Genomic DNA, 55,866 nt, shown 5'->3' on the forward strand with positions numbered 1-55,866 from the left:
CACCGCCGGATTCTGCCATCATTTTACCAAGCATTGTACCAAGACCAAGGACAATAGCAAGGAATCCTAACGTATTACCCATACCAGCTTTAATGGAATCAATAATTCCTGGATGATCTGGAGCTGCTGGATCTGTAACCAAAGGCATACCCGTTGCCAACCCTACTCCAACCGCTGTGATAATTAATGCGACGAACGGATTTAATTTTGCAACTGTAATTAACAATAGTAACGCTACAATTGCGGCAAATACAATCACTAATAACATTGATGAACCCCCCCATATAAACTAACTTGTTTTATTTTTACATGCATATTTCTGAAAGCACTTTCATGTGATATTGATTATATGAAAAAAAATTTCTTAATGCAATATGTTTTTTAAAAAAATATTTATTGAAATATTAGGAAATAAAAAAAGTTACTGTCATGATTAATCTGAGCAGTAACTCTTTTTTTATTCTTTATTTAATAAATCGTATCCAGTTTATCTTAGCTTAATGCTTTCCAAACCTGTTCATATACTTTCTTTAATGGTACATTATGCAGTCTTGAAATGGTTTTGCATTCCTCAAATTCCGGTGCACTTTGCACAACCTGTCCATGATAAATTCCCTCTTTTACCGTTACCGTTCCCCATTCAGTCATAATTTTTCTAAACTTTCTTACTAGCCGATGAACAGTTAAAGGATAATACCGTATACCAAGTGTGGTCTTTTCATGAAATAAAATTTCTTTCATTCTATTTACATTTTGAGATGAACATAGCAATTGGAGCATAATGCCCGGCCGATTTTTTTTCATATAAATAGGAGTATAAAAAACATCATTTGCACCGACCTCGAATAGCAGGTCCATTACATTTCCCAGCCATTCACCTGGAATATCATCGAGATTGACTTCCATTTTGACCATTTGATCATCAAGGTGTTCATGATAGTGAAATCATTTTACCTCTCCAATAACGACACGAAGTACGTTTGGCCTGTCCTTAAAAGTTTTTGTTCCTGCTCCATAGGTGAATGCCCGCAACACCTACGTCGTATATCCGATGAACTTTACTCCCAAGGACTTCAGCTGTAACGGCTGCTTCTTCGGCTACTCTTAAATCAGATGTTCCTGCAGCAACCACCGCAATGTATCCCTGAGTATTTCCTGCCGGGCGTGCTTCATCCTTCCAAAATAGAATATGTGCTATTTCGTTATAAGTAAAATCAGGACAGGTTTTCTGGACCGCTTCTGCTTTTTCTTTGGAAATTCTTGTTACTAAAACTTGATTATTTCGTGCTTTTAGTACCTGAATAATGGTGGCGATTTGCTCAGCCGTTTGTCCTTCGCCAAAAACAACTTCAGGGAACCCCTGTCGTTTCTTTCGATGGTGATCAACTTTAGCAATGCCCAAATTCTCAAATGTAGCTAGCTTCTCTTTTGCCTCTGCAACGCTGAGGGTACCTTTTGAACCTGCTCCAAAATTTCCTCAAGCATGAAATTCCCCCCAATCCGAATCATAATGATTATTAAAAATACTTCGCGATATCTACTGCCAGCTTCTCATATTTCTTGTAAACCTTTTTATAGATCTTACTGTTTTCTATATTTGGAAGAATCGCTTCTCCCATAGGGATATTCTTTTTAATCTCTTCGAAGGAACCAGCTTTACCAGTGGCCACTAATGCCGTCCATGCTGCCCCCCATGCTGCACTGTGATGACTTTCAGAAACATAAATTTCAGCTTCAAATACATCAGCCATCATTTGCAGCCAAATCGGAGACCTGGATAAACCGCCGTTTACATAGATTTTTTGCGGCTCGCCAGCTAATCTCTCTAAAGCTTTCCCAATTTGATAGAGATTAAAAGTAATTCCTTCTAATACGGCACGAATAAAATGTTCTTTACTGTGGGTAATCGAAACCCCATAAAAATTTCCTTTTGCCTGCTGATTCCAAATCGGCGCTCTTTCACCATTTATATAAGGAAGAAAAATAATACCATCGGCCCCAGGAGCAACTCGTCCTGCTTCTGCAAGGAATTCATCATAACTTCCTTCGTAATTCAGAAGATCTTTTAACCATTGCAAGGCAATTCCGCCATTGTTCGTTGGTCCGCCAATGATGGAAGTGTCCGCTGTAAAGGAATAACAAAAGGTTTCTTGGTTTTCACTTATTTTAACGCCTTTGGTAAATTGTCTAATTGCCCCGCTAGTACCCACTGAAACAGCTGCTTCCCCAGGAAGAATAGCACCGATTCCAAGGTTTGCTAATTGTCCGTCAGCAGCTCCAATAACAAAAGGTGTACTAGGATCGAGACCAATTTCTTCCGCAATATTCGGGTTGATTCCTGTTAATATCGCAGTCGGCGGAACGACGTTCGAAAGCTGTCTTTCGTCTATACCGGTTAATCCTAATAATTCCGAATCCCAGCTTTGTGTCGCTGGATTAAATAAACCTGTTGCAGAAGCCATCGAATAGTCAATCACACGCTGATTAAACCAAGTGTGAAGCACAAACTCTTTAATTGACATATAGTAGGCTGCCAGATTATAGGGTTCATAGTTTGTTTCATTCATCCATAAAAGCTTGACGAATGGTGTCATCGGGTGAATAGGCGTGCCTGTGTTGGCATAATATTTGCTCCCGGTTTTTTCCAATATTTTTTCAGCCTGATCAAAGCTTCTTCCATCTGCCCATATAAGTGCTGGAGATATCGGCTTTTTATTTTCATCAACACATATGAGTGAATGCATTGCCGCTGAAAATCCAACGGAAAGTATTTCATTTTTTTCAATGGCTGCTTTGTTAATCGCATTTCTTACCGCTTTAATTGTTAACCTTTCGATTTCTATTGGATCCTGCTCTACCCATCCAGGCTTAGGATAATAAGAGGTAATCATTTCTTCTGAATCGGCGATGAGTTTTCCAGTCAAATTGAATACACATGCTTTGACGCTAGTTGTTCCAAAATCAATACCCATTACATACTCTTTATACATGCTTCCTCTTCCTTTTCAAATAAAACATAGTATATCTTTATTTTTAGTATCGTTAAAAGAAAAAGCCTTGGAGGATTCCAAAGCCTTTTCATTTAGCTGTTTAGGATAAAACTTTGTTCATACTGCCACTTTGGTAGCCAATTAAATCTAAAGTAATATATTTATATCCATAGGTTTGAAGTTCTTTGACTATAGAATCGTGGTTAATCAAAACAATCTTCATGTCGGCCGGTTCTACCTCAATTCTAGCAATCTCCTGATGAGTTCGAACCCGGACCTGCCGAATTTGTAAAGATTTTAAATAGCTTTCCGCTTTTTCAACCTTTGTTAACTTTTCTTTAGTAATATATTCACCATATGCAATCCTTGAAGATAGACAGGCAAACGATGGTTTATTCCATGTTGGTAAATCGAAATTTCGTGAAAGTTCTCGTATTTCTTCTTTGAAAAGATTCGCTTCTTGCAGTGGTCCGCGGATTCCTTTTTCTTTTGCAGCCTGCATGCCTGGTCTAAATTCATTCATATCATCAGCAATGACGCCATAAATCACATTCTGAAATCCCTTTTCTTCCATGACCGGGATTAAATGGTCAAATAGACTGCTTTTACAAAAATAGCATCGATTCTTATTGTTCTCCGCATATCCAGGAATCGCTAACTCTGATGTTTCGATTACCTGGTGCTGAGCACCTATTTTATCAGCAAGTATTTTTGCCTCTTCCAGTTCACTTGAAGGATACGTTTCTGAATCTGCAGTTACAGCCAAAACACGGTCCGTGCCCAATGTCTCCACAGCTGCTTTTAAAAGAAAAGTACTGTCCACCCCTCCTGAGAATGCGACCACCACTGATTCCATTTCACGGAGAATTGACTGTAGGTTTTTATACTTCTCTGTTTGCATTGTCCCCTCTCCCATCTTTTTAGAGCCAATCACTAATATATAATTATGTGAGATATTATATTGTCATGCTACCAAAGCCGCCATCTACTCGAATCAAGGCTCCTGTTACGAAGCTTGAAGCCTTTTCAGATGCAAGCCAAACGGTTGCCCCTTGTAGTTCCTCCGCTTCCCCAAAGCGATTCATTGGAGTATGACTCATGATCGATTCAATTCGTTCTTTATCTAGGATTTTTCGGTTTTGTTCCGCTGGGAAGAACCCTGGAATAATAGCATTCACACGAATTCCATTCGGTGCAAATTCTCGTGCTAAGAACTGTGTAACGCTGTTAAGGCCCGCTTTGGAAACGGAATACGTAAATACTCTAGAAAGAGGTGTTGTGGAAGAAACAGACGAAATATTAATGATACTTCCCTTTCTTTCCTGCTCTATCATTCTTTTAGCAAAAATCTGACAGGTTAATATAATCCCCTTCAAGTTTATATCCATAATTTTGTCATATTCATCCATTCCAAGATCAAAGAAAGGTGTTGCACTATTCGTACCAGGAGCATTTAAAAGAATGTCCCAGCCGCCGGACCATTGTTCAATTTCTTTTGCTGCTTGAATTAATGAATCCTGTGAGCTGACATCCGCAGCAAATGCTTTGGCTTCTCCGCCATTTTGTTCAATTTCTTTGACTACTTCTTCAGCTTTTTCAAGGTTTCGCCCGACAATTGCCACTTTCGCACCGTGTGCTGCCAACCCTTTTGCCATTGCTGAACCCAGTACACCATTTCCCCCAATGGCTACTGCGGTTTTCCCTGTTAAATCAAATAAATTTGTCATGTCTCTTCTCTCCCCTATACTCTAGAATAAATTTCCGTTCTCCTCAAAAGGAAACTCATAGACTTCTGATATTTGCTCCATATTTGGATGATTTTTTATATACTCAAGCAATGGTTCAGATACTTCAATTTCACTAAGCTTTAATGTATTTTTAATCCGTACGAGTTTGACAGTTGTAAAATCTAAGATATTACATGTTTTTATGGCTGCTTGAATGGTCTGTTTATCATTAGGTAAGGTTGTTGCAATTTTTGTAGGAGCGACAACAGTAGAAGTCAACCCATTGGCATAGGTTCCTTCTAAATCCATTTTGTCAACAAGGCGCTGACAGGTAAAATCTGCAGTTCCAACACCATTGGCATTTCCCTCTGACTCTCGAGTGACATCAAGCACGACCATCTTGCTTACATCGGGACCACCTGACGCATAAGGTGTTGGATAGCGGCCAGTGATATTTGGGTCCATTCCATCACCCGAAATATTTTTACCAATTTCATCAATCACCAAGACATCTATTTGATCAAAAAACAATTTTGGCAATAAGGCTTTGGCTTGTTTCTGTAAATCTGGTTCTTTTTCAATAATCTCATCTGGTGTTAACACATCAACAATGGCTACCCTGTCAAATGCATTTTCAACCGAAGCAACGCCAAAAAGGAATGGTGTTTTTTCCATGATAATCTTGGCCATGGCCGGTACATTTTCAGCCATATACTTAAACCCCATTTGATGACATGCTTCTGCCCCTTTTTGTTTCCCTAAACCAATACTGATCATCTTCATGATGCCGCTTTCAACTGGGCCCCTAAAGGCGGTATGGGGTTTCACCCGATTAATCACTACGATTCCATCAGCATCTGAAGCATATTTATCCACATATACTGGCAGACCGTTTGGCAGTTCGCTAATCTTTACAACTTCCATCGATGAGCGAATTTCACAGCCAACACTTTCCTCGGTGACGCCAAGATGCGCTAACACTTCTCTCTGTCCTTCTGCAGTCGCACCGCCATGGCTTCCCATACTTGGCACAATAAAGGGTTCGGCTCCTAATTCTTTTAAAAATTTCACGGTTACTGCCGTAAGTTCAACAAGGCGATCAAGCCCTCTGCTGCCGACAGCAATCGCAATTTCCATTCCAGGTTTAATTTGTTTCTGGATTTTTTCTCGTTGTAATTTTTCTTCTAGTTCTTTTTCAAGGTTTTCAATTTTCGTATCATCAAAATTTACTCTTACTTTGGCCATCTTCGGAATTGGAATATCTTTAACTAATTCTTGCAGAATACCCATGGATATATTCACTCCTTTTCATTGTTTAAAGTGTTCCTCGCGGGATTATATTCCATGTAATTACTTTGTCAGTTACTTGAAATCCCTTTCATTTTTAAGGCGATTTATAAATTTATTCATTTTAATTTGTTTACCAAACAAACTAATTACCTGTATAATATCATTATGCCTCAAAAACGTCAATAAATATGTTATTAAAGGAGAAATTTATGCTTACTGGGGATGCAGCTTACATTAAAAAAATCAATCGTTCCTTAATCCTTAGCAAAATTATTGAGCACGGGAGGGTTTCTCGTTCAGATATAGCGAAAATAACTGGCTTAAATAAAGCAACAATCTCTGTTCAGGCAGCTGATTTATTAGCTGAAGAGTTAATTATCGAAACACCCAAGGAGCATAAAAATCTTGGCAGAAAGCCAATAATGCTTTCGATTAATCAGAATGCTGGATTTTCCTTAGGAATTGACCTTGATAAATCTACCATAACTTTTACGTTATCAGACTTATGCGGCAGGCCTATTTCTACGGAAACACTTGCGCTTCAAACCAATGATTATAATGAGATTCTCTTTTTATTATCAAGGTATATTAAAGATTATAAAGGAAAATATTCCAATACCCGCTATGGACTGATTGGTGTAGTGATTGGAATTCACGGTATTGTGAATAACGATGAAATCATCTACTTCGTCCCCCACCACCAATGGCGTAACAAAAATTTAAAAAATGATTTGAAAAATGAAACCGGTGTCAATATATTTATCGAAAATAACGCAAATTTGTGCTCGTTTTCTGAAATCGTCTATAAACACCATCAAAGTGAAAATTTGTTATCTGTTAGTCTGTATTCTGGAATTGGTCTGGGACTGATGGTTAATAAAGAATTAATAAAAGGATACCATGGTTATGCAGGAGAAATAGGACATATGATTGTTGTTCCAGAAGGAAAATTGTGCAGCTGCGGGAAAAAAGGCTGTTTTGAACAATATGCTTCTGAAGCCAGTTTTATTAGGCGATTAGCTGAGATAAAACAAATAGACGCCATTAGCTATGAAGAATTGAAAGATTGGATTAACAATGGGGATTGTGCTACTTGTTATCTAATAAAACAATTTATTAAAGTATTAGCCGGCGGCCTTAATAATATTATAAATCTATATAATCCTGAGATTGTGGTTATTAATAGCGAACTTCTCCGATTGTTTCCTGAAGCTGTTTTTGAATTAAAAAATCATTTGAACTCTTCAGTTGGTCACTATCGTGAACTGGTAATTTCAGATTTCGGAAAAAAGGCTTGTATCTTAGGCGCTTGCGCGATGGCGATTAAGAAGTTTTTAGAGGTGCCAGAACTAAATTTGTCTTTGGTTGATCATGGATAACGAGCGATTCTTTCGATAAATTAACAAACTCTTCACTTTTTTGACAAGCCGAGTCGGTTTTATTTTATAAAATGGACTCGGAGTGATCAAAAACATAAGGAAGTGTCACATGGCAAAGAAGAATCGTATTAAATCCAAAGAATTAAGAATTTTAGGATCCTTGAACACACGAATGACGCTTGCTGAAAAAGATCAGCAACGTTATTACAGCCTTAAAAAGGGTTACGAAGGTGAAGTAATGTTTGATACATTAACTGCGAAGTTACAGTGTGAATGCACGATCTTAAACGACTTGTTATTCAAAGTAAACAACTCCACGTTCCAAATCGATACACTGATAATAATTTCAGAGAATATGCATGTTTACGAAGTGAAAAATTATGAGGGTGAGTATTTTTATGAAGATGAGAGGTTATACAAAAAGCCCAAAACTGAATATAGTGATCCCCTAGTTCAATTGAACCGAAGCGAATCACTACTCCGCCAATTACTGCATCATGAAGGTTATCAATTCCCCATTGAAGGCAAGGTTGTATTTATCAATCCTGAGTTCACTCTATACCAAGCACCACTAGATAAGCCTGTTATTCTTCCAACACTAGTAAATAGTTATTTAAAAAAATTAGATTTGACGCCATCGATACTAACTACCCGGCAGGAAAAACTTGCTGACAAACTAATGTCACTTCATATTGAAGAAAATCCTTATACGATATTACCTCCCTATAAATATGATGATGTTCGGAAGGGGCTTACATGTGCTTTATGCAACTCGTTTTCGATTTCTGTCACTGGAAAGAAATGTGTGTGTGGAGATTGTGGGCATGAAGAATTGGTAACAGTTGCTGTTATGCGATGCGTACGGGAATATGTGCTTCTTTTTCCTGATCGAAAAATTTCTACTAATGTTATTCATGAATGGTGTGGGGTTGTGGAGTCAAAAAAAAGAATTCGCAGGATTTTAGAGAAAAACTTTAAAATTGTCGGTGTTGGACAATGGGCTTATTTCGAGTATTGATTACAAATAATTTTTATAAACTTATTAAGGACATTTCTTTTGCATTTTTTACTAGTTTTGTCCCTAAGAGCCATTATTGGGGACATTTCAATTGATTTTTTTACTAGTTTTGTCCCCAAGACCCGTTATTGAGGACATTTCAATTGATTTTTTAACTAGTTTTGTCCCCAAGACCCGTTATTGAGGACATTTCTATTGCATTTTTTACTAGTTTTGTCCCCAAGACCCTATATTGAGGACATTTCAAATGGTTTCCATCCTAGTTTTGTCCTCAATCGCCTATTTAAAATCAGAGCATATACACAAAGGCAGCTGCATCGCAGCTGCCTCTTACATTCTTAAAACCAATCTCCGTAGCCTATTTCTCTTAGGTAGTCAGCTGATTCTTTAAGACAATCAAATGGATCTCGTCCATAAGTATCATCTTGTTCAATTAAATAATATTGAACCCCGCTCTCAACTCCAGCATCAATAATCCCTTTGATATCAAGGTTCCCTTGGCCAAGCTCTGCAAATTCAATAATATTCGTGAATTTCTGCATAAACTTACCCATATCTTTAAAATCATCGGCTGTTAAATCCATATGACCAATCCGGTAATCCTTTAAGTGAATTAAGGAGACACGTCCTGCAAATCTCTTAATAACATTGATCGGATTCTCACCGCCTCTTTGAGCCCAATGAACATCTAACTCAAAACCAAGTTTTGTTGTATTATTTTTCATAATATCTAGCAGACATTCATTATCATATTTCTCAAATTCAATATGATGGTTATGATAATAGAGTTCAATTCCATATTCCGCCAATCGCTCAGCCATTTCTTCTGCCGTGTGTATATATTCCATCACTTTATCCTTTTGGCCCATTAATGTAATTGGCATCATCCCGATTCGGATGAAGTTACAATCAAGGATTCTGCAATCATTGACGATTTTATCAAAGTCCTTTGCCAATGACTCCCCTGGCATTCCTGGCATAGTGTCTAATGGAGCTGAAATCGAAGCGATTTTAATATCAAAATCCACACTTGCCCTTCTAAGCTCCGCGACATTTTCCTCTGTCATTTGAATTTGTGTAACCTCAACAGCATTGAATCCAAGCTCTTTTATTTTTCTTAACGTTTCATATGCGCCTAACTCAATAATTTTATTTTTAAGATTAAACATCTGCACGCCAATTTTACCTTTATTCATTCGTTATCCCTCCAATTGAATTGCTTGCTTCGAATCTGATGATTTTCGGATAGCATCGATTATTTGAATTGCTGGAAAAGCATCCTTAGCATGAACATAATTTTCCGTACCTTGTTCAATACATTGATAGAATTGATGAATTAACTTAACATGGCTCGCACCATAATAAAATTTAGATCCAGGAAGCTTTGCATCTTCTGCTAATTCTTCCTTTTCCCCATTTTCAGTTATCCGAGTTAAGATGCTATCTTTAATCGTAAATTTACCTTTTTCGAAAATCATTTCAAGTTCGACACTTGAATTTTCTGCATTTGCGTTTGTAGCTAAGAACAACCCCGTGACGCCGTTTTCAAAATTAATCCGTGCTGATGCAGTGTCTTCTACTTCAATTCCATAATCAAGCAGTTGATCAAGACTTCCGCGAATGGACTCGATTTTACCGCCAAGTAATTGCATCAAGTCTAGCGTATGAAGTGCCTGATTGATCATGACACCGCCGCCGGCATATTCCATCTGTCCTCGCCATGGCTTTACGTCATAATAAGATTTCGGTCTATACCAAGCGACAATCCCTTTAATTCCAACTATCTTTCCATATTCGCCGCTAAGCGCCATTTTTTGGAGCATTTCAAACGACTCATTATATCTGTTTTGGAAGCAGATACAAACCTTTACCTCCTGATGTGCTTCCTCCAGATTAACGATCTCGAGTGCCTCCTCTGTATTCAATCCAAGCGGCTTTTCAAGAAACACATGGACGCCATTTTCGATACAGGTCTTTGTAACTGGATTGTGCAGGTAATGAGGCAGGCAAATATGGACAACATCAAGAGCTTCTGATTCCAGCATGTCTTGGTAGTCAGTATAAAAGCGAGCTTCCGGTACAAGAGTTCTTAAGTCTTCATTTACATCACATACCGCTGTCAGTTCTACATTTGGGTTTTCTTTAATTGCAGGCAAATGAATTTTGGAGATATCACCAAGCCCAATTAACGCTGCTTTTAGCATAACTATTCCCCTCTTTAAAACGAACTCAAAGCCTTTCAGCGATGAGTTCGTTTATTATGATAGATTAGCCTCTTACAGGATATTTACCTTCTTCAGCAATTCTCTTATTTAATTCTTCCAGGAATAAATTTTCATCAAATGGTACTTCTACTTCTTTTCCTAACCAGCTTGAAAGATGAATTGCATTTGCAAGTCTAACACCATTGATACCATCACTGCCTGGCGCTAATAGTGGAGTACCTTCTACAATAGCAGAAGCAAAATCTTCTAATACCGCAATGTGCTGTGCGCCCCAAACACTGCCAAACTCAAGCACTTCCTCTGTGAAAATATCATCCGCATTTCCGCCCATGAAAATTTTCATTACATCTTGCATGTTCATGGTAGCACTCATTTCTTTTTCTGGTTTAACAAGACGTTTAATTGTTACCTTTTTGCTGTCATCAACAACAATTTTCCCTTTATCTCCTAAGATTTCAAAGCGGTCCGTCCCGACAACATCATGTGTACAAGTTACAAATACCCCCGTAGCACCATTTCCATAGTCAAGTACAGCTGTTACTTCATCTTCTACTACGATATCTCTTTGGTATCCATATTTTACGTTGGAGTAAACTTTTTTCGGCATCCCGCAGATCCATTGAAGCAAATCGATTTGGTGTGGTGCCTGGTTTACAAGAACACCACCGCCTTCGCCGCCCCAGGTTGCTCTCCATTCACTTTGGTTGTAATAGCCTTGTGGTCTCCACCAAGTAGTAATGACCCAGTTTGTACGGCGGATATTACCAATTTCACCATTATCAATAATTTCTTTTACTTTTTGATAAAGAGGATTTGTCCGTTGGTTAAACATGATTCCAAACTTAACCTCTGGCTTAGTTGCAGCAAAATCATTTAACTCTTGAACCTGTTTTGTATAAACACCAGCTGGTTTTTCAACTAATGCATGGATGTCTCTCTTTAACGATTCAATTCCCATTTCTGGGTGTAAATAGTGAGGTACACATGTAACAACAGCATCAACAGTGCCACTTTCTAACATTTCAATATAATTATCATAGAATGGGACATCAGGATACTTTTCCTGTGCCAATTGCTTTTTAGCAGGATCAGTATCACAAATGGCACCGATAACCATATTTTTCACTTTGCCGTCTGCAATGAAACCTGCATATGCACCGCCTTGAGCACCTAAACCAATAATTCCCAATCGTACGTTTGCCATAATTACATTTCCCCGCTTTCAATTTTATTTAGAATTTCTAATAGCGCTTCATATTGTAGCTGGTAACCGCCAGCACCATCGAGTCCTTTATTATCCTTGATAATTTGAATAGCGTCTTCGAGCTCTAAATCCTTTAACGAATCAAAAAGTACCAAATGCGGCTCAAGAGTTAAGAAGCCTTTATAACCTGATTTAATGAATTGAGAAAGAAGTTCAGGAATTTTCCCTTCTCCTGTTCCGCAGACAACATTTTCTTTATCAGATGAAACAGCATCCTTAATGTGTATATAAATGACTTCATCCTTAAGTAAGTCGTAGAAAGCTTGAGTGTCCTCACCGCATTGTACAAAGTTTGCAAAGTCAAAAATCGCCTTAAAGTTTGGAGATTCAACCGCTTTCAAAATTTCATGGCAGCGTCGTGCAATATCGCCGAATATGTCTTTCTCATTTTCATGTAATAAAATGACATTATTTTCAGCAGCAATTGCAGCGAACTGCTTTAACTTACTGATTACATCCTCTCGAAAGGTATCAGCTTCCTCGCCCTTTGGAATATAAAAGCTGAAAATGCGGATATACTTGCAATCTAGCAAATTACTAATTTTGCAAAGCTCCTCAAGCATCACCTTTTGTTTGGCAAAACCCTCTTCATCGTTGATAAAGATCTTTCCGAGCGGTGATCCGATAGAAGAAACGCCTATTCCGGCTTTTTGTAAACGAGGCTGTACATTTTCTTTGATTTCGGCAACAGAAAAGTCGCCAATATTTTTCCCATCAATTCCACGCAGTGAAAGATAACGCATGCCCAGGTTTGCAACAACCTCAAGCTGGGTATCAAAATCAGAGGAGATTTCATCGGAAAAGCCAGAAATCAATAAATCCTTATTCATTAATTTAAATCCTCCTGTTTTACATTAATTCGTTTATTTTTTCGATAATTGGACGGCGTCATCCCTGCTTTTTCTTTAAAGAAACGACTGAAATGGGCCATACTTTCAAAGCCTGTTGCCCGAGCAACCTCAGATAATGTTCGGTCAGGTTCCATTTCCAGCAAGTACTTTACTTGATTTAGACGGCAGCCCATCACATACTCCATAATCGTAAATCCTGTCACTTCCTTAAAGACATGAGAAGTATAATATTTACTCAAATTCAGTTTAGCGGCAATTCGGTCCAATGTTATCTTTTCGGAATAATGGTCATTAATCCAAGAGGCAATAGACTCGGCATGAATCTCTTTCTCTGCCTTTTTGCTCGGGAGCTGAGCCAAATCCTTTTGACTCATTTTATAAATTCCTAATAATAATTGAATAAGTTCAAGCCTTATTTCTGCTTCAATGGGTTCACATTTATGACCAGTTCGCTGTTTTTCCTCATCCGTTTCTGCGATTAGACCGGCAATTTTCTTGATTCTTCCTTCGACCAATTGCCCTGATTCATCATACCCAGTACGGAGCAAATAATTATTTAGTTTTTTAAATGGGTCTAACAAATAAGGCATTCCTAATACTGACAAAATCTCATCTAACCATGTAGGGGAAAAATGAAGCATGCTCCTGGTATACGTGCTGCCAGGCCTAGGATTTGGTTTATGCAAGGTTAAACCATCCAGAAGGATAATATCTCCCGGCTGCAATTCATAAATTCGATTGTTAATTAAATACTTACAATCTCCAGAATGAAAAAAGTAAATCTCATATTCCTGATGTGAATGAAATTGAAAGGTATTAGATTCTACCCCCCGCACTCGATAAAAAGCGTTAATCCACTCATTCATTAATTTCATGATCTCATACCCTTTTGAGTAAGCGCTAACAAAATTTGTTTGTTAACTTAACATACTTTAATTTTATTAAAAATATAGATGAAAATCATTCTCTAAAACTGCTTAATTATTAAATATTTTTGACTGAGATTGCTTTTTATATGTTAATTTCAGTAAAAAAGGACAAAACCATTGATAAGTTTTGTCCCTTTTGGCGGATAAGATTATTCCATCCAGTTTGTATGGAAAACGCCATCTTTATCGATACGTTGATACGTGTGAGCACCAAAGTAGTCACGTTGTGCCTGAAGCAAGTTCGCTGGAAGAGTTTCAGTCCGATAGCTGTCATAATAGGCAATCGCACTTGCGAATGACGGCACAGGAATACCGCGTTCAATCGCCACAGCCAGAACTTGACGTAATTCCTTCTGATAGCTTTCTGCGATTTCCTTAAAATATGGATCTAATAACAAATTAGCTAATTGTGGTTCACGGTCATAAGCATCCTTAATTTTTTGCAGGAATTGGGCACGAATGATACACCCGCCTCGGAAAATCATTGCGATATTTCCATATTGAAGATTCCATTCGTACTCCTCCGATGCAGAGCGCATTTGAGCGAATCCTTGTGCATAGGAGCAAATTTTACTCATATATAAGGCTTTTCGAACCGCTTCAATCAGCTCTTCTTTATTCCCGTCAAATGGCTTTATTGCTGGGCCATTCAAGATTTTACTTGCTTTAATTCGCTCTTCTTTCATGGCTGAAATAAAGCGGGCAAAGACTGATTCAGTAATGATTGGCAGCGGTACTCCAAGATCTAAGGCATTTTGGCTTGTCCATTTTCCTGTGCCTTTTTGTCCGGCCGTATCTAAGATCATTTCTACTAGAGGTTTGCCTGTTTCTTCGTCAACCTTTGTAAAAATATCTGCTGTAATTTCGATTAAATAACTGTCTAATTCTCCTTTATTCCATTCTGCAAACACTTCATGAAGTTCTTCCGCATTCAAGCCAAGGACATTTTTCAATATAAAATATGCTTCACAAATTAATTGCATATCGCCGTATTCAATGCCATTATGAACCATTTTCACATAATGCCCTGCGCCATTAGGTCCAATATAAGTACAGCAAGGGTCTCCGTTAACTTTCGCAGAAATGGCTTCAAAAATAGGTTTGACAAGCTCATAAGCTTCTTCTTTACCGCCTGGCATGATGGCAGGGCCCTTTAATGCTCCTTCTTCCCCTCCGGAAACACCTGTACCAATAAAATGGAACCCTGCTGTTTCAAGATCCTTATTTCGTCTAATCGTATCCTGGAAGAAGGTATTTCCGCCATCGATCAGGATATCTCCCTCTTCAAGGTAAGGTTTAAGCGAATCGATCGTAGCATCTGTTGCTGTTCCAGCCTTTACCATCAATAAGATTTTTCTAGGCTTTTCTAGTGAATTGACAAACTCTTCGACAGTGTGGGCACCAACAAAGTTTTTACCTTCGGCTTCATTCTTTAAAAACTCTTCTGTTTTCTCGTATGAACGGTTAAAGACTGCAACAGAATAGCCTCTGCTTTCAATATTTAGAGCCAGGTTTTTCCCCATTACAGCTAAACCAACAACACCAATTTGTTGTTTCGACATCTCTAATCCCTCCGCTTTCTTAGATATATTATCTTTTATAATTGTACCTTTTTATCGTTGTAAAAAGTATTTTTCAGCATTGTAATAGCCGATATTCCTTACCATCTGCTCCAGGAATGCCATATTATTTGGTGCTAAGCCTTTTTCCACCCATTCACCTAAAATGTTACAAAGAATTCGTCGGAAATAGTCGTGGCGGGCATATGAAAGGAAGCTGCGAGAATCGGTCAACATGCCAATGAAATGACTAAGTAGTCCAACGTTAGCAAAATCCTTCATTTGCTTTTCCATACCATCAATATGGTCGAGGAACCACCAGCCGGAACCTAATTGAACTTTCCCTGGAATACCTTCTTCATAGAAGTTCCCCATCATTCCTGCAAGAACTACATTATCTTTAGCATTTAGATTAAACAAAACTGTCCTTGGCAAAGCATTCTCTTTGTCAAGAGCATCCAGGAATCGAGACAATCCTTCAGCAAAATTTGCCTCACCAACAGAGTCAAAGCCTGTATCTGGACCTATAAGTTCTTTCATTCTAGAATTGTTATTTCTTAGTGCTCCCATATGAAGCTGCATAACCCATTGTTTTGCAGCATACATTTTTCCTAGTTCTTTCAATAAGAAAGCACGGTAGCTCACTAATTCATTATTAGATAGCTGCTCTCCGCTTATACGCTTATTAAAGATTTTTTCTACGTCTTCCATTGTGGTTTCTACATATTCCATTTTTTGAATATCATGGTCAGATGCCCGTCCGCCATTTTCATGGAAGAAATCAACACGATGCTTTAATGCCTGTAAAAAGGTGTCTAAGGAATTAACCTCAATCTCAGAAACTTCACTTAACTTTTTAATCCAAGCTCCAAAGGTAGGGCGTTCAATAAAAAGTGCTCCATCAGGTCGGAATGTCGGTGCAATAATTGCTTTAAAGGAATCATCATTTTTTAATAATTTGTGGTATTCAAGTGTTGAAACTGGATCATCTGTGGTACCGATAAATTTCACATTAGAACGTTCGATAAAAGCTCTTGGTCTAAAATCCGGCTGCTTTAACTTTTCATTACATTCGTCGTAAATTTCACGGGCTGTTTCCGGGCTAAGGTTTTTTTCAATTCCAAAAAACATTTTCAATTCCATATGTGTCCAATGATAAAGCGGATTTCCAATTATAGATGGAACTGTTTCAGCCCAAGCAGCAAATTTCTCCCAATCACTTGCATCCCCAGTGATGTAACGTTCACTAATACCATGCATTCGCATTAATCGCCATTTATAATGGTCCCCGCCTAGCCATACCTGTGTAATATTTTCATAAGGCTTGTTCTCCCAAACCTCTTGTGGATTTAAATGGCAGTGGAAATCAAAAATCGGCAATCCAGTAACAGCATTTTCATAAAGTTGTACGGCTGTTTCTGTATTAAGTAAAAAATATTTGTCTAAAAAGGCTTTCATAAGGTCCCCTCCATATCTGTAAACCCTTACAATGTTTATAAAAAAAATAAAGTGTTCTTTTTAATTTAATTTGTTTAGTGAACAAATTAATTACACTCCTAATTTATCACGATTATTTTGTTTAGTCAATTAACAGTTTATGAATAAATTGAAATAACCTGTTATAATAGGAATATATTTAAATGATCTGCGTGAAATGGAGGATTTTAATGATTACCGGTGATGCGGCTTATATAAAAAAAATCAACCGCTCCTTGATTATTCGAGAAATTGTCAAGGAAGGTATGATTTCGAGGGCTGATTTATCCAAAGTTACAGCCTTAACAAGAGCAACCATCTCAGCGCAGGTGGCTGACTTATTAGAAGAAGGGCTTATTATTGAAACACAGCTGGAACACAATTCAGTCGGCAGGAAGCCGATTATGCTTTCTTTAGATGGCCAAGCAGGGTATGCCCTAGGCATTGACCTTGATTATGGGCAAATTTCTTTTACCCTTTCGAATCTTGCAGGACAACCTATCTCTTCAAATTTTATTGAAATAAACACAATTGAATATTCTGAGATTCTTCCACTATTAATTGACCAAATTAAACAATATGTGGCACTACACTCCGATAGTCGTTATGGTATTGTGGGGATTGTCATTGCAATCCATGGTCTTGTGGCAAAAGATGAGATAATTCATTATGTTCCACGCCTGCATTGGAACGACCTTGACCTCAAAGGTGATTTGGAAAGACAGATTAATATTCCAATCTACATTGAAAACAACGCAAATCTCTCTTCCTTTGCAGAGCGTGTATTTTTTCACCACGAAACAGAAAATCTTTTAAGTGCATCCCTTTACTCCGGAATTGGCCTCGGAATGATGATGAAAAATGATTTTTTTCGGGGGCATGACGGTTTTGCAGGTGAAGCAGGTCATATGATTATTGTGCCTGATGGCAGACCTTGTAATTGCGGGAATAAAGGCTGCTGGGAAAAATACTCGTCAGAATCAAGGATTTTTGAATTTCTTTCTGAAAAAAGGAACATTAAGAATTTAACCTATGACCAAATTCAGAACTGGCTTGATGAAGGTGATCAAGAAGTTCACGAAATAATGGAGCAATTCATTTATTATCTTGCTATCGGTTTAAATAATATGATAAATATGTATAACCCAGAAGTGCTTGTCCTTGATAGTGAATTATTGCGGATGTATCCAGACTCTTTAACAAAAATTAAGGAAAAACTAAATTCCTCCATCAGCCACTATCGGGAGTTAACCTTATCTCATATCGGAAAAAAATCATGTGTTCTCGGTGCGTGTGCCCTTGCAATTAAACATTTTTTAGATGTGCCTATGCTGAATTTATCCTATGACCAGCAAACCACACAAAATGAAAGCGCAATCACTTAGGCTTTTCAAAAGTAAGAACCCCTTTCAGCAATAAAGTTGAAAGGGGTTCTTTATTATGCACTTTTTAATTTTTCATAATTCTTTACTTTTAATTCCTCTACAATATTTTTGTATTTTTCATCAGTTAAATTATAGACAACAATTAAAATCACACAAGCAATTAAGTTGAATGCCGCAGGGACAAGGAACATTAAGCCTTTAATTCCCAATAAGGTTTCAGCTGTTTGTTGTACATTTGGAACATAGCCAATTAATCCAAGTGCTACCCCAGGTATAAAACCAGCCAGTGCTTGTGCTAATTTACGGAAGAAGCTATAAGAAGAATATACAACACCTTCAGTTCGTTCTCCTGTTTTCCATTCATGGTAGTCGATTGTATCTGCAACCATAACCCATGGCAATCCAAGAGCAAAGCTTAATCCAAGACTGCCGATTGATAATAATACTAGAAATGTTGGAACATTAGCCGGTAAAATAAAGTTTGCAGCATCTGCAGCAACACCAATTAATAATCCAATAATGAATGTTTTCTTCTTGCCAAATCTTTTAACAAGAGTTGGAATAAAAAAGGAACCAACAACAGCAATTCCTACACTAGTAAAAGATAGTAGTGTTATAAGACCTGTATTTTTTAAATTATATTGTAAATAGTATAGCTGTACTGCTGTGCGGAGATTGCTTGCTGCAACCATAAACAAACATACAAAACAAAGGGCGATTAGCGGTCTGTTACTTAACAGTAATTTAAATAATCTTGACATAGGAATCTTTTCTTTATCCGCCTTTGGCTCTCTTACAATATTCTCACTCGTATTACGATAACAAATGTAATGGAAAATCACTCCAATAGCAGCCATTACTGCAATACCCACAGTGTAACCTATCTTTTCATTCGGAAAATGTGAAACAATCGGAATAACGGTCATTCCGGAAACTAACATGGCAAACTGGCTGCCAATTGCTCTAAATGACCCAAGAGAGGCACGATCGATAGAATCTTGAGTCATGGAAGCTGCAAGTGAACCGTAGGGAATATTGACAAATGAATAAGCAAGTCCGAAAAGCATGTAGGTTACAAATGCAAAGACAATTTTACCTGTACCAGCGAAGTCAGGTGCTAAGAATGAAATTACCGTCATTATTGCTAAAGGAATTGATCCAAACAAGATAAATGGTCTAAATTTCCCGCGTTTACCTATGTTTCGTCTATCAACAAATGCTCCAACCGATGAATCGGCAAACGCATCAAATATTTTAGAGATTAAAAATACTAATCCGCCCCAATACGCTGAGATCCCTAATACATCCGTATAAAATTTGAGCAAATATAATTGGCCCATATCGAACATAAATCCATTTCCAACATCCCCTAAACCGTACGACACTTTCTCCTTTAATGTCAGTTTCTTTGTGCCTGTCGCTTCCATCCTTCTTCGCTTCCCTTCTCATTTACAGACAATAATTATGAAACCCTTTTCATTACTAAATAAAAAAAACTAAATTCTCCAATAAATTTTCAGATTTCTATTAATTTGTTTAATGAACTTACTAATTATCTATGACTGTATAATAGCACCTTCGACACTTTTCGTCAATGAAAGCGTTATATAAATTTTGTATAATTTATGAACGAAAAAAGCTCCGATTACCATTTAATCGGTAATCGGAGCCTTCCTATTAATTATTATTGGACTGATTTACTTTTGAAAATTTCTTTTTTCTGCTAAATCAATCGCAAGCTGCTGTGTTTTAACTTTATTTAATGGATATAAGAAGACAAGAATTAAGAAAATCACGATTAAGACTATGAACGGAACTAGCGTACCTAATGTATGAATACCATCTAGTGTGCTTTGTGATTGAGCTTTAAGAGTTGCATTATAGCCAACTGCCGCAATCGCATAACCACCAAGACCGCCGGCAATAGCCTGACCCACTTTACGCGCAAATGAATAGATTGAGTAAACGGTTCCATCTTCACGTAATCCTGTTAAATATTCATGATAATCAATAACGTCTGTTACAAACGCCCAAACTACTAAGTTAAAGATTCCATAACCGAACATAGCAATAGATAAAATTCCAATAAATTGATTTGCAGATAAGCTTGGCAAGAAATATAACGCACCATAAACCACTGCGGCAAGTAAAATACCTGCTGATGCCACTTCTTTTTTACCAAATTTAGCAACTAACGGTTTAATTAAAGGCATTCCCACAAATACAGCTACTGATTGAATAAGTCCTACCATACTTAATGCTTTGGCATTGCCAAAATAATCTTTAAATAAGTACACGTTTACTGTACCAATTAACATGAAACATACCATAAAGGTTAAAGAAGCGATTAAAATCCATAATAATGGCTTATTTTTTCCAAGACCCTTTATGGTTTGGCCTAATTTAACTTTTGGTTTTTCTGTTTCATCCATGGCAATACGTTCAACTGACAATTTATAACATGCCATATAACATGCGATTGAAAGAACTCCAAAAATAATTGCACCTAATAAGAAATGATTGGCATCTGCTTTATTGTTTACAAACAATATCATCGGACCGACAACGTTAATGATTAAACCAGCTAAATTGCCACCTAAAGTACGGAAGCTAGATAGGCTAGTACGCTCAACAGGATCACTTGTAATAACGGATGCCATTGAACCATAAGGAATGTTAACAGTACTATATAAGGTTCCCCATAAAATATAGGTTACAAAGGCATAAGCCTCATAAAATCCTGTTGACATGCCTGGAATGTGAACAAACATTAATACACCAGTGATCACAAGTGGAAAGGACATTCTAAAAATCCAGGGTCTAAACTTTCCATTTTTACCCGCTCTTCTAGTATCAATAAAGCGGCCCCATGAAACGTCTGCTACAGCGTCCCATAATCGCGCAATTAAAAACAGCGTACCAACAAATGCCGGATTAAGACCATAAACGTCTGTATAGTACACCATTAAGAACGCAGCTACTAAAATAAAGAAGAAATCATTCCCGAAATCACCAAATAAATAACCTAGTTTATCTTTCATTCCAAAAGGCTTGGTTTTTGCAGCCATTGGTTCACTTGTTGGTGCCTCTACTTTAAGCTTAGCGTTTTGATTCATCTTTACCCCTCCATTACTAGTTTGATTTTTGTTTGGAAAATTTAAAATAAATTCTTCTAATTCTTTTTTCTTCGATTAACTGACTTTTTAAAAACTTGAAACCCTTTTCATTTCACTTTAAAAAAATTTAATCTCGAGATTTTATTAATTAGTTTACTAAACTAATTAATGTTATTTGTATCTTATCACCCACTGTTTGGTTCCGTCAATAATATTTTGAAAGCGCTATTAAAATTTTTTTCCATTTTAAATATTCTGTATTTAATTGGAAATAGACATTTACTGGACACTAATTGTTCAAGAACTTCACCTAATGTTCAATTTTGAGCGAGGAATTTTTTTTTATAATAATGGTAATAAACTAATTTTTTGTTGTTAGGGCGTGATTATTTGGAAAAGTTACTTTATATTACAGCCAATCCTAAAGGGCTGGAAAAATCAAAAGGCCTACAGATTGGTGAAGCCTTCCTAAAAGCTTTTCACTTGGAACATCCGGGGATTGAAATAAAGAGTTTGGATCTATTTAATTTGGACTTTGCCCAAATGGATGCTGATCTGGTATTTGCCCGCGGAAAATTAGCCGGTTATGGTTATACACTAGCCCAGCTTTCGGAGATTGAGAGAGAGAAAATTTTAAAGATGCATGCATTGGCAGATGAATTTATTACGTATGATTATTATGTTTTTGTTTCACCCATGTGGAACTTAAATTCACCAGCAGTTTTAAAAGCTTTTCTTGATAATCTTTTTATTGCAGGCAAAACCTTTGCACATACACCGAATGGTCCAAAAGGACTTTTAGCCAATAAAAAAGCCCTTCATATTCAAACACGCGGGGGACAATATACTGGGACCCCGATGCAGGAATTAGAATCTGGCGACCGTTATTTAAAAATTGCCTTGCGTTTTCTCGGCATTGAGGTAATGGACACTATTGTTGCTGAGGGATTCGATCTATATCCTCAAAGGGTTCCTGAAATAGTGGCAGCTGCAAAAGAAAAAGCAATTATCGCTGCTAAGGATTTCGCTAAAAAAACGTTAGCTGTATAGTTTACAAAAAAGAAACTTCCTTTTTACCAGAAGTTTCTTTTTTGTATGGTTTTATCAAATTTTGTCGAAAATAGTTAATTTATAGTATAATCAGAAGAATAAACTGAAGCATTTACTTTACAGGCCAGGAGTTATCAAATGTTAAAAGATTTTGTTACAAATACCGCATTTTTAGTTGCGGCCTTTTCTCTTATGGGACAAATTTTTAAAAACAGGCCCTTAACCTTAGCAGCCCCATTATCTACAAAGCTTTATTGGGGACTTTCCTTTGGTTTGCTTGGCAACATATTGATGGTGTTCAGCATCCATATTAGCACGAATATTATCGCCGATTTAAGACACATTGCTATTATTATTGCAGCTATTTTCGGCGGCTTTATCCCCGCCTTACTGGCTTCCCTGCTAATTGCAATTGGTAGAATCGTATTTTTTGACTTTAATCAAGCCGCCCTTCTCCCTTCCTTTGGAGCACTTTTAACAGGTATTGTTTGTGGCCTAATCTCCAAATTTAGATATCATCCATCAGCAAAAGCAGTTGTCATGAACCTGTTCGGATTATTGATCATTTCATTTATTTTTTTTCTTAGAATTCATGACTTACAGGTCCTGAAGAATGTTTTAGTAGTTCATTATACATTTTCTTTAATCGGCGGATTTATTGCATATCATTTTTTAGAGTATGTTGCAAAATCAAATCAGGCACAAAGAGAACTTGAGATCAGTGTCATTAAACTCAAGCAATCGGAACAAAAATTGCATAAGGCCAATGTGCTTTTGAATCGGTTATCCTTTATGGATGGTTTAACCGGCATTGCCAATCGCAGATATTTTGACCAAACACTAGAAACTGACTGGGTCAAATCAATATCCACAAACTCACCTATTTCTTTACTCATGTTCGATATAGATTACTTTAAAAAATACAATGATACATATGGTCATTTATCTGGGGATTTTTGTTTACAATCTATAGCCCAGGCCATTCAAGATTTGTTTCCTTCTGATTTGAACTATACATTCTGTCGATATGGCGGTGAAGAGTTTGCCCTTATCCTCCCTGCTGCCGTTGAGACGGAAGGCAAGAGAATTGCCCATCTTATTCTGGATACCGTTCAGTCACTGAAAATTGCTCATTCAAGTTCAGAGATTGCCAATATTGTCACAATAAGTATCGGTATTGCTACAATGGTTCCAAATTCTTTATCTAATGCCAATGAATTAATTCAAAAAGCGGACACTGCTCTTTATTTATCCAAAACTAAAGGAAGAAACACCGTTTCATCTTTACGCTAGGGGATTTGTGAAAACATTCCCCTTTTTTTATAGATTTTATTTTTTTGTCGTGTTTTTTCGAAATATTATGCAAATTTTGTTGTATCTTCCCTAAAATACCTGTAAAATTTTCCTAAAGGCCTTTAATGGACGGTGAAGTAAATGGAAATTACGAAACACTTTTTCTTAAATCTCACCATTTTAATTATTCTTCTATTTTTTTGTGTCATTTTTTTTGAAAAAAGCAAAAGGATAAATATATCTAAACCTTTTATCATACTATTTTCAATTTTTATTCTCTGGGTTTTTATTCAGTTTTCTTATAATCCGGTTTCCTATGCCAGATATGATTTAAGAATCATACCTTTGGTAATCGGGGGACTTTATGTTGGAATTGGACCTATTCTAATAGCGGCCACTATTATTTTAAGGATTTTTTATGGGATTAATTTAGGTTTTTATCAAACATTACTACTTTATATCCCGCTTAGTATTGTTTTATGGAGGATTTATCCGTGGTTTTCAAGGCAAGTTCCTGCTCGCCGCATTTTGATATCAGTCGTTATGGGTATCATTCTTGGAGCTTTTACGGTTTTTGGAATGGAATTTGAGAACACTCATGCTAACCTGTTCGATGCTTTGTTTGCTTACTTAGTGATTCCTCCTCTTGGAGTTGGAATCATATCCTATTCAATTGAATTTGTAAGAAGAAATAGTGAAATGAGGCAGCAACTCATAAAAGCGGAAAAATTAAAAGCAGTTGAGCAAATGGGAGCAGCAATATCCCATGAAATTCGAAATCCTCTTACAGCGGCAAGCGGTTTTGTCCAATTGCTGCAGGATGATTATCTTTCCAGGCAAAAAAGAAAAGAATACCTCTCCATCGTAAAAGAAGAATTAATATCAGCAGAAAGGGTTATTCAGGATTATTTAACGTTTGCCAAGCCTTCATTAGAAACGTTTGAGGAACTTAATGTGAAAAGTGAACTAAGACAGATTATTAATATTCTTCAACCATTAGCTAATCAAAATTCTGTAGAAATTTTGACTGATTTTTCCGTTATTGGTTTCATCAAAGGTGATCAACAAAAATTTCGCCAATGCTTTGTGAATGTGTTGAAAAATGGAATAGAAGCAATGCCAAATGGGGGCTATTTATCTATTACTACTGAATATACCCAAAGCAATGTAACAATTCGAGTAAAAGACACCGGTATTGGCATGACTAGTGAACAGCTTGAACGGTTAGGAGAACCGTTTTATTCGACAAAAGGGAAAAACGGCACGGGCCTAGGAATGATGGTTGTCTACAGCATTGTTCGGGCAATGGACGGGAACAATTGGGTCGAAAGTGAGCTAGGTGTCGGAACAACCTTTCATTTTGAGTTTCCAACTATATCTACCTTAATGAAAAATGAATAAATTGTAAAACGACGGGCTATTAATAAACCCGTCGTTTTTTATGATTACTTCCCGATAAACATTTGTGACCAATGTTTACCTGTTCCCTCAAAGCCCACTCCAATGTGAGTAAATTTGGAGCTTAAAATGTTGGCACGATGCCCTGGACTGTTCATCCAAGCAGTAACTACTTCCTGCGGTGTGCGCTGTCCTTGGGCAATGTTTTCACCCGCTGCTCTGTAGGTTACTCCAAAATCTCTCATCATGTCGAATGGAGAACCATAAGTTGGGCTAGTATGCGAAAAATAATTGTTTTGCTGCATATCTACAGCTTTCTTTTGAGCAACTCCACTTAGCTGGGTATCAGCTTTTAAAGCCGGAAGACCATTTTTACTTCTTTGTGCATTCGTTAAATCAATAACCTGCTGCGCATATTGGCTGACTGCCCCAGTAGCGGGAGCTTGGGTCTGTGCAGGCTGCTTTGGTGCTGGTGCGGCTGCCTTTGGTGCCGGTGCAGCTGGTGTAGGAGCTGGTTGTGCCGGCTGCGTTTGTTTTGGAACCGGTGAAGTTACATTTGGTGTTGGTGTTGTAACCCTCGGCGCTTGTTGTCCGGCTGGTGCTCCCGCATTAGGAGTTTGCTGCTGTAAATACGGCTGTAATTGTTGCTGTAAATATGGCTGTATTTGCTGCATCATTCCCGACAAATTAGCTTGGCTTGGATCAAGACGAACAAATTGGTATTTTGCATCCCTGATTAATACCGGTTGTGTATGCGGATATTGATCGCTGTCTAAGTTCGTTTGATAAGCCGAAATCATATCGTCTTTATCACGTCTAATTTTACGATTATCATTAAACAGATTTAAATCAAGATCCCGGTCATTGTTATTTCTATTAGTGTAATCCTCGGTAAGCGGCCCGTTGTGGTCGATGCCATCATCCCTGCCATTACGGACATCCATAATACGGTTATTCCTATCAGTGATATTCATTCCGTTTCGATCATTTAAATCATTTTTATTGTTGTTATTACAAGCAGCAAGTCCCAAAGTTAAGACCCCTGTTAAAAGTAACCCCACTTGTTTTTTTATCAATTGAAATACCTCCTCCTTGCAAGTGAATCTCTTGCCTTCTTATTTTTAATTTTTTTGGAGAAAGTATTAATGGTAATAAACGTCTTAATCACCAAGGAATAAAAAAAACAGGTGCAGGAATGCAGCTGTTTAGCGTTTCATTTGAATCTTAAATTTATATCGATCTGCTCTGTATACAGATTTTACAAATTCCACAGGGGTGCCATTTTGTAGGTGAGTATTTCTTTGAATCAGCATCACCGGTGCCCCTTTGGCAATATTTAAATTATTTGCTTCCGATTGACTTGCAATGGATGACTCAATAACTTGGGAAGCACTGTCGATTCTCAAGTTCAATTGTCCTTCAATGTAAGCGTACAAGGATTGATTGACAATTTCTTCTGTAAGTCCTTTTACAAGGTTTGCCGAAATATAATTGGTTTCTAAAGCCATGGGAACCCCATCAGCTAAACGAATCCGCTTTATCTCATATACCGGCCCATATTCTTGTATTTTTAACTGCCCGGCAATTTGACTTGTTGCAGGAATGATTTCGAAATGGATTAATTGACTCCCTGGAGAAAGTCCTCTTGATATCATGTCCTCAGTAAAACTTGTCAATCCTTGTAAGGGTTGTTCAATTTTCCGTTCGGCGACAAATGTTCCCTTCCCCTGCAAACGATTTAAATACCCCTCATTTACTAGCTGAGTAAAGGCCTGTCTGACTGTCATCCGGCTTATTTGGTACTTTTCAGCATACTCTCTTTCTGGAGGCAAAGCATCTCCAGGCATTAACTCACCATTTTCAATTAATTCCTTTATATGTTCTTCCAATTGATAATAAAGTGGAATCGGGGAGTTTTTATTAATCATCTCCTACATACACCTTTCTAATTAAACTAGGGCTGCTTTCGTTTCACACTTTATTTTACAACTTAACAATGAACCTTTAAACCCGCAACCGCCGCTTTATCTGCAATAATTGTAACACATGGATGATTTTTCAATACAGATGCTGGGAAACTTTCATTAATATCATCATTCAATAGCTTGAATAAAGCATCTTTTTTGTTTTCTCCAGAAACCAAAAGAAGAATTTCTTTACTTTTTAAAATGGAGGATATTCCCATTGTAATCGCCTTTGTCGGAACTTCTTCGACTCGATTAAAAAATCTGGAGTTTGCATTTATAGTTGATTGAGCTAATTTGACAATATGGGTAATCGAGTTAAATGGGGTTCCAGGCTCATTAAATCCTATGTGTCCGTTACTGCCAATTCCAAGAATTTGCAGATCAATGCCACCATGTTTGCTAATTAAATCCTCATACCGAAGGCATTCGGCTTCTATATCCTTTATATCACCTTTGGGGATATTTGTTTTATTCAAATTTATATCAATATGATTAAACAGCTGATCATTCATGTAATACCGGTAGCTATTTTTGTTTTCACCCGAGAGGCCAATGTATTCATCTAAATTAAAAGTCGTTACATTTTGATATGAAGTTCCATTCTTTTTGTGGTTTTCAATTAAGTTTTTATAAGTCCCAATTGGTGTTCCTCCAGTGGCAAGTCCCAGCTTTATCCGTGGATTTTGACAAACCTTTTGGATAATATATTCAGCGGCTTTTTGACTCATTTCAGCGTAGTCTTTCACTTCAATGACTTTCATTGGATATATCCTCCTTTTTATAGGCAAGTGTGCCGCGGCAGAACGTCATAACCACTTCCATTTTGTCATCCAGGATGACAATGTCAGCATCCTTACCTGCGGCGATACTTCCTTTCCGTTCAAATATATTTAATTGCTTCGCTGGATTTACGGACGCCATTTCAATGGCTTCTTCAAGCGAACATCCCGTATAGGTTAAGATGTTTTTAACCGCATGCCCTAATTTTAAAATGCTTCCTGCCAGAGTTCCGGTTGCTAACGTTGCTTTTCCATCTTGAACCGTTACCTCTTGGCCTCCAAGATCATACATGCCGTTTTTCAAGCATTTTGCTCTCATGGAATCCGTAATTAACAGTAACCCATCACTCCGCTTTTGCTTATACGCGAGATGGACCATTTCTGGCCGGACATGTACCCCATCTACAATAATTTCTGCCTTTAATTCATCATGTAAAAATGCAGCACCCACTACACCTGGTTCACGGTGATGCAGTCCCCTCATTTGATTGAAAAGATGCGTAACATGGTTTGCACCCGCTACGATTGCATCCTCAACCTGTTCATAAGTGGCATTTGTATGGCCAAGGGATGCAATAACACCGTTTTCCTTTAAGTAGCGAATCATTTCAAGTCCCCCAGGCTGCTCAGGAGCTAAAGTAACAAGTTTAATCGATCTATTGGACAGCCTCTGCCATTCTTTAAATAGATCAAGATCTGGGTCAACAATATGCTGTATCGGCTGTGCCCCAGCCATCTTTGCATTTACAAAAGGACCTTCAAGGTGAATGCCTAGTATTTCTGCAGTACCTTGAGGATATTGATTTTTAATATAGTTTCCAGCATTAATTAATGCCTGCTCAATTTGTTTTCCTTCTTGTGTCATCGTAGTAGCTAAAAAGCTTGTGGTTCCTTCCTGTGGCAGGGCCCGAACCATTGTATCCAGCGCTTCACTTGTTGCATCCATGGTATCTGCACCAGCCACTCCGTGAATATGGACATCAATAAAGCCTGGAACTGCTTTAAAATGGCCAAGCAATTCTATAATCTGATAGTTATCTTCATTAGTTAGCTCACTTAACGTTCCCAGTTCAATGATTTTTTCGTTTTCTATTTTTATATAGCCATCTTCAATTATCTGGTCATCTGAATAAACCCGTATACCCTTAAGTAAAATATGATTAAGGTTTAGATTCATTTTCAAAACTTCCTTTCAGGTTATACCTAAATTTTAGCATCACCATTATCTAGTTGTCTATACCAATTTATAAGAATAAAATATCTGAATTTATTTTTCCCTTATAGAATAAGATTCTCTTCCTATAAAGCGGAATCCTCTAAAATTTTTTAAAAATTGGTATAGACGTCTATAGATATTTAATGTTATATTTACTTTGGAAAAGCGCTTACACCATCAACAACCTTTTTGAAGAAATCATTCATTATATTGTTTATTTTTTTCAATAATTTTAATAGGAGGTACTGAGATGAAGAAATATTTACAAAGAATTGGTCGCTCATTGATGCTTCCTGTAGCTGTTTTACCAGCTGCAGCCATTTTAATGGGTATTGGTTATTGGATCGATCCATCTGGCTGGGGTGCTGATAGTCCACTGGCTGCTTTCTTAATTAAAGCTGGGTCATCCATTATTGATAATATCCCAATCCTATTTGCAGTTGGGGTAGCACTAGGAATGGCGAAAGAAAAGGATGGTTCATCGGCGTTAAGCGGGTTGGTTGCTTACTTGGTAGTAACAACCTTGCTTTCAACTGGGACAGTGGCATTACTGCAAGGAATTAAACCAGAAGAGGTTGATCCTGCGTTCGCAAAGATTGGTAATGCTTTTGTTGGTATTCTTTCAGGTATTGTTGCTTCCATGATGTACAACCGCTTTAGCCATGTGAAATTACCGGATGCTTTAGCATTTTTCTCCGGTAAGCGGCTTGTACCAATTATGACCGCAGTATCTATGCTTATTGTTTCAGCAATTTTATTCTTCCTATGGCCTGTAATCTTTACTGGACTAGTATCATTTGGTAAAGGTATTTCTCATTTAGGTGCTTTTGGCGCAGGTTTATATGGATTCTTTAATCGTTTATTGATTCCAACTGGTTTACACCATGCCTTAAACTCAGTATTCTGGTTTGACGTAGCTGGAATCAATGATATCGGTAATTTCTGGGCTGGAAAGGGAACAAAAGGCGTTACTGGTATGTACCAGGCCGGATTCTTCCCTGTCATGATGTTTGGTCTTCCAGCAGCTGCATTAGCAATGTACCATACTGCAAAAGACAGGAAGAAAAAAACAGTTGCTTCCTTAATGTTAGCCGCAGGTTTCGCAGCATTCTTTACAGGTGTTACAGAGCCAATCGAATTTGCTTTTATGTTTGTAGCTCCAATGCTCTATGTAGTACATGCTGTTTTAACTGGGATTTCATTAGCCGTTGCAGCAGCATTCCATTGGACAGCAGGATTCGGTTTTAGTGCTGGTTTAGTTGACTTTATCTTAAGTTCAAGATTACCATTGGCAAACCACCCTTATATGTTAATAGTCCAAGGTTTAGTGTTTGCAGTTATTTATTATTTCTTATTCCGATTCATTATTACGAAATTCAACTTAATGACTCCTGGACGGGAAGAAGATGATGAAGAGTCATCTGACGTAACTGTACCAGCAGGTGACAGCAAATTTGCCGTCATGGCATCACAGATTTATGAAGGATTAGGCGGAGACGCAAATGTTACTTCTGTAGACAATTGTGTTACACGTTTAAGAATGGAAGTAAAAGACATGAATGCTGTCGACAAGCAAAAAATTAAAGCGACTGGTGTTCCTGGAATAAATATTGTTGGAAAGCAAAGCATTCAAGTCATTGTCGGAACCAATGTACAATTCGTGGCAGATGAAATTCTAAAACTTCGAGGAAAAAAACCTACTGGAATGAATCCAGCTTTATCAAAATCGTCTGCTCCGGTTGAATCAGTTGGTCTTTCTCCGCTTTCTGATAAAGATTTTGTTATGCCAATTGAAGGGGAAATTATCCCGATTACTGAAGTGCCAGACCAAGTTTTCTCCCAAAAAATGATGGGTGACGGTTTTGGAATTGTTCCATCAAAAGGTACTGTTGTTTCACCAGTTGACGGTGAAATTATGAATGTTTTCCCTACGAAACATGCCATTGGAATTAAATCTAATCAAGGTTATGAAATCCTTATTCATATTGGCTTGGATACCGTCAATTTAAAAGGTGAAGGCTTTACTTTACTTGTTGAAGAAGGACAAAAAGTAACTAAAGGTCAGGAAATCCTGAAATTTGATTTAGATTTCCTTAAGAAATCAGTACCATCGGTTGTGACTCCGGTTATCTTTACAAACTTAACAAAATTAAATGTAAAGAAACAGGGACACTCTGACCAAGGTCAAGACGGAATCCTCTCCATTGAATAGCAGCAAAAATCGACAGGTATCTACCTGTCGATTTTTTGTTACGCGTATTGTTTTGATTCCTCTTTTTGAAAGAAGCTTTTCATCGCATGGAATACATCTGCTTTTTGTTTTAGGATATAGTAGCGAAACCGCTCATCTTTTATGTTTTTGTAAGCGGACATTAAGGTCGAATGGCGATTGTATTGATTTACTTCCCCATATCCAAACATGTTGGATACCTTCATTAATTCTTCAACCAACTTCACACAACGGGCGTTATCCGATGTGAGATTATCACCGTCTGAAAAGTGGAATGGGTAAATGTTGAATTTTCGTGGATTATATTTAGCGTCAATAATCTCTAGGGCTTTGCGGTATGCGGATGAACAAATCGTTCCACCGCTTTCTCCTTTCGAGAAGAAGTCTTCTTCTGAAACTACTTTTGCCTCGGTATGATGAGCAATAAACTCTATCTCTACCGTTTCATATTTTGTACGTAAAAATCTTGTCATCCAGAAGAAAAAGCTGCGCGCCATGTATTTCTCCCAAATCCCCATAGATCCACTCGTATCCATCATCGCGATAACAACTGCCTTAGAATCTGGTTTAACTACCTCGTTCCAGGTTTTAAATTTCAAATCATCCTTGTAAATCGGGTGGAATGCCGGTTTCCCACTCATAGCATTCCGCTTAAAAGCAGACATCATTGTCCGTTTCTTATCAATGTTCCCCATTAGTCCTGTTTTGCGGATATCATTGAATTCGATGTTTTCAACAAGATGTTCCTGTTCTTCTTTCTTTTTCAGATTCGGAAGCTCTAATTGTTTAAATAAAGCCTCCTCAAGCTCCATTAAAGACACTTCGGCTTCAAAATAATCCTCGCCTGCCTGATCTCCTGCTCCCTGCCCTTTGCCTGGAGCCTTTTGCCCGCTGGAACCGTCACGTGCTACTACATCACCGACTTGACTGTCACCGTCACCTTGGCCCACGTGTTTGTTTTTGTCATAATTATAACGAATTTTATATTCGTCCAATGAACGAATTGGGATTTTTACCACATCTCGACCATTAGACATAATTATGCTCTCTTCTGTAATTAAGTCTGGAAGATTGTTGCGAATTGCCTCCTGGACTTTTTCCTGATGCCGCTGTTGGTCATCGTGGCCTTTACGGTGGAGGGACCAATCTTCTCTTGAAATGACAAATTGATGGTTATTATCTGACAATGTAAACCCCTCCTTATGAAATTATTCACTTTCAAAATGCACACTTTTTTATCACACACATACAATAACCCGAATGAAAAAATCAGATAAAATATGGATTACTCTATCCTATGCAGAAACCGCAAATAATTTACAAATAATTTTGACAATTGGGTTTTTGCCTACTAATTTGGACAAGATTTATTTTTACATAGGAAAAAAACAGACTGGCAGATTGCTTCTACCAGTCCCTTGGCTATTATCGATTTAATAAACTTCCGACATAGCGCAGCAATTCATTCGCTGAAGTCGAATTATAACCATGTTCATCAATTAAACGTGCTACTACATCATTAATTTTCTTTAGCTGCTGCTCATCTGGTGTTTTTGAAGACGTAGTTATCTTAACAACATCCTTTAGATCCGCAAATAGTTTCTTTTGAATGGCTTCGCGAAGTCTATCATGTGAATTATAATCAAACCGCTTGCCTTTTCTTGCAAAAGCTGAAATTCTTATCAATATTTCTTCCCTAAACGCCTTTTTCGCATTTTCGGAGATTCCAATTTGTTCTTCAATCGAACGCATTAATTTTTCATCCGGATTAATCTCTTCGCCTGTTAACGGATCACGCAGTTTTGCTTTATTGCAGTAAGCTTCAACATTATCAAGATAATTATCCATTAATGTCTTCGCCGATTCTTCATAGGAGTATACAAATGCCTTTTGAACTTCATTTTTGGCAATATTATCATACTCTTTTCGAGCAACAGAGATATAATTCATATATCGTTCACGCAGCTCCGCTGTGATAGATGGATGTTGATCCAGCCCATCTTTTAATGACCTTAATACATCTAAGGCATTAATGGAAGGTACTTCTTTTCGAATGATAGTTGATGAAATCCGGTTAATGACATACCGCGGGTCAATACCGCTCATGCCTTCATCTGGATACTCTTTCTTCAGTTCTTCCACATCTGCAGTATTAAATCCTTCTACATTTTCCCCGTCATAAAGGCGCATTTTCTTCACTAAATCAATATCACCTTTTTTAGGATCCTTCAAGCGAGTAAGAATGGTAAACATGGCGGCCACTCTTAAGGTATGTGGTGCAATATGGACATCAGAAACATCACTTTCTCTAATCATCTTTTCATAAATTCTTTCTTCTTGTGAAACTTTTAAATTATAAGGAATCGGCATGACAATAATCCTGGAGTGTAATGCCTCATTCTTCTTATTAGAAATAAAGGAACGATATTCCGTTTCGTTTGTATGCGCAACGATTAGCTCATCCGCGCTGATGAGTGCAAACCTTCCTGCTTTGAAATTTCCTTCCTGAGTTAATGAGAGTAAATGCCAAAGGAATTTCTCATCACATTTTAGCATCTCCTGGAATTCCATCATCCCACGGTTTGCTTTATTTAACTCACCATCAAAACGGTACGCACGCGGATCTGATTCAGAACCAAATTCAGCAATCGTTGAAAAATCAATACTGCCTGTTAAATCTGCGATGTCTTGTGATTTTGGATCCGATGGACTAAAGGTTCCAATTCCTGTACGTTTATCCTCTGAGAAAAAAATACGTTCAACTAACACGTCTTCAATTCTGCCGCCATAATCCTGTTCAAGCCGCATCATATTTAGCGGTGAAAGATTTCCTTCAATTCGAATTCCATACTCTTCATAAAAATCCGCCCGTAAATGATGTGGGATTAAATGAAGCGGATCTTCATGCATTGGACAGCCCTTAATGGCGAACACAGACCCTCTAGCAGTATGGGAATAGTTTTCTAAACCTCTTTTAAGCATCGTTACTAGCGTAGATTTACCGCCGCTCACCGGCCCCATTAATAACAAAATACGTTTTCTTACGTCCAGCCTTTTCGCTGCTGGGTGGAAATATTCTTCAACAAGACGCTCCAGTGCTTCCTCTAAACCGAATAATTGATTGCTAAAGAAATTGTACTTCTTCGTCCCTTTTTCCTCTTCAATTCCTGCATCCTTAATCATATTATAAACTCGAGAATGTGCAGATTGTGCTACCCATGGCTTTTCCTTTAACAACAATAGATAATCAGCGAATGATCCTTCCCAACGCAGTTTTTCCTCTTCTTCACGAAACATCTCGATTTTTTTTAGAATATCCATAAGGCCCTCCCCCGAAAGCTTAATCAGAGACGATTAATATACTCTATGCACGTTGTCTATTGAACATGCGTAACCAAGAAGAGATACTGTCTATCTTTTTTGTTTCAATAAAGGAATATTGCACTTTTCATTTTTTTAAGATAGGATATAATATTTATATGTGTAGAAAATTGTATGACGAAGGGGGCATTACATAACATGAACACTTTCATTGTTATTTTAGTAATGATTACATTTTTAGCAGCGATCTTCACCGCAGGATATAATGACAAACCAGGAACAAAATAATCCTTCCATACAAAAGGGCTGCTATTTTTTAGCAGCCTTTTTTCATCTCAAGTCTAATTTATTTTTTTGGATAAATTCCTTCATGTACATTCTATTTTGTTTTTCAAGCATTTTCCCCATCTGTTCTGTCCAACGGTCGTTTCTTTTTCCTTCCGTTCTTTGAATATAATAGTTTGAAATTAACTCATCATATTCCTCCAGCTGCCGGTTATAAATTTCCGTATTTTGTTGATATTCGTCTTCATGGTAAATATGTTCAAAAGGCAGCCTTGGTTTACGCTCATTTTGTTTTACTGGATACCCAACCGCTAGTCCAAATAAAGGAATTACTCTTTCTGGTGTTTTTAAAACCTTTTGAACTTCCTCTAGTTGATTGCGAATTCCTCCTATGTAACAAATACCAAGTCCCAAAGATTCCGCAGCAATCGCCGCATTTTGTGCAGCTAATGCTGCATCGATGAGAGCAACCATAAATTTCTCCGTGCTTTCAATCGATGTATTAACGTTTTTCTGTTCTTTTTCACCAATAATCGTATGGCGGTAGAGATCTGCACAAAAAACAAAGAAATGGCCATTTTTTTCAACATATTCCTGATTTCCTGCAAGCTCAGCGAGTCTCCTCTTTTTCTCTTTATCCTTAACCCCAATAATCGAGTAGGCCTGAATAAAGCTTGAGGTTGATGCGGATTGAGCAGAAATGATAATGGCTCGTATTTGTTCTTCGGTTAAAGGTTTGTCCTCAAAGTGTCGAATAGAGCGATGATTAAGTATAGTTGCTATCGTATCATTCATATCATATCTCCTCTCTTTTTAGCAAAAGGAGGCCCAAACCCTAGGACCTCCTTGCAATTATTTCAAATGAATATAGTTTTGCTGGCGAAGTGCTTCATAGATAAGTATCGCCGCTGTATTGGAGAGATTCAAAGAACGAATATTATCATTCATTGGAATCCGTAATGAAACCTCTTTATTTGTTTCAATAACGTCTTTTGGCAGACCTGTTGTCTCCCGGCCAAAGATAAAATAATAGTCCTTGTCTGGATTACTATAATCAAAGCTGCTATGCGGTTTTTGCCCAAACTTTGTTAAGTAAAAGAATTCACCGCCGGCATTTTTTTCGTAAAAGTCCTCTAATGAATCGTAATATGTGATATTAACATGTTCCCAATAATCCAATCCTGCTCTTTTTAACATCTTGTCATCGGTTGAAAAGCCAAGCGGGCGAATTAAATGTAAAGCGGTATCGGTACCTGCACAGGTTCTCGCTATATTCCCTGTATTGGAAGGGATTTGTGGTTGGTATAGTACTACATGTATGGACACGAATTTCACCTCAGATAAAAAACTCTATCTGAATTATACCACTATGACATTTGCTTTCAAGATAAGTGCCTTTAATCAAGAATATGGAAAAACCTATATTTGATATTGGGTGTGTAGGCGGAAGAATCTTCATACGCCCAGTATCTCATTCGGCTATTATAGGTATGGGCATTTACTAAAGGCATTCCATTCGCGTCCTTTGCCGTGACAATGGTATTATGGTTGAATCTGCCGTCCCCTTCAAAATCATAGCAAATCACATCTCCCAATAATAATTGATCGGGGCTGCTTACCTCTTTTGCCCTTAATCCGGCTGTAGATTTAGCTAAATATAAGCGAAGGGAGTTGGCAATTGCCCAGCTATAGCTCCAGTTATGATTTTGCATCCACCATCCTGTTCCGCGATTCGGATAGCCTCTCATTGGTGCCCCTGCAACATGAAGACATTGGGAGATGAAATTCGTACAATCATTTTCAAACTTTTTATAAGCTGGATTATAGCTGTTCCACCAGCGTTCCGCATACTGAATCGCTTTTAACCGATTATATTGATAGCTTAAGCGATCGAAGGTATCCGCCATGAAAGGCTCGGAATATCCCACAGGCTGAGATCCATTCTCTATGGGCTTGATTTCCCCATCCATTATTAGTGTTTCTTTATAAAATTTAGCTGCCCTCTCTTCGACTTCTTCTTCCAAATAAAGATTGCCCTTTTGTTTAATTAAATATTGATAATGAGCATTGTATTTTATCGTTTGAACATCATCTTCACTTGTATTTTCAAAGATCTTCCCAGCAGCTTTCACTTTGACGATTTCTGCTGATCTTTTTGCTAGGGACTCAAGCTTCCTATCTGCTTTTGAAAAATTATCCTTGGAATTTCTGTGATTCGCTACAAATTGTTGAACCCTTTTTTCAAATAGTTCTTGAAGAATTTCACGCATAATCCTCCCTCCTTCCCTTCATACTTATGAAAGAAATTAAAAAAAAAGAGCGGAACCGTTTTGGTTCGCTCCTAGAATTAGTTATAAAAGCTTAAGCCTTTTTTAATTTCGCGTTGTACTTCTTGATCAGTTTCTTGTTCTTCAGCCCTTTTTAATGCCGCAAATGCATTTTCTCCCCCAATTTTACCTAGTGCCCATGCTGCCGTTCCCTTTGCTAGTGGACTTACTTCATTTTCTAATATGTCTATTAAATCTGAAACCGCAGATTCATCTTTAAAATGGGCAAGCGCAATAATGGCATTTCGCTGAATCGGCTTCTTCCCACGCCAAGATCCTGCCAAAGAACCAAATTGTTTTTTAAATTCCCGGTTGCTTAATTTTAATATCGGTCTTAATAATGGTTTGGCGACTTCAGGATCAGGTTCCATTTCGTCGTGAAAATGAAAGTTCCTACCTTTATTATGTGGACAGGCAGTTTGGCAGGAATCACACCCATATATTCGATTTCCAATCTTTTCTCGAAATTCATCCGGAATGATTTCTTTTGTTTGAGTTAAAAATGAAATACAGCGCTGGGCATTAATTTGACCACCTTGGACTAATGCACCGGTTGGACATGCATCTAAACACTTTGTGCATGTTCCACATTGGTCTTCTATTGGTGTATCCGGCTCAAAAGGAATGCTCGTAATCATTTCACCAATATATACATATGAGCCAAATTCGGGCGTAATAATGGCACAGTTTTTTCCGCTCCAGCCGATTCCAGCTCTTTCTGCAACTGCCCGATCTGAAAGCTCACCAGTATCGACCATTGATTTTAATCGTGCATCAGGCACCTTTGTTAAAATAAATGCTTCCAGCTTTTTGAGCCTGTCTCTTAGAATATGATGATAATCGAGCCCCCATGAGGCCCTGCTAAAGAAACCTCTTCTTTCTCCCTTTTTACTCTCAACACGTTCGTTCATTTTAGAAGGATAGGCAAGAGCAATCGAAATGATTGATTTTGGTTCTTGCAAAAGTAGTGCTGGGTTCACTCGTTTCTCAATATCTCGCTCTTCAAAACCAGATTGGTATCCAAGTTCTTGTTGTGTTATTAGTCTGTTTTTTAGTTCGGTGAAAGGGTCGGCACTGGTGAAGCCGATTTTATCGATTCCGATTTCTTTGCTGTAGGCAATAAGTTCTTCTTTTAAATTTTTGGCGTTCACATCCGCCGCCTCCTTTCTTAAAATATGATCTATTTTAAACGTCGTTTAATTATTTGTAGCACATCTATTTATGATAAACTATTTTCAATGATTTTTGGAGGTGTGATTGTTGGAAATTCATGTTTCATCAGGTCTTTTTAAGGAGATTCCTCATTTTAAATTAGGAGTCATTGAATACAAAGGTATTACCGTTGGGAATTCCCCGCAAATGCTTAAAGGAAGACTTCAGATGTTCCAGGAGTCTATATATTTTGATTTAGAGGATAAAAATGTTCCAGAGCTGCCTGGGATCCAGGAATGGCGTGCTATTTTTAAAAAGATTGGCAAGGACCCTAATCGGTACCGTCATTCCGCTGAGGCGCTTTACAGGAGGGTTCAAAAGCAAAATTATCTGACGTCTGTTCAAAGTGTAATTGATATTAATAATTTTTTCTCGTTGCAATATCAAGTCCCCATCGGTATTTATGACCTAGATCGTTTAGAAGGGCACGTGGATGTTCGGTTAGGTACCGAGGGAGAAGAGTACATTGGATTAAATGGCCGTTCTAACTCTTTGGAGCGCCTTATTGTTGCTTCTGATTTAATTGGACCGTTCGGGAGTCCGTTTGTGGATTCTGCCAGAACACCAGTAACGTTAGATACCAAGAATGCACTGCAAATTATTTATTTAAGACCATCAACAGACTTGGAAAATGCGAATAGGCTGACTGAATCATTAATGAATATGTTTATTCAGGTGCATGGCGGAGATGGTTCTTTCAGGATTTTGGAGCGCCAATAAAGCTTCTGTATTTATGCAAAAATGAAAAAAACGCAATGCATCGTTCTCCTTTGTAACGATACACTGCGTTAGTTAATATGTATGGAGCGGGTGATGAGAATCGAACTCACAACATCAGCTTGGAAGGCTGAGGTTTTACCACTAAACTACACCCGCATATAATTTAATAATGTCAAATTAGTGAACTAAAGTCGACTTTTTCATAATACACAGTTTTTTTATAGACGTCAAGTAATTGTTGCGATTTTTGTCGAATTTTCTCCAAGAAATTTAAAAGCCTTCAATTAATTATAATATTATTAATTGAAGGCAGAATAAATGACTAATTTTGTTGATGGTCTTCAAAAGAACATTCATTTAGTTTGACAACCTTTGTTTTATGGATGAATTTATAACCAATCCAAATCACCAAAAAAATGGGCAAACCAATATATGATACGGCGGCTCCATACCAATCAATGTTTCCTGTCATAAAAGCTTGATAATTTTGGCCTAGAATAATAATAATGCACATTGCTAATGCAAGAATGGGGCCAAGAGGGAACCATTTCGCCTTGTATTTAAGTTCATTCAGGTCTCTTCCCTGGGCAATGTAGGCTTTTCTAAAACGGTAGTGGCTCAACGCAATCCCAACCCAGGCAATAAATCCAGTTAAACCTGATGCATTTAATAGCCATGTATACACTTGATCCCCAAAAATGGACGTTAAAAAGGCAAGTCCGCCAATAATCGTTGTCATAACAAGCGCATTTATCGGAATCCCTCGATTATTTACTTTTTGCAAAAATTTCGGAGCCTGTCCGTCCTTTGCCATAGACCATAGCATTCGAGTTGAAGCATATAGCCCAGACGTTCCGCATGATAAAACAGACGTTAAGATAACTGCATTCATAACAGAGGCTGTAAAGGCAATTCCTGCTTTTTCAAAAACGAGAGTAAATGGGCTCACAGCAATTTTGTCAACATCCCCGCCTAACAGTTCAGGACTAGTATATGGGATTACTAGTCCAATGACTGCAATCGCTCCAATATAAAATAGAAGAATTCGCCAAAATACTTGCCTGATTGCTTTCGGTATGTTTTTCTTGGGATTTTCACTTTCCCCTGCTGCAATCCCTACCAGTTCAGTCCCTTGAAAGGAAAACCCAGCTATGAAAAAAATACTTAACACAGACATAAAGCCTCCGCGTACCGGAGCATCACCCAATGTAAAGTTTTTAAACCCGATATACTCACCTCCGAAAATCCCAAAGATGGTGAGGACACCGACGCCTATAAATACAATAATAGTAATAACTTTTATTAAAGCGAACCAATACTCAGATTCTCCGTAACTTTTAACCGACAATGCATTCAATAAAAAGATTAGTCCTAAAAACAGGGCACTCCAAACGATGCTTGGCACATCCGGAAGCCAGAATTTCATAATGATGGCTGAAGCAACGATTTCAACTGCCAGGGTTACAGCCCAGTTGAACCAATAATTCCAACCGAGCGCAAATCCTAATGCTGGGTCAACAAAACGGCTGGCATATGTGGCAAATGATCCGGAGACCGGTATAAAGGTAGCCATTTCACCGAGGCTTGTCATCAAAAAATAGACCATGATTCCAATCGCGCCATAAGCTATCATGGCACCACCGGGGCCAGCTGTTTGAATGGACGCACCTGTCGCTAAAAACAGCCCCGTACCAATTGATCCCCCAATCGCAATCATGGTCATGTGACGTGCCTTTAAATTGCGTTTAATTCCATCATTAGTTTCTTGATTATTCTGACTCTTTTCTTCAATTTTAATGGCTTCCATCCTTTTTCCACCTTTACAATTAGGATATTATCGAAATGGCAATGGATAATTTATCCCCCCTTAGATAGAGGGAGATAAATTATCCGATATTATTTTTTTCTATCCGCCATAAGATGGATTACTATTTGGAAAAATCAAAGTAGTTTCGCTTTAATAAACGTGGAGCAGCCATAAGTGTGACAAATGCCAAGCTTTTTTCAAGCTTTGAAGTATCGATTAAAAATAGCTGATCTTCAATTTTCTGTACAGTTTCATCAGTTTGGTAGGTAATACCACATTCTGAGCAATGGAAGGCTGGTGTGTCCTGAATTTCAATTGTTTTCGTACCATCCGGTAGTTCCCAATACACTGTGTTGCCCGTTTCAACCGCTGTGTCAGATCCGCACCATTGACAATTCAACATTATTCCTCCCTTGCTCCCACAGTCTCATACTTGCTCATTTGGGCATGGAATTTTTTCTCTTTCAATTCATCACGTTTCTCTCGCTTATCCTTTAAAGAGCTATGTTCTGGATTTTCCTTATACGTTTTGCGGCGGTCCAATCGTTTTAAACCTTCTGGAATCAGGTTAAATTTAGTATCATCAATAATGGACAGTACACCATTGCTTTCGAAATTTTCAAATACTTCAGGATAAATCTTTTTATAATAATCCTCTGCACTTCCTGGATGGTAATTTTCAGGTTCCGGATAAGATGTAATGACACCCTCAAAGTTACGCAACACTACTTTATTGGAACTTTGAGAAATGATATAGTTCGGCTGCAATGGAATTTTGCCGCCTCCTCCAGGAGCATCAACAATGAAGGTTGGAACGGCATAACCCGAAGTGTGACCTCGAAGCCCTTCCATGATTTCCAATCCTTTGCTGATTGGTGCACGGAAATGACCGATCCCTTCTGATAAATCACACTGGTAAATATAATATGGACGCACGCGAATTTTAACGAGGTCATGCATAAGCTGCTTCATGATTGGAACGCTGTCATTAATGCCTGCAAGAATAACTGCTTGGTTGCCTAGTGGTACGCCCGCATTTGAAAGCATTTCACATGCTCGCTTCGAATCTTCCGTAATTTCCATCGATGTATTGAAATGCGTATTCAGCCATACTGGATGATACTTTTTCAAAATATTGCAAAGATTTTCAGTAATACGCTGTGGGAATACAACCGGTGCTCTTGTACCGATTCGAATAATTTCCACATGCGGGATTTCACGTAAATTCTTTAAAATATACTCTAAAATATTGTCATTGATAAGGAGTCCGTCTCCTCCAGAAATTAGCACATCACGGATTTGCGGAGTGGAAGCAATATAATTAATGGCATTGTCTAACTGTTTCTTAGGTACACCCATTCCAATTTGACCTGAGAAACGTCTTCTTGTGCAGTAACGGCAGTACATCGAGCACTGGTTTGTTACCAGGAACAATACACGGTCCGGATAACGATGCGTTAGCCCAGGTACCGGTGAATCCTCATCTTCATGGAGCGGATCCTCCAAGTCATATCTTGTTTTATACAATTCCTGAGAGATTGGAACAGACTGCATACGAATCGGACATCTTGGATCATCTTGGTCCATAAGCGATGCATAATATGGCGTAATGTTTAATGGAATGGTTTTGGTAGCAATTTTAACTCCTTCTTCTTCAAGTGGTGTTAAATTGATCACTTTCTTTAAGTCCTCAAGTGTTTTAATGGTGTTTGTCAATTGCCATACCCAGTCATTCCATTGCTCGTCATTTACATCTTTCCAAAGCTCGATTTCTTTCCAATGTCTTTTTGGTTTAAATAAAGTGTTTCTCATCTTTACCCCTCCTGGAATTCGTTTTTTTAATTATCAATTTTTCAGAAAAATTTCTCCCCTGATTCTGACTATTTAAGAAAGGATGTATTCCATATAATAGCGGTTTTCCCCTTCGCCAAACTCATCGATTCTCGTTCCTTTAATGGCAAATCCCATTTTTTCATATAATTTCACAGCTGCCTTATTTTGGGTATTGACTGTTAAGCAAACTTTGTGAAAACCATCCTGCTTTAAAATAGGATAAATTTCCTCTAAGAATAACTTTCCAATTCCTTTACCCTGCTGGTCGGAACGTACATAAAAGCCGAATATGTAGGCTTTATGAATATCATTGTAATCTCTCATCAACTCGCAAATGGCAATCGGTCTTGCATCATCTTGTTGTCGGTATTGAATTAGTTTCCCGTATCTAACTAAAGGAATCAGGGTTTGTTCATCAACTGCTCCCATTCCCGGAAATGCATCTTTCTCAAGGTCCATCATTATGTGTAACTGTTCCGGGTTTAGTGAAGTCGGAACTTCGACATAATAGGATTTTTTTAATGTTTCCATGTTTCTTTCCTCCTTAGTTCCACCTCATATTTGATTTCATCCAATGGCCAGATCGGCCTTGGGATGTGATGGTACGTAAATGTTGTTAAACGGTTGGAAGCAACACCTGGTGCATCCACATAAATGATGTGTCCTACAATCGTCTCAAATGCAGCACGGAAATGATTTTTTGCCTTAAGACAGAGAATTCTCTTTGTTGAGGGCTCAAGACCAATATGACGGAACATTTCTGGATCATTCGCTGACATCGGCCTTCCAATGAGGAGGATATCCATCTTACCAACACGAATGTGTGCCGCACCCTTTAAATCGACCTTAAGATTTTGATTAAACGGCCCTGAATTATAAAATACACCGTCTGATAAGGCAATGATTGTTGCTTCAACTTGGACAGGTTCTCCGAATTCAGGAGATACCTTGCCGCCAAGTAACAACGATACCTTAGTTCCGACTCCCGCCTTCCGACATGCCTCAATCGATTCCGGATCATAAAGTCCTCCAAACAGCATTTCAGCGAGGTTCAGGTTCACCACTTCTCTAAGCAATTCGGTTGTATCCCCGCTTCCGCAGCTTAAAGGATTATCCGAAATGTCAGCCAACACTATCGGTTTATCATCTTCAATCGACAGCGCTATATCCAGCCCCTGTTTTACATTGGGAAGATCCATGATGAACTCTTCTCTAACACTCCAAAACAAGGAAGCTAGTTTTTGAGCTGTTTCTTTGCCTTTTTGTGGATTGAGCGCAACTACCAGTACACTAGCTCCTGCCATGGGAATATCCGAATATGGGAACCCTCCAAAGATGGAAACATTGTATACTTCTTCTTCTTCTTCCACTTGTTTTGCCCATTCAATCATTTTGTACATGGGCCCCTCTGCAGTTCTCATATTGATAGAGGGGAGCATCATCGGCAATTTTTCAAACGCAGCGTAGTATGACACGCCATTCTTTATTTGTTTTAATAAAGCGTTTGCTGCCTGAAGGCCTTGTTCATACATATCAACATGCGGATATGTTTTAAATCCAAAATGAAGCGGTGTATATTCAATCATCTTTTCGCTCAAATTGGCGTGCATATCAAGAGTTGTAGCGATTGGAACATCAGATCCAAGAACGCCGCGGATTTTTCCCAGTAAATGCTCTTCCGGATCAAACAGGTGCTCCACAACCATCGCTCCATGGAGTGCCAGCAATAATCCATCCAGCCTTCCTGCATTCATGAGTGACTCTAGCATTTGCTTTTCAATAAAGGAATACGCTTCTGTCGTTACAATACCTGAAGGAACCGCGGCCGCACAAAGCAGCGGCACGATTTCAACATTCTCTGCCTGCCTCAAAACATCCAGAAACCCACCAACTTCAGTCTTCGTTCCACTATAGGCATCATAAATTTCATCCCCTATAAAATAACCTTCATTTCGAAACTGTTCCATTTCGGTTTTCATTGGACTGAAACTATGGGATTCATGGTAGAAGAAGGCAATGCCAATACGATGTTTTCTCATAATCTACCACCTTTTAAAAGACATGAATCGCTTAATAGTTTGTATAAATGGACTTCCACTCTGTCATGACATCGAATGCATGATGAGAGACTTCACGGTGTCCGTTACCAGACATTTTCATGCCTCCAAATGCAACCCCCATTTCAGCATTAGAAGTTCCATTATTAATATAGACAAGTCCGCTTACCGCTTCAGATGCACCCCGATTCGCATAATGAAGACTATTGGTATAGATGGAAGTTGACAATCCATAAATCGTGCCGTTATTTACCTCCATTGCTTCCTCATATGAATCTACTTCAATGATGGCAAGGACAGGACCAAATATTTCTTCCTGTGCAATGGAGTCATTCGGCTGGACGTTTTCAATAATCGTCGGCTCATAGTAAAAGCCGTCCAATTCAATCACGCGCTGTCCGCCTGATACAATTTTTCCGCCTTCTTCAATCGCTTTTTGTACATACCTCTCAACTGTATGAAGCTGATCTTCATTTACAAGAGGCCCAACCTGGCTGCCTTCTTCAAGACCATTTCCTATTTTCATAGATTTTGTTAATTGTACAATTTTTTCGACCAGCTGCTCTTTTACCGAACGTTCAACAATAACCCGGCTTGCTGCTGTACAGCGCTGACCAGTTGTTGTAAATGCTGATTTGACAATTCCATCTGCCGCTTTGTCAAGGTCCGCATCCTTCAAGACAATAACTGCATTTTTCCCGCCCAATTCCAAGGAAATTCGTTTTAACGTTTTACTGCTCATTTCTGCCAGCTTCTGCCCTACCTCTGTTGAGCCGGTAAATGAAATTACTTTGACAGCCTGATGCTCAGCAAGTTTTCGTCCAACCCTACTTCCAGAACCGGTAATCAAGTTCACTACTCCCTCAGGCAATCCGGTTTCAGCTAATATTTCGACAAAGATTTTTGCCGACAAAGCCACCTCTGATGCTGGTTTCCAAACAACCGTATTACCGGCAATCAAAGCAGAAAATATTTTATAGGAAGCGAGCGATACTGGAAAATTCCATGGGGTAATACATGCTGCCACTCCAAGCGGCTCACGCACCATTCTAACGTTCCTCCCCGAAAAACCTGCTGGAACCGTTTCTCCAAAGAGGCGCCGGCCTTCCCCTGCCATATATTGAGCGGTCGCACTGACCACCCCAACTTCTCCTAATGACTCGGTTAGAACCTTGCCCATTTCCATAGTCATTACCCGAGCTAGTTCTTCCTTTCGTACTTCAAACAATTGGGCTGCTTTCGACAGATAAGATGCCCTCTCCGGAATTGGAGTGTTCTTCCAGCTTGAATAGGCTTTTTCTGCCGCGGCTACTGCCTTGTCGACCTGATCAGTTGAAGCCGCGGCACAAACACCAACAAGCTCCCCGGTAGCGGGATTAAAACTTTCAAAGTAGGCTTGGTCTGGTTCATGTACCCATTTCCCATTAATATAAAGATCTCCCTTAAGGATCTCAGTTTTGATTTGATTTGACATAATCGTGACCCCCTTTTCTGAATTACTGCATAGAGAAAATGACATCTAGCTTCCTAGGATGGTTTCTGACACAGCCTCCTCTAAAATGACCAATCCTTTGTCGAGCACATCTTCCTGAATGTTAAGCGGAAGCATTAATCTGATGGTTTGACCGCTTACACCACAGTTCATGATGAGCAATCCATTTTCTAATGCTTTCGCTTTAATTTGAGGTACTAAAGTTGCTGCTGACTGCTGATCAAATTCAATCCCAATCATCAGACCCAATCCTCGGACTTCAACAATACCAGGTAAATGACCGATTGATTTTTGGAGCCTGTCTACGATTTCTGCCCCTAAGTCTGCGCTTCTTTCCACTAACCTTTCTTCTTCAATGACCTCAATGTTTGCCAGGGCTGCCGCACAAGAAATCGGATTTCCGCCAAATGTTGAACCATGTCCAGCTGTTGGCCATTTTTCATGGAGCTCACGATTTGCTACTATCGCACCCAAAGGCATTCCACCGGAAAGGGCTTTTGCCAAGACTAAAATATCAGGGGTAACTTTTGCATGCTCTGCAGCGAACATTTTACCTGTACGGCCAAAGCCTGTCTGTACTTCGTCAAAAATCAGCAGAATTCCATGCTCTTCCGTCATCCTTCTTAACTCTTGCAAAAAGCTTGGCGGTGCTGGATAGTAACCTCCCTCGCCCATTACCGGTTCAATAATAATAGCTGCTACTCGGGATGGATCGACACGTAAATCGAATAACTTTTGGAGCTGGTTCAAGCAATACTCTTCTGTTTCTTCTTTATTAATGTTTTTCAGCTGCCTTGGATAAGGATACGGGACATGGTACACTTCTCCTAAAATCGGTTCATAATAACGACGGTATTTAGAGCTTGATGCTGTAATGGCTGTTGCACCTAATGTACGGCCATGAAATGACCCTTCAAAAGCGATAATTGCTGGTCTTCCTGTTGCAGCTTTTGCTAATTTAAGCGCTCCATCGATTGCTTCGGCACCAGAATTAGAGAAAAAGATGGTATCAAGGTTACCAGGAGTAATTTGAGCAAGCTTTTCTGCCAGATTTGCAGCCGTTTCATAATACCCATAGTTCAAGCCAAGATGGATTAGGTTGTCTGCTTGCTTTTTAATCGCATCAACCATTTTCTTGTTGGTATGCCCGACGGCATTAACAGCAACACCTGATACGAAATCGATATATTCCTCACCATCTGTTGTCCAAAATTTAGCCCCATGTGCCTTATCGATGACAAGCTCTGTCACTCTAGTCATTACCGGAGATAAATGTTTACGTGCTTTTTCTTGAATTTCATTCGTTTTACTTTGCAATTTCAACTGTCTCATCCTTTCGTAATTGGCTTTTGAAAATCGATAGTGATTCATCTAGTATTCTCACAATTTCATCTATATCTGTTTTTTTAACATTTAGTGGGGGGCTAATAATGAGATGCTCCCCATTTATGCTATCAATTGAACCTGTTCCCGGATAAAAAACCGCACCAAGTTCCATCGCTATGCTATTGATTGTTTCAGCTGCTTTCTCAGATGGTTTAAATAAAAGGTCCTGCTCACTGTCCTTCACAAGCTCGATTCCAATTAAAAGTCCTCGGCCCCTCACGTCGGATATACAAGTATGATTCTGCTTCAATTCCAAAAGGCGCCCAACAAGATAATTCCCTTGTTCGTTCACATTTTCCAATACATTATCACGCTCATAGACTTCTAAGGCTGCAAGGCCGGCAGCAACTGCAACAGGATGACCGCTATAGGTATAGCCGTGAATAAATTTCCCGTCGCTATTTTGTATCAACCCATCAATTAACCGCTCATGAACAATCATGCCAGCAAGTGGAGCATAACCGGCTGAAACCCCTTTTCCAAATGTGATAATATCAGGCTCGATTCCAAGCTGTTCTGTCGCGAAATGGGTTCCGGTCCGACCAAAGCCTGTCATCACTTCATCGAGGATTAAGACTATTTGGTATCGGTCACAAAGCTTGCGAATTTCCTCAAAATACCCCGGCGGCGGCGGCACAGCGCCTTGCTGGCTCCCTACTATCGCCTCGGCGATAAATGCCGAAACGTTCTCAGGGCCTAGCTCTAAAATCGTTCTTTCTATATCTGCTATACATGTCCAGTTTTGTTTTGCGAGACAATCATCTTGTTCTCGGCCGTATGGACATCGATGGCAGTACGGAGAGTATACATGGGCATAGTTTAAAAGATTGGGAGTGTATGCGTGCCTTCTTTTTACGTCACCGCCCGCTGATAGAGAACCAATCGTGTTACCGTGATACGATTGCCAGCGTCCGATGACAATGTGTTTTTGGGGTCTTCCGGCATCCCTGTGATATTGTCTCGCCAATTTCATGGCACTTTCATTTGCCTCAGATCCCCCGGTGGTAAAATAAACTTTATTTAAATAACCTGGAGCCATTTTTCCAATTTTTCCAGCCAGTTCATGTAAAGCTTTGGTTTCAAAACGCATCGTATGAACAAATGCTGCTTTTTTGGCCTGCTCTGCCATCGCGTCCCCAATTGAAGCAATCCCATGACCCAAGTTGGCTGCAACTGCTCCAGAACAAGCGTCCAAATATTTTTTTCCAGTATCATCAAAGAGATAGACTCCTTCACCGTGGGTAATGATTGGGTATTCCTTTTTAAAATCACGGTGAAATACATAATCTTGCTTTACTTTGTCCATCTTTCCACCACCATTGCCATTCCTAATCCCCCTGCTACACAAATTGTCGCCAGACCATATTGACGTTTTTGTTTTTCAAGCTCATGGCATAATGTCGTGACAATCCTTGCACCGGAGCATCCGAGCGGATGACCCAAGGCAATTGCACCTCCGTTTACATTCACGTTATCTCCCTTTATTCCCCACTCCTTTAAGCAGGCAAGACTTTGGGCCGCAAACGCTTCATTCAATTCAATTAAGTCCATATCTTCTAACCGGAGACCTGCTTTTTTAAGGGCGATTTCAGAGGCAGGTACTGGTCCGATGCCCATTTCCTTAGGTGATACACCTGTTGCGGCAAAGGAACGAATCCTTGCCAGCGGAATGACTCCAAGCTGTTTCGCTTTTTCCTCTGACATCAACAGCAGCATAGAGGCACCATCATTTCTTCCGGAGGAGTTTCCTGCCGTTACAGTTCCAGCTTTATCAAAGACAGGATTTAGGGTTGCTAACTTTTCGATGTTCGTCAATCTAGGATGCTCATCGATTGCAAAGTGCCTTGTCCCACTTTTCCCCTCTTTAACAGGAATAGGAATGATCTCTTCTTCAAACAGCCCCAGTTCAATAGCACGCTTCGCTTTCTGCTGACTCTTAAAAGCAAATTCATCTTGCTCTTCCCGACTAATATTATATTTTTTTGCAAGCCATTCTGCGGTTTGCCCCATCGTGAAGTGGCCATAAACTTCCTCTGGCTGTGATTTAGGTTGACTCTCTGTATTCGAGTCATAAAGCATTACATTTCCCATCTTGAGACCAAATCGTGTTTCAACCGAATAATATGGAGCTTGAGACATACTTTCGACTCCCCCCGCCAAAACGACATTCGCCTGGCCGGATAAAATGGCCATTGCCCCATTAATGACGGCTTGCATACCCGAACCACACTGGCGATGGACTGTGTAGGCGGGTATCGATTCTGGGAAAAGTGCCTTTAATGACGCGACCCTTGCTATGTTTGGAGCATGGGCACTCTGCTTTGTTTGACCTACGATTATTTCATCGAGAATATTTGCTCCGTAACCGGAAGCGGAAAGATTATTTTTCATATTCGTACATACGAGCTCTTCTGGGAGCGTGTCGGCCAGTGAACCACCAAACTTTCCTATGGCGGTTCTAAAAGCGTTGACGATTACAACCATTACAACGTCACCTCAGTGCCATTAATAATTGAGTCAGCAATATGAAAAGGTGCGTCAGTTTTTTCTTGTACTTCCTTGAGAGAAATCCTAGGTGCCAGCTCAATCAAATGCAATCCATCTTCCTTTACTGAGAAAACCGCTAAATCGGTAATAATTAAATCCACTGTTCGTTCTGATGTGATTGGATAGGTTAATTCCTTAACGATTTTTGACTCGCCTTTATCCGTCGTGTGCATAGTTGTCACGATCACTTTTTTTGACCCCTCCAATAAATCCATCGCACCGCCTACACCAAGAACACTTTTCCCCGGTACAGCCCAGTTGGCAATTCGACCCCTTGCATCGATTTGGAGCACCCCAAGAATCGAAACCGTCACATGCCCTCCGCGAATCATGGCAAAGGAGAAAGCGCTATCAAAAAAGGACGATCCCTCTACCACCGTGACAGGAAGTTTACCTGCATTGACAAGGTTTTTATCAACATGATCTTGATCAGGAGACGGGCCAACTCCAAGAATTCCATTTTCCGAGTGTAGAAAAACTTGGATATTTTCTGGAATATGGTCAGCTACGAGCGTAGGAATCCCAATACCTAAATTAACAATATCCCCATCTTTTAGTTCCTTTGCCGCTCTTTCAGCAATATAATGTTTCACATTCATACTATTTTCCTCCCGACAAGACGATAAAATCGACGTATAAATGAGGGGTCACGATTTCTTCAGAAGAAATTTGACCGCTCTCAACAATTTCATCTACTTCTGCAATGACTACATCTGCAGCTGTTGCCATCATTGGATTGAAATTTCTAGCCGATTTGTTATAGATGAGGTTCCCTAATGTATCTGCTTTTTTTGCTTTTATTAAGGCAAAATCGGCTTTAATCGGCTCCTGAAACACATATTTTTTTCCATTGAGGATGCGCTCTTCTTTGTTTTCTGCGATTTTCGTTCCGACACTTACCGGCGTATAAAAACCACCCAATCCGGCACCGCCTGCCCGAATGGCTTCTGACATTGTTCCCTGTGGAACAAGCTCGACTTCCAATTCTTTATCCTGAAAAGCTTTAACCACCTCAGGGTTGGAGGTAAAATAAGAACCTATTGCTTTTTTTACTCGTTTTTGCCGTACCAATACACCAAGTCCTCTGCCTGGCTCTCCAAGGTTATTACTTATAATCTCTAAATCTTTTACCTCAGAGTCTGCCAAAGCATCTACTAAACTAAGTGGACATCCTACTAGCCCAAATCCGCCTACCATAATTCTTGAGCTGCTTTTAATCTTTTTTACGGCTTCTTCACATGAAATTAACTTTCTCATCCCCTTTTTCCGTCCCCTCTATTAATTTTTATGGATTAGCAGTTCGGATATAGAAAAAAACCGGACAAGACATAGATCCCCCATAAAGACTGTCTTCTAAAAAGAAAACTTTCCTTACAAAGTGTCTATACCTGCCCGGTTTTAATAAGACCATGGAGAGAGGTTGTCTCCCCACTTTATTATAACCAAACGTTATGTATTTAAATGTTTCACATTATCCCAGTAACGTTGAAATGCAGCCTGAAGAGCCACAATGATCGCTTGCTGGGATGGAGCAAAATAAAATTTTTGAATTCGTTCAATCAAATACTCAATTCCACTCTCGAGGCAATAGCCTATCAGTAGTTTTTGAAAATGTTTTTTTGTCAATTCAGTGACGAATGTGAATTCAGCTCCCACAATCTTATGCTCTTTTGGATCCACTTCTAGTACGATTCCTGCGTGCTTAAACATTTCATACATGGAAGTTCCCTGAGGAGCTTTAGCATAGCCTGTCACGATCACTGTACCCAGTGTTTGCATGTTCTGTATCGCTCCCTTCAAAATCATATATCTAATTGTTTTCTTGCATCCGGGATCTTTGAATGAAATTGAAGATTAGAAGATTACCTATTAAGTTGATTAAGAAACCAACAACTCCACAAAAAAAGGAGGCTATATTTCTAATCTAGGCAAAACCTAGACGAAATAAATAGCTCTCCATACGTAACATATGACAGTGAATGGGATCCTGCTCCCATTCCCCTAGCTTAATTCCAACCAGCAGCGATTATATCTTCACCCTGGAATCAAACTATCGGCGATAAAAACCTTCATCCTTTAAAGGACTACCCTTTTAACGCTCCTCTATTTGATTATTCAATTTTTAAATTGCCAATGATTACTATTGTTAACATTGTATTTATAGTATAATTGAAAGTCAATGCTTTTTTTTGTTAAACTTTATTTTTTGAGAGTTTTAAATAGGTGTCTTCAATTTCTAAATATTATATTAACTAGTTGAAATTGGAAAGTCAATATATTTTTAATAATGAAAATTTATATAACAAACCGTAGTACAAATCACCTACCATGAGTGTTTTAACCTTTATTTAAATGTGCAAGGTAATCCATCTAATAATATCTGCTTGAACTTCTTCCCTATTTTTTTCATTTAACAATTCATGGCGTGCATCTTCATATAACTTATAGCTTACCTCTTTAATTCCCACCTGTTTATAGGCTTTATAGGTTTTCAAAACCCCTTTTGAGTTATTTCCAACTGGATCCCTGGCGCCAGAAATTAGAAATATAGGTAGATTAGCAGGAATCCTCCTTAGATTTTCGCGTTTATTAATGATTGCTATTCCTTCCAATAAATCATAAAAAAATCCTGCAGAGAAAATCCCTCCACACATTGGATCTTCAATATATTTATCTACTTCCCTTTCTTCTCTGCTTAACCAATCAAATTCAGTACGAGTTGGTTTAAAACTTTTATTGTAGCTTCCAAAGGTCAAGTTATTTAGCAGCAGGCTTGGCGTTTGGGCACCCTTTCGTTTTTTTTCTCTTGAAGCTATCCACTTTCCGATTTTCCCCATGATTCCAGGGTCTCCGCCAGTACCACTTAATATAACACCAGAAAGCTGATTTCCGTACAATTGAATATATCTTCTTGATAAAAATGATCCCATACTATGCCCGAATAATATAATCGGAATACCAGGAAACTCTTTTTCAATTATTATTGTAAGCTCATGCATATCTTCCACTACCTTTTTAAAACCCTGTTCATCAGCAAAATAACGACTCCTATTATTAATCTTCGCAGTTTCGCCATGCCCTCGATGATCATTGCCATAGACAATGAAATCGTGGGTCATTAACTCTTTTGCAAAAGCATCATACCGCTCAATATGTTCAGCCATGCCGTGAGCAATTTGAACAATGACTTTTGGCCTATTTTCATTTTCTGAAGCCCATTTTTTAGCAAATATTTCAACGCCATCTTCTGTTTGAAAGGTGAAAGATGATGGTTGGCTCATTCAGACCACTCCTTTATGCAGGTTTAATTAATAAAGGCTATTTTCGCATAAATTGTTGTTTTTCGTATAAGTTTATCAACCCGTATAACTTGTAGCTTCGGGGCATCTTTTCGTAAGAACATTTGCCAAAATTGCCCAATAACTTAGTAAATGAACCTTATTAAGTTCCAAAAGCAACAAAGTTTACGAAAAGAGCCTTAATAAAAAAAGACTCACCCAATTACTCCTAAAACAGGGCATTGAGTGAGTCTCTGTATCTCCGTCACATTTTAACTTAACATGAATATAAATGAGTCCTTAAAAATTGTCAACCACTTTTAAGTATAGCATGCAGCTCCGCTCTTATTGACCATCACGAATAATTTTTGGGTTGACGGGCATTATGAAGCCCTCTTATTTACCGTGACATCTTTTTTTCGGGCCTGACGGGCATTATGAAGCCGTCTTATTTACCGTGACGGCTTTATTTCGTGCCTGACGGGCATTATGAAGCCCTCTTACTTACCGTGACATCTTTTTTTCGGGCCTGACGGGCATTATGAAGCCCTCTTACTTACCGTGACATCTTTTTTTCGAGCCTGACGGACATTATGAAGCCCTCTTACTTACCGTGACATCTTTTTTTCGAGCCTGACGGGCATTATGAAGCCCTCTTACTTACCGTGACATCTTTTTTTCGGCCTGACTGGCATTATGAAGTCCTCTTATTTACCGTGACGGCTTTATTTCGAGCCTAACGGGCATTATGAAGCCCTCTTATTTACCGTGACAGTTTTTTTTCGGTGCTGACGGGCATTATGATCTGCTCTTATATTTAATGACTTTAGGATAGTTAATATTAATTATGTACATAACAAAAGGTTAAAATAAAAACGTCTCTCATGCAATATGAGAAACGTTTTTGATACCGGTGGTCGGGGTCGAACCGACACTCCAGAGGAACACGATTTTGAGTCGTGCGCGTCTGCCAATTCCGCCACACCGGCGTGACAATATTTTTTTTGAATCTAATGCCGAGGACCGGAATCGAACCGGTACGGTAGTCACCTACCGCAGGATTTTAAGTCCTGTGCGTCTGCCAGTTCCGCCACCCCGGCGAAATTAAAATAACCTGTTCATACCCATACTCAACGTAAGTTTTATGGAGGCGGCAACCGGATTCGAACCGGTGGTAAAGGTTTTGCAGACCTCTGCCTTACCACTTGGCTATGCCGCCATAAAAATTGGAGCGGAAGACGGGATTCGAACCCGCGACCCCCACCTTGGCAAGGTGGTGTTCTACCACTGAACTACTTCCGCAAAATGGCTGGGCTAGCTGGATTTGAACCAACGCATGTCGCAGTCAAAGTGCGATGCCTTACCGCTTGGCTATAGCCCAATGTCATTAATAACTAAACAAGAATTTATTTAAAATATTATGGGGCGACTGATGGGAATCGAACCCACGAATGTCGGAACCACAATCCGATGCGTTAACCACTTCGCCACAATCGCCACAATATAATGGCAGGGGTAGTAGGAATCGAACCCACACCAAAGGTTTTGGAGACCTTCGTTCTACCTTTAAACTATACCCCTGTAAATGGTGGAGGGGGACGGATTCGAACCGCCGAACCCGGAGGGAGCGGATTTACAGTCCGCCGCGTTTAGCCACTTCGCTACCCCTCCACATATAATCAACTAAAACATAAATGGTGGCTCAGGACGGAATCGAACCGCCGACACAAGGATTTTCAGTCCTTTGCTCTACCGACTGAGCTACTGAGCCACGTTAAAATTTTATTTAGCCATTTCCATTTAAAATGGCGGTCTGGACGGGACTCGAACCCGCGACCTCCTGCGTGACAGGCAGGCATTCTAACCAACTGAACTACCAGACCGTATTGCGGGGACAGGATTTGAACCTGCGACCTTCGGGTTATGAGCCCGACGAGCTACCGGACTGCTCCACCCCGCGACGATAAAAACAATATATTCTGTTCATGTACAAAAGTGCAAGTACATTATGGTGGAGGATGACGGGATCGAACCGCCGACCCTCTGCTTGTAAGGCAGATGCTCTCCCAGCTGAGCTAATCCTCCATATATAAGTGGTGACCCCTACGGGATTCGAACCCGTGTTACCGCCGTGAAAGGGCGGTGTCTTAACCGCTTGACCAAGGGGCCATTTTAAAAGATTAATGGCGGAGAGCAAGGGATTTGAACCCTTGAGACAGGGTTACCCGCCTACACGATTTCCAATCGTGCTCCTTCGGCCACTCGGACAGCTCTCCATTAAAATGGCTCCGCAGGTAGGACTCGAACCTACGACCGATCGGTTAACAGCCGATAGCTCTACCACTGAGCTACTGCGGAACAATGATATAACAGCCTGGCAACGTCCTACTCTCACAGGGGCGCGTGCCCCAACTACCATCGGCGCTGAGAAGCTTAACTTCCGTGTTCGGTATGGGAAC

General features: G+C 39.0%; 46 protein-coding genes, 16 tRNA genes, 1 rRNA gene, 2 pseudogenes and 1 riboswitch (1 of these 66 cut by a window edge). Of the genes and pseudogenes, 9 read left to right on the forward strand and 56 right to left on the reverse strand.

Annotation, left to right across the window (positions count from 1 at the left end):
• The 7 genes and pseudogenes from PH210_RS21825 to PH210_RS21855 form a co-directional block, all read right to left on the reverse strand.
• Positions 1-268, reverse strand: partial view of a GntP family permease gene (locus PH210_RS21825; RefSeq protein WP_289988490.1) — the 5' end (the start) only. It extends 1,088 nt beyond the left edge of the window; 268 of the gene's 1,356 nt are visible here — the first part of the coding sequence; the start codon lies at positions 266-268; the stop codon falls past the left edge of the window.
• Positions 269-492: 224 nt separating this feature from the next.
• Positions 493-933 (reverse strand): annotated as a pseudogene (larC2, locus tag PH210_RS21830) (nickel pincer cofactor biosynthesis protein LarC2); the annotation flags it as partial.
• A 58-nt stretch (positions 934-991) separates the two neighbouring features.
• The gene (locus tag PH210_RS21835) at positions 992-1,402 is read right to left on the reverse strand and encodes an AIR carboxylase family protein (RefSeq protein WP_289988492.1); all 411 of its coding nucleotides are present in this window, start codon (positions 1,400-1,402) and stop codon (positions 992-994) included.
• A gap of 115 nt (positions 1,403-1,517) precedes the next feature.
• Positions 1,518-2,990, reverse strand: a complete 1,473-nt coding sequence (locus PH210_RS21840; RefSeq protein ID WP_289988493.1) for a gluconokinase — start codon at positions 2,988-2,990, stop codon at positions 1,518-1,520.
• 100 nt (positions 2,991-3,090) lie between these two features.
• Positions 3,091-3,891, reverse strand: coding sequence for an ATP-dependent sacrificial sulfur transferase LarE (gene larE / locus PH210_RS21845; protein WP_289988494.1), 801 nt, complete (start codon positions 3,889-3,891; stop codon positions 3,091-3,093).
• Positions 3,892-3,946: 55 nt separating this feature from the next.
• Positions 3,947-4,717, reverse strand: coding sequence for an SDR family oxidoreductase (locus PH210_RS21850; RefSeq protein WP_289988495.1), 771 nt, complete (start codon positions 4,715-4,717; stop codon positions 3,947-3,949).
• 21 nt (positions 4,718-4,738) lie between these two features.
• Positions 4,739-6,007, reverse strand: a complete 1,269-nt coding sequence (locus PH210_RS21855) for a nickel pincer cofactor-dependent isomerase, group 22 (protein WP_289988496.1) — start codon at positions 6,005-6,007, stop codon at positions 4,739-4,741.
• Between the two features lie 209 nt (positions 6,008-6,216).
• On the opposite strand from PH210_RS21855, the gene PH210_RS21860 reads away from it, so the two are divergent.
• A complete protein-coding gene (locus PH210_RS21860; RefSeq protein WP_289988497.1) occupies positions 6,217-7,386 on the forward strand; it encodes an ROK family transcriptional regulator in 1,170 nt (389 codons plus the stop codon).
• Positions 7,387-7,495: 109 nt separating this feature from the next.
• The gene (locus PH210_RS21865) at positions 7,496-8,404 is read left to right on the forward strand and encodes a nuclease-related domain-containing protein (protein ID WP_289988498.1); all 909 of its coding nucleotides are present in this window, start codon (positions 7,496-7,498) and stop codon (positions 8,402-8,404) included.
• A gap of 338 nt (positions 8,405-8,742) precedes the next feature.
• Here the strand turns inward: PH210_RS21865 and PH210_RS21870 are convergent, their stop codons facing one another.
• The 7 genes from PH210_RS21870 to uxaC form a co-directional block, all read right to left on the reverse strand.
• Entirely contained in the window at positions 8,743-9,600 is an 858-nt protein-coding gene (locus PH210_RS21870) for a sugar phosphate isomerase/epimerase family protein (RefSeq protein WP_289988499.1), read from the reverse strand.
• 3 nt (positions 9,601-9,603) lie between these two features.
• The gene (locus PH210_RS21875; protein WP_289988500.1) at positions 9,604-10,608 is read right to left on the reverse strand and encodes a Gfo/Idh/MocA family protein; all 1,005 of its coding nucleotides are present in this window, start codon (positions 10,606-10,608) and stop codon (positions 9,604-9,606) included.
• 64 nt (positions 10,609-10,672) lie between these two features.
• Positions 10,673-11,833, reverse strand: coding sequence for a Gfo/Idh/MocA family protein (locus PH210_RS21880; RefSeq protein ID WP_289988501.1), 1,161 nt, complete (start codon positions 11,831-11,833; stop codon positions 10,673-10,675).
• Positions 11,834-11,835: 2 nt separating this feature from the next.
• Positions 11,836-12,723: a sugar phosphate isomerase/epimerase family protein gene (locus PH210_RS21885; protein ID WP_289988502.1), complete on the reverse strand. Its 888-nt coding sequence runs from the start codon at positions 12,721-12,723 to the stop codon at positions 11,836-11,838.
• On the reverse strand, positions 12,723-13,619 hold the full coding sequence (locus tag PH210_RS21890; protein WP_289988503.1) for an AraC family transcriptional regulator: 897 nt from the start codon (positions 13,617-13,619) through the stop codon (positions 12,723-12,725). Before PH210_RS21890 ends, PH210_RS21885 begins: the two co-directional genes overlap by 1 nt.
• Before the next feature lie 203 nt (positions 13,620-13,822).
• On the reverse strand, positions 13,823-15,235 hold the full coding sequence (gene gnd, locus PH210_RS21895; RefSeq protein ID WP_289988504.1) for an NADP-dependent phosphogluconate dehydrogenase: 1,413 nt from the start codon (positions 15,233-15,235) through the stop codon (positions 13,823-13,825).
• 51 nt (positions 15,236-15,286) lie between these two features.
• Positions 15,287-16,690 (reverse strand): glucuronate isomerase, encoded by a 1,404-nt coding sequence (gene uxaC, locus PH210_RS21900; RefSeq protein ID WP_289988505.1) that lies wholly within the window; start codon positions 16,688-16,690, stop codon positions 15,287-15,289.
• A 209-nt stretch (positions 16,691-16,899) separates the two neighbouring features.
• Here uxaC and PH210_RS21905 point away from each other — a divergent pair, with 209 nt between their 5' ends.
• The gene (locus tag PH210_RS21905) at positions 16,900-18,093 is read left to right on the forward strand and encodes an ROK family transcriptional regulator (protein ID WP_289988506.1); all 1,194 of its coding nucleotides are present in this window, start codon (positions 16,900-16,902) and stop codon (positions 18,091-18,093) included.
• Between the two features lie 53 nt (positions 18,094-18,146).
• Here the strand turns inward: PH210_RS21905 and PH210_RS21910 are convergent, their stop codons facing one another.
• Positions 18,147-19,520, reverse strand: coding sequence for a glycoside-pentoside-hexuronide (GPH):cation symporter (locus PH210_RS21910; RefSeq protein WP_289988507.1), 1,374 nt, complete (start codon positions 19,518-19,520; stop codon positions 18,147-18,149).
• Between the two features lie 270 nt (positions 19,521-19,790).
• Complete coding sequence (locus PH210_RS21915) at positions 19,791-21,209, reverse strand: MFS transporter (protein ID WP_289988508.1); 1,419 nt, start codon at positions 21,207-21,209, stop codon at positions 19,791-19,793.
• 390 nt (positions 21,210-21,599) lie between these two features.
• Between PH210_RS21915 and PH210_RS21920 the strand changes: the two genes are divergently transcribed.
• The 3 genes from PH210_RS21920 (at position 21,600) to PH210_RS21930 (ending at position 24,953) form a co-directional block, all read left to right on the forward strand.
• Positions 21,600-22,259, forward strand: coding sequence for an FMN-dependent NADH-azoreductase (locus PH210_RS21920; RefSeq protein ID WP_289988509.1), 660 nt, complete (start codon positions 21,600-21,602; stop codon positions 22,257-22,259).
• A 138-nt stretch (positions 22,260-22,397) separates the two neighbouring features.
• Positions 22,398-23,552 (forward strand): GGDEF domain-containing protein, encoded by a 1,155-nt coding sequence (locus tag PH210_RS21925; protein WP_289988510.1) that lies wholly within the window; start codon positions 22,398-22,400, stop codon positions 23,550-23,552.
• Between the two features lie 141 nt (positions 23,553-23,693).
• Positions 23,694-24,953, forward strand: a complete 1,260-nt coding sequence (locus PH210_RS21930; RefSeq protein ID WP_289988511.1) for an ATP-binding protein — start codon at positions 23,694-23,696, stop codon at positions 24,951-24,953.
• Positions 24,954-24,997: 44 nt separating this feature from the next.
• On the opposite strand, the gene PH210_RS21935 is transcribed toward PH210_RS21930, so the two are convergent.
• The 4 genes from PH210_RS21935 to nagA form a co-directional block, all read right to left on the reverse strand.
• Complete coding sequence (locus PH210_RS21935; RefSeq protein ID WP_483312137.1) at positions 24,998-26,026, reverse strand: CAP domain-containing protein; 1,029 nt, start codon at positions 26,024-26,026, stop codon at positions 24,998-25,000.
• A 129-nt stretch (positions 26,027-26,155) separates the two neighbouring features.
• Positions 26,156-26,878 carry a GntR family transcriptional regulator gene (locus PH210_RS21940; RefSeq protein ID WP_289988512.1) on the reverse strand — a complete coding sequence of 241 codons (723 nt, stop codon included), beginning with the start codon at positions 26,876-26,878 and terminating at the stop codon, positions 26,156-26,158.
• Between the two features lie 62 nt (positions 26,879-26,940).
• Positions 26,941-27,678 (reverse strand): glucosamine-6-phosphate deaminase, encoded by a 738-nt coding sequence (gene nagB, locus PH210_RS21945; RefSeq protein ID WP_289988513.1) that lies wholly within the window; start codon positions 27,676-27,678, stop codon positions 26,941-26,943.
• Positions 27,665-28,873: an N-acetylglucosamine-6-phosphate deacetylase gene (nagA, locus tag PH210_RS21950; RefSeq protein WP_289988514.1), complete on the reverse strand. Its 1,209-nt coding sequence runs from the start codon at positions 28,871-28,873 to the stop codon at positions 27,665-27,667. Before nagA ends, nagB begins: the two co-directional genes overlap by 14 nt.
• Positions 28,874-29,162: 289 nt before the next feature.
• On the opposite strand from nagA, the pseudogene nagE reads away from it, so the two are divergent.
• Positions 29,163-30,599: pseudogene (gene nagE, locus PH210_RS21955) on the forward strand (N-acetylglucosamine-specific PTS transporter subunit IIBC); the annotation flags it as partial.
• 96 nt (positions 30,600-30,695) lie between these two features.
• Positions 30,696-31,124 (forward strand): PTS sugar transporter subunit IIA, encoded by a 429-nt coding sequence (locus tag PH210_RS21960; RefSeq protein WP_289988534.1) that lies wholly within the window; start codon positions 30,696-30,698, stop codon positions 31,122-31,124.
• Between the two features lie 38 nt (positions 31,125-31,162).
• Here the strand turns inward: PH210_RS21960 and yhbH are convergent, their stop codons facing one another.
• The 6 genes from yhbH to queG form a co-directional block, all read right to left on the reverse strand.
• The gene (yhbH, locus tag PH210_RS21965) at positions 31,163-32,329 is read right to left on the reverse strand and encodes a sporulation protein YhbH (RefSeq protein ID WP_223593098.1); all 1,167 of its coding nucleotides are present in this window, start codon (positions 32,327-32,329) and stop codon (positions 31,163-31,165) included.
• A 238-nt stretch (positions 32,330-32,567) separates the two neighbouring features.
• A complete protein-coding gene (locus tag PH210_RS21970; protein WP_289988515.1) occupies positions 32,568-34,463 on the reverse strand; it encodes a PrkA family serine protein kinase in 1,896 nt (631 codons plus the stop codon).
• Positions 34,464-34,793: 330 nt separating this feature from the next.
• A complete protein-coding gene (gene nfsA / locus PH210_RS21975; RefSeq protein WP_289988516.1) occupies positions 34,794-35,543 on the reverse strand; it encodes an oxygen-insensitive NADPH nitroreductase in 750 nt (249 codons plus the stop codon).
• A gap of 57 nt (positions 35,544-35,600) precedes the next feature.
• Entirely contained in the window at positions 35,601-36,074 is a 474-nt protein-coding gene (gene trmL, locus PH210_RS21980) for a tRNA (uridine(34)/cytosine(34)/5-carboxymethylaminomethyluridine(34)-2'-O)-methyltransferase TrmL (protein WP_223593103.1), read from the reverse strand.
• Positions 36,075-36,145: 71 nt separating this feature from the next.
• Positions 36,146-37,018, reverse strand: a complete 873-nt coding sequence (locus PH210_RS21985; protein WP_289988517.1) for an amidase domain-containing protein — start codon at positions 37,016-37,018, stop codon at positions 36,146-36,148.
• Between the two features lie 77 nt (positions 37,019-37,095).
• Positions 37,096-38,226, reverse strand: coding sequence for a tRNA epoxyqueuosine(34) reductase QueG (queG, locus tag PH210_RS21990; protein WP_289988518.1), 1,131 nt, complete (start codon positions 38,224-38,226; stop codon positions 37,096-37,098).
• Between the two features lie 109 nt (positions 38,227-38,335).
• Between queG and PH210_RS21995 the strand changes: the two genes are divergently transcribed.
• Positions 38,336-39,007, forward strand: a complete 672-nt coding sequence (locus tag PH210_RS21995) for a B3/B4 domain-containing protein (protein WP_289988519.1) — start codon at positions 38,336-38,338, stop codon at positions 39,005-39,007.
• 82 nt (positions 39,008-39,089) lie between these two features.
• Here PH210_RS21995 and PH210_RS22000 read toward each other — a convergent pair.
• From PH210_RS22000 to rrf, 30 genes are all read right to left on the reverse strand, one after another.
• Positions 39,090-39,163 (reverse strand) — tRNA-Gly (locus tag PH210_RS22000).
• Positions 39,164-39,329: 166 nt separating this feature from the next.
• A complete protein-coding gene (locus tag PH210_RS22005; protein ID WP_289988520.1) occupies positions 39,330-40,814 on the reverse strand; it encodes an amino acid permease in 1,485 nt (494 codons plus the stop codon).
• Positions 40,815-40,935: 121 nt separating this feature from the next.
• Positions 40,936-41,214: a YokU family protein gene (locus PH210_RS22010; RefSeq protein ID WP_289988521.1), complete on the reverse strand. Its 279-nt coding sequence runs from the start codon at positions 41,212-41,214 to the stop codon at positions 40,936-40,938.
• A gap of 2 nt (positions 41,215-41,216) precedes the next feature.
• On the reverse strand, positions 41,217-42,626 hold the full coding sequence (kamA, locus tag PH210_RS22015) for a lysine 2,3-aminomutase (RefSeq protein WP_289988522.1): 1,410 nt from the start codon (positions 42,624-42,626) through the stop codon (positions 41,217-41,219).
• A gap of 72 nt (positions 42,627-42,698) precedes the next feature.
• Complete coding sequence (locus PH210_RS22020; RefSeq protein WP_289988523.1) at positions 42,699-43,178, reverse strand: GNAT family N-acetyltransferase; 480 nt, start codon at positions 43,176-43,178, stop codon at positions 42,699-42,701.
• Entirely contained in the window at positions 43,166-44,686 is a 1,521-nt protein-coding gene (locus tag PH210_RS22025; protein WP_289988524.1) for a M81 family metallopeptidase, read from the reverse strand. Before PH210_RS22025 ends, PH210_RS22020 begins: the two co-directional genes overlap by 13 nt.
• 31 nt (positions 44,687-44,717) lie before the next feature.
• Entirely contained in the window at positions 44,718-46,178 is a 1,461-nt protein-coding gene (locus PH210_RS22030; protein ID WP_289988525.1) for an aldehyde dehydrogenase family protein, read from the reverse strand.
• Positions 46,179-46,223: 45 nt separating this feature from the next.
• Positions 46,224-47,519, reverse strand: coding sequence for an aspartate aminotransferase family protein (locus PH210_RS22035; RefSeq protein ID WP_289988526.1), 1,296 nt, complete (start codon positions 47,517-47,519; stop codon positions 46,224-46,226).
• Positions 47,503-48,888, reverse strand: a complete 1,386-nt coding sequence (locus PH210_RS22040; protein WP_289988527.1) for an aminotransferase family protein — start codon at positions 48,886-48,888, stop codon at positions 47,503-47,505. The genes PH210_RS22035 and PH210_RS22040 overlap by 17 nt, the downstream gene beginning before the upstream one ends.
• A complete protein-coding gene (locus PH210_RS22045) occupies positions 48,876-50,066 on the reverse strand; it encodes a thiolase family protein (RefSeq protein WP_289988528.1) in 1,191 nt (396 codons plus the stop codon). The genes PH210_RS22040 and PH210_RS22045 overlap by 13 nt, the downstream gene beginning before the upstream one ends.
• A complete protein-coding gene (locus PH210_RS22050) occupies positions 50,066-50,728 on the reverse strand; it encodes a 3-oxoacid CoA-transferase subunit B (protein ID WP_289988529.1) in 663 nt (220 codons plus the stop codon). The genes PH210_RS22045 and PH210_RS22050 overlap by 1 nt, the downstream gene beginning before the upstream one ends.
• 1 nt (position 50,729) lies before the next feature.
• Positions 50,730-51,386: a CoA transferase subunit A gene (locus PH210_RS22055; RefSeq protein WP_289988530.1), complete on the reverse strand. Its 657-nt coding sequence runs from the start codon at positions 51,384-51,386 to the stop codon at positions 50,730-50,732.
• A 192-nt stretch (positions 51,387-51,578) separates the two neighbouring features.
• The gene (locus PH210_RS22060; RefSeq protein ID WP_289988531.1) at positions 51,579-51,908 is read right to left on the reverse strand and encodes a DUF3870 domain-containing protein; all 330 of its coding nucleotides are present in this window, start codon (positions 51,906-51,908) and stop codon (positions 51,579-51,581) included.
• A 162-nt stretch (positions 51,909-52,070) separates the two neighbouring features.
• Positions 52,071-52,243: riboswitch (Lysine riboswitch) on the reverse strand.
• A 234-nt stretch (positions 52,244-52,477) separates the two neighbouring features.
• Positions 52,478-53,410, reverse strand: coding sequence for an alpha/beta hydrolase (locus PH210_RS22065; RefSeq protein ID WP_289988532.1), 933 nt, complete (start codon positions 53,408-53,410; stop codon positions 52,478-52,480).
• Between the two features lie 905 nt (positions 53,411-54,315).
• A tRNA-Leu gene (locus tag PH210_RS22070) sits at positions 54,316-54,396 on the reverse strand.
• 25 nt (positions 54,397-54,421) lie between these two features.
• Positions 54,422-54,507 (reverse strand) — tRNA-Leu (locus PH210_RS22075).
• A gap of 45 nt (positions 54,508-54,552) precedes the next feature.
• Positions 54,553-54,626: transfer RNA gene (locus PH210_RS22080), tRNA-Cys, on the reverse strand.
• A gap of 8 nt (positions 54,627-54,634) precedes the next feature.
• A tRNA-Gly gene (locus PH210_RS22085) sits at positions 54,635-54,709 on the reverse strand.
• Between the two features lie 4 nt (positions 54,710-54,713).
• Positions 54,714-54,788 (reverse strand) — tRNA-Gln (locus tag PH210_RS22090).
• 40 nt (positions 54,789-54,828) lie between these two features.
• Positions 54,829-54,904: transfer RNA gene (locus PH210_RS22095), tRNA-His, on the reverse strand.
• Between the two features lie 10 nt (positions 54,905-54,914).
• Positions 54,915-54,988, reverse strand: a tRNA-Trp gene (locus tag PH210_RS22100).
• A 5-nt stretch (positions 54,989-54,993) separates the two neighbouring features.
• Positions 54,994-55,078 (reverse strand) — tRNA-Tyr (locus tag PH210_RS22105).
• Between the two features lie 24 nt (positions 55,079-55,102).
• Positions 55,103-55,178, reverse strand: a tRNA-Phe gene (locus PH210_RS22110).
• Positions 55,179-55,213: 35 nt separating this feature from the next.
• A tRNA-Asp gene (locus PH210_RS22115) sits at positions 55,214-55,290 on the reverse strand.
• A gap of 3 nt (positions 55,291-55,293) precedes the next feature.
• Positions 55,294-55,367, reverse strand: a tRNA-Met gene (locus PH210_RS22120).
• A gap of 49 nt (positions 55,368-55,416) precedes the next feature.
• Positions 55,417-55,492: transfer RNA gene (locus tag PH210_RS22125), tRNA-Val, on the reverse strand.
• Between the two features lie 9 nt (positions 55,493-55,501).
• Positions 55,502-55,576: transfer RNA gene (locus PH210_RS22130), tRNA-Glu, on the reverse strand.
• 15 nt (positions 55,577-55,591) lie between these two features.
• Positions 55,592-55,683: transfer RNA gene (locus PH210_RS22135), tRNA-Ser, on the reverse strand.
• A 7-nt stretch (positions 55,684-55,690) separates the two neighbouring features.
• Positions 55,691-55,765, reverse strand: a tRNA-Asn gene (locus PH210_RS22140).
• A 14-nt stretch (positions 55,766-55,779) separates the two neighbouring features.
• Positions 55,780-55,866: ribosomal RNA gene (rrf, locus tag PH210_RS22145) — 5S ribosomal RNA — on the reverse strand; the annotation flags it as partial.

The sequence above is a fragment of the Paenibacillus sp. BSR1-1 genome (genome assembly GCF_030403775.1).
Taxonomy (GTDB): domain Bacteria; phylum Bacillota; class Bacilli; order Bacillales; family Cytobacillaceae; genus Neobacillus.

What these genes read in the sequence shown, in the direction of transcription:
- PH210_RS21840 (WP_289988493.1), bottom strand. Translation starts at nt 2,990, where the DNA reads ATGTATAAAGAGTATGTAATGGGTATTGATTTTGGAACAACTAGCGTC.
- larE (WP_289988494.1), bottom strand. Translation starts at nt 3,891, where the DNA reads ATGCAAACAGAGAAGTATAAAAACCTACAGTCAATTCTCCGTGAAATG.
- PH210_RS21850 (WP_289988495.1), bottom strand. Translation starts at nt 4,717, where the DNA reads ATGACAAATTTATTTGATTTAACAGGGAAAACCGCAGTAGCCATTGGG.
- PH210_RS21855 (WP_289988496.1), bottom strand. Translation starts at nt 6,007, where the DNA reads ATGGGTATTCTGCAAGAATTAGTTAAAGATATTCCAATTCCGAAGATG.
- PH210_RS21860 (WP_289988497.1), top strand. Translation starts at nt 6,217, where the DNA reads ATGCTTACTGGGGATGCAGCTTACATTAAAAAAATCAATCGTTCCTTA.
- PH210_RS21865 (WP_289988498.1), top strand. Translation starts at nt 7,496, where the DNA reads ATGGCAAAGAAGAATCGTATTAAATCCAAAGAATTAAGAATTTTAGGA.
- PH210_RS21870 (WP_289988499.1), bottom strand. Translation starts at nt 9,600, where the DNA reads ATGAATAAAGGTAAAATTGGCGTGCAGATGTTTAATCTTAAAAATAAA.
- PH210_RS21875 (WP_289988500.1), bottom strand. Translation starts at nt 10,608, where the DNA reads ATGCTAAAAGCAGCGTTAATTGGGCTTGGTGATATCTCCAAAATTCAT.
- PH210_RS21880 (WP_289988501.1), bottom strand. Translation starts at nt 11,833, where the DNA reads ATGGCAAACGTACGATTGGGAATTATTGGTTTAGGTGCTCAAGGCGGT.
- PH210_RS21885 (WP_289988502.1), bottom strand. Translation starts at nt 12,723, where the DNA reads ATGAATAAGGATTTATTGATTTCTGGCTTTTCCGATGAAATCTCCTCT.
- PH210_RS21890 (WP_289988503.1), bottom strand. Translation starts at nt 13,619, where the DNA reads ATGAAATTAATGAATGAGTGGATTAACGCTTTTTATCGAGTGCGGGGG.
- gnd (WP_289988504.1), bottom strand. Translation starts at nt 15,235, where the DNA reads ATGTCGAAACAACAAATTGGTGTTGTTGGTTTAGCTGTAATGGGGAAA.
- uxaC (WP_289988505.1), bottom strand. Translation starts at nt 16,690, where the DNA reads ATGAAAGCCTTTTTAGACAAATATTTTTTACTTAATACAGAAACAGCC.
- PH210_RS21905 (WP_289988506.1), top strand. Translation starts at nt 16,900, where the DNA reads ATGATTACCGGTGATGCGGCTTATATAAAAAAAATCAACCGCTCCTTG.
- PH210_RS21910 (WP_289988507.1), bottom strand. Translation starts at nt 19,520, where the DNA reads ATGGAAGCGACAGGCACAAAGAAACTGACATTAAAGGAGAAAGTGTCG.
- PH210_RS21915 (WP_289988508.1), bottom strand. Translation starts at nt 21,209, where the DNA reads ATGAATCAAAACGCTAAGCTTAAAGTAGAGGCACCAACAAGTGAACCA.
- PH210_RS21925 (WP_289988510.1), top strand. Translation starts at nt 22,398, where the DNA reads ATGTTAAAAGATTTTGTTACAAATACCGCATTTTTAGTTGCGGCCTTT.
- PH210_RS21930 (WP_289988511.1), top strand. Translation starts at nt 23,694, where the DNA reads ATGGAAATTACGAAACACTTTTTCTTAAATCTCACCATTTTAATTATT.
- PH210_RS21940 (WP_289988512.1), bottom strand. Translation starts at nt 26,878, where the DNA reads ATGATTAATAAAAACTCCCCGATTCCACTTTATTATCAATTGGAAGAA.
- nagB (WP_289988513.1), bottom strand. Translation starts at nt 27,678, where the DNA reads ATGAAAGTCATTGAAGTGAAAGACTACGCTGAAATGAGTCAAAAAGCC.
- nagA (WP_289988514.1), bottom strand. Translation starts at nt 28,873, where the DNA reads ATGAATCTAAACCTTAATCATATTTTACTTAAGGGTATACGGGTTTAT.
- PH210_RS21960 (WP_289988534.1), top strand. Translation starts at nt 30,696, where the DNA reads ATGCCAATTGAAGGGGAAATTATCCCGATTACTGAAGTGCCAGACCAA.
- PH210_RS21970 (WP_289988515.1), bottom strand. Translation starts at nt 34,463, where the DNA reads ATGGATATTCTAAAAAAAATCGAGATGTTTCGTGAAGAAGAGGAAAAA.
- nfsA (WP_289988516.1), bottom strand. Translation starts at nt 35,543, where the DNA reads ATGAATGATACGATAGCAACTATACTTAATCATCGCTCTATTCGACAC.
- PH210_RS21985 (WP_289988517.1), bottom strand. Translation starts at nt 37,018, where the DNA reads ATGCGTGAAATTCTTCAAGAACTATTTGAAAAAAGGGTTCAACAATTT.
- PH210_RS22005 (WP_289988520.1), bottom strand. Translation starts at nt 40,814, where the DNA reads ATGGAAGCCATTAAAATTGAAGAAAAGAGTCAGAATAATCAAGAAACT.
- kamA (WP_289988522.1), bottom strand. Translation starts at nt 42,626, where the DNA reads ATGAGAAACACTTTATTTAAACCAAAAAGACATTGGAAAGAAATCGAG.
- PH210_RS22020 (WP_289988523.1), bottom strand. Translation starts at nt 43,178, where the DNA reads ATGGAAACATTAAAAAAATCCTATTATGTCGAAGTTCCGACTTCACTA.
- PH210_RS22025 (WP_289988524.1), bottom strand. Translation starts at nt 44,686, where the DNA reads ATGAGAAAACATCGTATTGGCATTGCCTTCTTCTACCATGAATCCCAT.
- PH210_RS22030 (WP_289988525.1), bottom strand. Translation starts at nt 46,178, where the DNA reads ATGTCAAATCAAATCAAAACTGAGATCCTTAAGGGAGATCTTTATATT.
- PH210_RS22040 (WP_289988527.1), bottom strand. Translation starts at nt 48,888, where the DNA reads ATGGACAAAGTAAAGCAAGATTATGTATTTCACCGTGATTTTAAAAAG.
- PH210_RS22045 (WP_289988528.1), bottom strand. Translation starts at nt 50,066, where the DNA reads ATGGTTGTAATCGTCAACGCTTTTAGAACCGCCATAGGAAAGTTTGGT.
- PH210_RS22050 (WP_289988529.1), bottom strand. Translation starts at nt 50,728, where the DNA reads ATGAATGTGAAACATTATATTGCTGAAAGAGCGGCAAAGGAACTAAAA.
- PH210_RS22055 (WP_289988530.1), bottom strand. Translation starts at nt 51,386, where the DNA reads ATGAGAAAGTTAATTTCATGTGAAGAAGCCGTAAAAAAGATTAAAAGC.
- PH210_RS22060 (WP_289988531.1), bottom strand. Translation starts at nt 51,908, where the DNA reads ATGCAAACACTGGGTACAGTGATCGTGACAGGCTATGCTAAAGCTCCT.
- PH210_RS22065 (WP_289988532.1), bottom strand. Translation starts at nt 53,410, where the DNA reads ATGAGCCAACCATCATCTTTCACCTTTCAAACAGAAGATGGCGTTGAA.